The sequence below is a fragment of the Streptomyces sp. NPDC055243 genome, assembly GCF_044544025.1.
GTDB lineage: Bacteria > Actinomycetota > Actinomycetes > Streptomycetales > Streptomycetaceae > Streptomyces.
Genome location: NZ_JBITWR010000025.1, coordinates 1 through 55,340, shown reverse-complemented (window position 1 = coordinate 55,340; position 55,340 = coordinate 1). Strand labels below are relative to the sequence as shown.

Genomic DNA, 55,340 nt, shown 5'->3' with positions numbered 1-55,340 from the left:
GCGCCCCAGGGAGCTGGTCGCCACGACGTTCCCGCAGGCGATCGCCCGCAGGGCGGTGTGATGCGTGGCGGTTAGCTGGTGGTCGGGAGCGTCGTTCGTATTGCCACGGCGGCGCCCGAGTTCGCGGGCGACGGTGTCGGCGCAGCCGATGGCTGCTTCTGGTGCCAGGGCGGTCAGCGTGCGGGCCATCGGGAGCCGATGGTCCGTGGAGGCGCTGCTCAGGAAGGCGATCTGTTGGAGGCGGTCCACGGTGTCCGACAACTCGCGACTTGCGAAGAGCCGTTCGTCGGTGACCGCTTTGATGGCGGCGCGGGTCGCGGAAGCGAGCTGTTTTGCGGAATCGACGTGGGCGTCGGGTGCGGGCGGCGAATCGGCCCGCAGGAGCCGGTCGAGCGTGTCGTTGTGCTGCACATATTGGTCTGCGAGCAGCAGCAGCCGTTCAACTGGCGTCGGCGGGACGGCCACGTCGAACAGCAGGCCATTGTTGGCCGGTGCCGTCATGCGCGGCGCCGGACGGCCGGGGCACGCAGCGGTGCCGCAACGGGCTTACTGGATGCGGCGGGAGGCCGCGGTTCTTCCAGCGCGGTACTGGCCGCCGCCAGGGCTCGGCCGGCGTCGTCGAGGTGGACCCGTAGGCGGCTGTGGTGGTCGAGCGAGTCGAGCTTTTGCTGGAGCGTGTCCTGCGCTGTGGTGGTGAGGGTGAGGAGCGGGGCAAGGGCCTGGGTGTAGTGGGCGATGGCCCGCCCGAGGTGGCCGGCGCTCTGACGGAGATCCTTGGCGGGAGGGAGGTCGGCGATGTTCGGGGTGAGCTGGTACTCGGCGTCGGCGGCCATGCGGGCGGTGAGGTGGCACAGCAGCTCGATGTGCCGCGTGGCGTTGAACAGGCCGGTGCCGTCCACGGTGATGTGATGGTCGCGGATGTCCGCGGTCACGGCGTCTACGGCTTGGCGCGGGGACATGTCGTCGAGGTCGGTGGGTTCGTAGGTGTGCAGGTCGTCTCCAGGCATGTGCTTCAGGGGGCTTGCCACAGGAAGCGGGCGACGTGGTCGTTGCCGTGGCCGGCCCGGGGGCGGGAGGGGGTGTGCCATCCGGCCCGCGGCGGGCGGCTGGCGATCAGGCGCCAGCCCGCGCCGCGCAGGGACGCACCGTTCTCGCCCTCCTGGGTGAAGGTGATCAAGCGCCGGTATCCGAGGGCTTTCGCCGCCCGTCACGACGCCCCGTACAGCAGGGAGTTGGCGTTGCGGGTGCCGTCGCTGGCGGAGCGGGTGACTTCGAGAGTGGCGCCGTCGTCGACGTGACGGGAAACCGGGCGGCCGACGATAGCCACGGCACGCAGCGTGCCGCTCTCGTCGGCGGCGCCGACGGCGAAGATCTGCCCTGCGGGCGGCGGGTGGTGACGATGCCAGGCGCGCACGAAGTCCTTCGCCTCCCGCGAGCGGACCGGCACCAGGTGCAGCCGGGCGTCGCTCACACGGCCTTCCCGAAGTCGGACTGCGTCGGCGCGTGCTTCGCCACGGCGCGGGCGGTGATCGCCTGCGAGGCGCGGGCAGATGCCGCGGACAGCTCCTCCGCCCCGGGCTCCCGGTACCACGGGCGCAGGTCGAGCATGGCGGCGCGCATGCCGGTGGCGAAGCAGAGCGCGGTGCCCTTGGGCAGGGCTCGGATGGCGTCGGCGGGCAGGATCCGCTCCTGCCGCATCGACACCGAGGTCGACTTCCCGGACTCGGAGTGTGAGGTGGAGGTGGTCTCCACATCGTGTTCGCCGATCAGCCGGGACAGCTTGTCGGCGAAGTCCGGGTCGTCGATACCGGCCCCGATGACCTTCACGGTGGAGGCGGACCACATCGCGTCCATGCCAGCGTCCCCCCAGACCTTCTGCCCCTGGCGGTAGGACTGGAGGATCGTGATCGGGATAATTCCGCGGCCGCCGAGATGGGAGTACAGGTCCGGCAAGTCGCTGATCTTGCAGACGTTGGCGGCCTCGTCGAGGATTGCCAGCATCGGCGGGTCAAGCCTGCCGCCTGCGCGCTCAGCCTGGGCGGTGGCGGCCCGCATGACTGTATCGGCGCACGCCGCGATCAGCGCCGAGGCTCCGCCGCCGCCGTCCTTGCTCAGCAAGAACAGGGTGTCGGTGGAGGTGACGAACTGTGCGGGGCGGAACTCGGGGATGTCCTTCTGCGGGGTCACCCAGGCCGCGATCTCGGAGTTGAGCAGGGAGGCGGCGTACTGGCGGGCGGTTTCGTAGATCCCGTCTCTCGTCTCCGGCGGCCCTTCGACGGTTCCCTTGAGCTGGGCGGCGACGGCGGCCAGGTCATGGTCGCGGAGGATGTCGAGCGGGGTGCGGTCGGCAGGGGAGGCGAGCCAGGCCATGATGTCGGTGATCGGCCGATCGTCGAGGGCGGCGGCCAGGAGCAGTTGGCTCAGGATGTTGCTACCGGCCTTGGACCAGAAGTCGCCCTGTGAGCTCGCGTCGACGCTCGCGGCGAGGAAGTGGCCCGCCAACCGACCTGCCCCGTCGAGGGATTTCGCGGTGGCGAGGGGGTTCCACCACATCTCTCGGGCGGCGTGGGCAATCTGTTGCGGATCCATGGTCCACACCGCTCCTGCCTGCGCGCGGGCCTCGTAGGCGGTGGTAAAGGCGTCGCCGGCGGCCTTGTTCGATGTCAGCAGGACCGGGCCGGGCGCGCTGAGCATGGAGGGGATGGCGAGCGAGGTGGTCTTGCCGGAGCGGGGGGCCATGATTGCGACGGCGACGTCCTCGAAGCCCATCCGCACCTCGTGGCGGCTGCCTTGGAGGTTGCCGAGCAGGATGCCGGTGTCCTTCGCGTCGATGCGCTTGGCGTCCTTCAGGCTCGGGCGCAGGGAACGGGCCTTGGTCGTGATCGCCTTGGCCATCAGCGGCTCGATGTCCCGGGCCTTGGCCATGTCGGTGATCTTCTTCTTCCGGCCGCTGCTGCGGTTCTTGTTCCGGGCCCACAGGACGCCGACTGCTGCTCCGAGGGCCAGAAGCAGGAGAACGGGAACGATGCGGGCACCGATGAGCAGGGACGTTTCTCCTGCGTCGGGCCAGACCTGCTCGGGATGGAGCAGGGCGTTGGTCGGCTGGTACGGCGCCCAGCTGGCTCCGGTGAGGTAGGCAGTGATGTTGCCGGAAATCCAGGCCAGGTGGGACAGGGGGACGACGATGGCGAGCGCTCCGAACAGGAGGCGCAGGACGAGGTCGTACCCGTCGGTGGAGCTGTTGGAGGAGGGTGGCAAAGGGCTACGTACTTCCGGGCGAGGGCGGAGAGGTCAGCGGCTGCGGCCGTTCTTGGCCGCTGGATGTCGCAGAGGGCTCGGGCTTACCGGCGGGCTGGCGCGCCGGGCGGCGAGGGAGCGGACACGCTCTTCCAGGGCGGAGGCGACCTGCACGGCGGGCACTTCGCGGCGTGTAACGGTGATGAGCTTGGGGCTGTAGGTCGGGAGGCTGCGCAGAGCGTCGGCGCGCGGCACGGCGGCCGGATCGGCGAGGGCGGTGGTGAACGCGGCGATCAGGTGCGCAGGAGTGTGTGCGCCGAAGCGGGCTTGCCATACCTGCCGGATGTCTTTGATCTCTGTGGTGACAAACCAGGTGCCTGTCTCGCGAGGTCCCGAGCGGTGGACGTACGTGGTGCCGTCAGGGGAAACGAGTGCGCCCTCCCGTCGCGTGTCCAGCCGTTCTGCTGGAGCGGTTCATGGGGGTCGGCGTGTGCTGTCGCCGTAAAGTCTGGGGCGGTGAGGGCGTCGGTGAATGCGGCGATCAGTTCGACGGGGGTGCGGGCGCCGAAGCTCGCGTACCAGGCGGGCCGGTCCGGCTCCGCAGCGTGGTGCAGGGTCCACCATGGTCCGTCGGCGTCGGGCTCCAGGCGCAGGAGGGCCTTCTGGTCGGGGCTGGAGAGCAGGACGCGCGGCATCAGGGGGTCGGTGCCGTGGCTCCAGCCGCAGGCGCGGTGGAGGGGGACGGTGATCCAGGCGGGGTCTCCGCCGCCGGCGAGGTGGCGCGGGGTGATGAAGTCGACCTCGACGGTCTCGGGAGTCGGGGACACAGTCACTTCCGTGCCGCGGTACGGCGGACGGAGGCGAGGGCTGGAATGGGGGCCAGAGGCGAACGAGCTCTGCGAGCAGCGGAGTTGATTTCCTGAAGCGTCGTGCCGTGGGTGGCCCAGTCGTCGAGGTAGCTCCACGATTCGGCGTGATGCTCGGCGAGGGCGTCGTCGAAGTCAGCGGTGCCGGGCTGGGCGGTGGCGGGGAGGGCGTCTCGGGTTCCCAGCCACTGCTCGTGCAGTTCGTCGAGTCGGTCGAGGGCGTCGCGCAGGACGCCCAACTGGTAGACCCAGCGGCTCTGCACCGTGTTTTCCGGTAGCTGGGCCAGCTGTGTCTCGGCCGTGGCCAGCAGGTGACGGGCGCCGTAGCGGAGCGGCTCGAACGCCGTATGGGTGTCGGCGTCGCGCTGGCTCGCGCGCAAGCCGTAGGCGTGGTCGTCGTGGGGCCAGCCGTCGAGGTCGGTGTGCTCGTCGGAGTAGGCGTCCCAGGCGTCGAGGATCTTCTTGCTGTCCCTCACGTAGTGGTCGAGGTGGCGCAGGAAGTCGCGGTGTGCGAGGAGGTCGGTGCAGATGAGGTGGAGTCCTGTCGGTTCAGCGGCGAGCGGCCGACGGCGCGGTTCTGGCGTTCGCCGGGGTCGTCGCGGGTTTCGTCTGCTGTCGGCGGGTGGAGCGTGCTTGCGCGCGGAGGGACTTGAGGCGCGTGGCGTGGGCGTCGACCACCTGCTGTGGGCGCAGCGGGCTGGGCTCCTGCACGGCGCTGTAGTGGCCGGTGCGGTCGTACATGCCGCGCTGGAGCGGGCTGCGGTCGGCCAGCGCGGTGAGGAACGAACTGACCAGGTGGGCGGGGGTGTGCTCGTCGAAGTAGGCGTGCCAGATGCGCGGGCCAGGAAACTCTCCGTGGCCGGGCTCGCGGGTCTCGACGTGCCAGGACGGCTGGTCGCGGAATTCGCTCAGCGGGCGCAGTTCGATGTGACACATGGAATCTGGCGAGCGCGCTGTGCCGTCGGGGGCGCGGTGCCAGCCCGCCGAGGTGACCGGTTGCCACGGGTCCGGTTCCTGTGGCGGCGCGGCGATGAGGGCGTCCGTGAAGCCGGAGAGGACCTCGGCGGGCACGAGTTCGCCGAACTCGGCGTACCAGCCCGGCTCGTTGTCGGTGGGCTCGGCCCGCAGCCGCCACCACGCGGAGGTGGCGGACTGCGGGTCGAACTGGAGCCGGTGGCGGAGATCGGGGCTGCGCAGCACGATCTCGGCACTCAGCGGGTCGGAGATGGCCTTCCATCCGGCGGCGGCCAGGCCGTGGGTGACGTGGCGGGCGTCGCCGCGGCCGGCGAGGTGGCGGGGGCTGGTGTCGAACGGAACTGCCAGGCGTGCTGGTCGGCGAAAGCGGCGAGCTGCCCTTCGCTCACCGGCACCAGCAGCACTCCGGCTCGCTCACGGCGGCGCTGGCGTACAGGTCGCGGAGGCCGTCCAGGACGTAGTGGAGGGTGTGCTGGTCGGCCTGCTCCCACGCGGCCGTGCGCAACTCGGTGATCAGAAGGTCGACCTGTGCGGTGCGCGGTGTGTCGGGGTGGTCCTGCACGGTGCGGGCGAGGGCGCGCAGGGTGTCGGCGATCTGGACGGGCAGGCCCGTGTATTCGTCGAGAAGGGGCTCGACGAGGGCGAGGGCTTCTGCGGGGTCGGGGTTCTCGCGCAGGTAGTCGGTGAGGTCCGACAGTGTTTCGGTCAGGGTGCGGATGGTGTCCGGGGTGAGTGCGGGCATCGGGCTCCTTGGAACGGGGTGGCGGGTCAGCGGCGGGTCCGGGCGCCGCCGGCCGGGGTGTGGGGACGGGCGCTGGTGCGCGGCCGGGTGCTGCGGGCGCTGTTGCGGGCCCAGGTGGCGGCGCGGGCGGCGGCGATCCGGGCCTGCTGCCACGCCCTGAGCTGGGAGGGTTTGACGGAGACCGACCAGGTACGGATCTGGGCGCTGTGCGGAACGCGTCCGCGCGGGCGCATCACGGGATCGGGGCCGGCGAGTTCGGTCGAGAAGGCTTGCACCAGGTGCATCGGCGTGTTCGGCGTGAAGTTGGCCGTCCACCCGTTGCCCTGGGCGTCCTTCGCTCCGGTCCACCACATCGCCGAGCCGTCGGCGCCCCGGCGGTACTGCATCCACGCGGTGCCGTCGGGGCTGGTCGCCGTGTAGTTGTCCCCCTCGACACGCGTGTGCCAGTCCTGCTCCTGCAACGGCGCCCAGACGTTGGGGGCGTGAGCGGAGCGGGGACGGTGGAGGGCGTCGGTCAGACCGGCGACGACCTCCACCGGCGTCTGCCGGCCCAGGTGCGCCGACCACTCGCCGTTCGCACCGTCTGCTTTGCCGCGGATGGTCCACCCTCCGGGCAGGACGTAGGGGTCGTAGGCGACACGGACAGTTCGGTCCGGGCTCTCCATCAACAGGGGGCCACCCGTCTTGGATTTGTCCCGCCATCCCGAGGCGCGCAGGAACTCCGAGACATGCCGGACGTCGCCGCCGCCGGCCAGGGCACGGGGCTCAACGAGGTAGTGCTGCTCGGCCTGTTCGCCTGGCCCCCAGCCCTGCCACTGCTTGCTCTTCACCGGCGCCGCCGGACGACGAGTGGTGCGGGTGCCGGGGGTTTCGATGCGCTGGTGGCGGGCTGGGTGCCGACGCGTTTGAGGGTGTCTTGGTGGTCGTCCAGGTCGAGGGTGATGTCGTGCAGTTCGTTCGAGGCGCGGCCCAGAGCGAGCCACACTTCTGCGGGCAGAGCGCCTCGCTCGGCCTGGTCCTTGGCGAACATGCTGCTGGTGGAGACGAGGTGGGTGACGCCGCCGAGGACTCCGGTGTCCGGGTCGAGAACGCGGGTGATGACCTGCGCGGCCTGGGGAGGTGGAAGCTGAGAGAGGTGGTCGGCGAGCTGGCCGAGCTGGCGGGCGATCTCGTCGGCCAGCCGCACCGGATACGGAGTGGGGTGAGTCATGCTCCTCCAGGTCGGGGCGGTCAGTAGTGGTGGTGATGGCCCATGCGCTGCCTCTCGGCGAGGACGGCCTCGGGGCGGGCGCCGGCCAGCGGGGAGGTGCGGTCGGGGCCGGACGGGATGCAGGCGCGCAGGTAGCGGCGGAACAGGGCGGTCGCGAGTCGGGGTGTGAGCCGGTTGCTGATCGGTGGGGGTGTGCGGGCTGCTACGGGTTTCTCCGGGGATCGGGCGGTGCGGGCGGGTGGCCCCGGCACGGTGCCGGGGCCACCCGGGCGTTTACGGGGTGCGGCGGGCCGGTGTGGGGCGCGAGGAAGAGCTGCCCGGTGCCGGCTGCTGCGCGGCAGGGCGGGCCGCACGGGTGCGGAGTTCGTGCACGGGCTGCCGGTAGGCGGCTTCGTCGAAGACGTCGGGCGTGCAGTTGACCTCGTACCCGGCCAGCAGCAGGGCGGGGATGGCGCGGGTCGCCAGGTGCTTCTGCTCGTCGGCACCGAGGTGTTCGGGCACGGTGTGCCAGATGTAGAGCGGCCCAACCGTGGGGTATTCGTGGCGTTCCAGGCCGAGCTGTTCCAGCAGGTCGTGGAGCTTGGCGGGGGCGCCGGTGGGGGTGTCGGCGTGGATGGTGGTCGTCAGGGCTTTGATGTAGATCTCGACGTCCGTGCCGTACTCGTCGGCCAGGTTGGCCATGTGTTTCTCTCCGGGTTCAACGGCGGCGGGGGGGGGACTGGGCGCGGCCCGGCGCCGGTGCGGCGGCTGGCCGCTGCGCGGGGCGTGCGGCGTGGTTGCGGGCGCGCAGGATGACGCGGGCGGCCTGGCTCAGGGAGCTGGCGGCGTCCCCGAGCCGCGCAATCGGCTCGGGCTCCTCGCCGGGCGCAGCCCCCTGGAGGCCACTGGCGGCAATCCAGGCACCAACGACCACTTCCCTGGTGAGGGGAAGCAGCCCGCGGACAGGGGCAGCGACCTCAGTCAGGACCTTGGCCACCTCACTGCTGGTCTCGGCGGCAGCGACCTGCTCGGCGAGATGGGCGAGGTAGCGCAGGGCCGCGTCACGGTCGCCGTCAGGGGTAGCCAGCGTGTTCAGGTCGGGGTCGAGATGGACGCTGTGACCGGCGGCGAGAAGGGCGTGCGAGGCGGTGGTCGCCTTCAGGCGTTGCTGGTCGACCGGAAGGCCGTGCGGAAGCCGGTGATAGCCCCCGCGAGGTCCGGCAGCGGAGCGGAAACCACCGGCCTGCTGGAGGATGTCCGCCGCTTTCTCGGTGCCGCCGATGGCGACGACCAGGCTGGTGCGCGGGTCCTTGGTGATGGTGACGTACTCCAGCACCCAGAAGACGGGCTCTGTCTGCTTCATCGCCCTCGGGCTGCCGGTGTGCGGGTGCCTGCCGGAATCGGCGGTACGGAAGCTGGGGCGGAGGTGGGCGCGGTGCGGCCTGCCGGGTGCTGCAGGGCGGTGCCGATCCCGAGCGCTTCCAGCTGCGGGCCAATCTCGCGCAGGGCGCGGGCCTGGGCCTGGGTGTCGTCCGCGCCGAGGCAGTAGATCCCGCTCTGCGGGTCCTGCGTGAAGCCGTGGGCCACGAGGACAGCGTCGGCACGGTCGTCGGCGGGGGCGGTGGCGACGCTGCCGTCCGGCTGCCAGGTCAGGACGACCCGGTCGGGCTGGGAGGGCTGGAGACCGTCCAGGGCGTTGTGCCGGACCTGGGCGAGCGCGCTGTCGTAGCGGGCGAGCAGATCGCCGGCGACCTGCTCGGCGCTCAGGAACGGGTCGTCGGCCAGGGCGATGCCGTTGGGCTCGCGGACGCCGCGGTACGCCTCGTCGGGCAGGGCGCGGGGGGCGACGGCGGCGATGAGGAACCCCCCGCGTTCGTCATGCCGGTCCAGAAGGACGGCGAGCTGGGCGCCGTCCGGGCGGCTCAGGACGGCGGCCTGGTGGATCGGGTGCTCGGCGAGGGAGGCGGCGACCAGATCCAGGTCCCAGATGCGGTCGGCGAGTTCGGCGAGTTCGGCGAGTTCGTCCTTGGCGTCGGCCGACAGGTGGGAACTGGTCCAGGTGTCGGGGAGTTCGCCGGCGAGGACGTCGGCATACGAGGCGAGGCGCTCGGAGGATTCGTGGTCGTGCATGGTGTCCTTGGGCGAGGTGGGAGTCAGCGGCGCAGTCCGGCGGCCACCGGAGGCGGCGGGGCCGGGAGCGTGCGTGGCGGGGGCGGGCAGGCGCACACGGCGGAGCGCTCGCGTTCGGCGGCGGGGACCTCCCCGCTGCAGGTGCTGCGGCCGGGGTGCGGGGCGTGCCGGTCAGCGAGCGTGTTGCGGGTGTCGGCGAGGTCGGAGCGGATGACGCCAAGGTGCTCGTCGGCGAGGTAGCGCAACCGCCGTGCGATGTACGGGTCGGCCGCTTGGCCGAGCCCGTCGTGGAAGTCGGCAGTGGCGGTGAGGACTTCGTCCAGCGCGGCGAGGATGCCGTCGTGGGCGGCGGTCAGCTCGATCAGCGCGTCGGCCGCCTCTTCGGTGGTGGTCGCCTCGCGGATGCGCTCGGCGATATGGGCGACAGAGGAGTCCAGCGGCAGGTAACTGACCGGACGGGAGTCGGTGTCGAAGTCCTCGTCGCAGTCGACGTGATACCCGGCGACCCGGAGGCGGGCGACGGCGTCGGTGGCGAGACGGGACTCGTCGTCCCCGGTGAGGCCGGTGGGGGCGCGGTGGTAGGTCTCGTGGACGCGGACGACGGCGATGAAACCCGCGCGCTGCAGGAAGCTGTGCGCCTCAACGCCCCCGCCGCGGGCCAGGAGTTCGTCGGAGTGCGGGTCACGGCGGATGTCCAGGAAACGGTCGGCGAGAGGCAAGAAGACGTTTCTCCTACAGCGATCGGTGGGCGGTGCGCGCGGCTGTAGGTGGTGCGGCGGCGATTCGGGGTCGAGCCATGTGAGCTGCGGTGCTGTCAAGGTCCTGTTGGACGGCGTGGAGGCGGCGGGCGATCAGCTCCAGGCGGTGCGCCGTGTTGGTGCCGGCCGCTCCGGGCTGGCGGTCGACCCGGTACGCGGTGTGCTCGATGAGCCCGCGGACCGCGGCCAGTGGGCCGGCCTGTTCGTCGGCGAGCTGCGTGAGGACGCTCGCGAGCTGGGCTGATGCCGTGGGCGCCGTACGGACGGCGGGTCGCGCTGGGGGCCCGGTGCGTACGCGGAACAGGTGGAGGTCCTGCTCGATGCGGCGCGCCTCGTCGGAGAGGCGCCGCAGGATGTCGGTGGGCGGGGCGTGCCACGCGCCGTCCAGGTGGATCAGGTTGGCGATCAGGTCGAGGCGCTGGGGCTGGGCCTGGATAGCGATCCACCGGCAGCCGTGCTCCTTGCCGGGGATCTCGATACCTGCGGCCCGCGCGAGCCGGTGGGCGGCTTCGGCCCACTCCGGGCCGGTCAGTTGCCGGTCGTCTGGGTGAAGCCGGACATCGAGGTGGAGGATCGCGCGCCGGTCGTCGTCCGGGCTTCGGGCGAACGGGTGCTCCCAGTTTGGGGCTTCGAGGTGCTCAGCCCACCCGGTGGACGTCCAGATCTTCTGCTCGTCGTCCGGAGTGAAGTAGTCCAGGCCCGGCCAATGAGCGACGACCGTGTACTGCGTCAGACCTTCGGCCGGGGAGACCGGCCGCCCCAGTGCCTCTTCAAGCGGCTCGTACGCCTGGTGGATCCGCTCGTGGAGGCGGGGGATCACCGGCCACCCCGGATGTCGGCGATGTGCACGAGCTGGTTGAGGGCGGTGGTGGTGTACCAGCCGCAGTCGATCAGCTCGTCGCGGCCGGCGAACCGCGCAAGGAGGGAGTCCTCCATGGCCCGCAGATAGATCAGGCAGTCCGGGCAGCGGCGCGAGAGGTGCACGAGGTAGCGGGGGTGGGCGGTGACGTAGGACTGGTCGCCGCCGGTCGCGTCACGCAGCCGCCAGCCGTCCTCGTCGGTCGGGGTGTGCCAGGACGGGGCAACGACGCGCATCGCATCTCCCCACAGTTCACCGCCGACCACACCCTTGAGGACGACGACGGTGTCGCCGGCCTGGAAGTGCTGGTGAGTGATGTCCCGGTCCGGGGTGAGCGGGTCGGGTGTCGGTGCGAACGCCGACGTGGGCGGGGGCTGGGGCATGGGTTCCTTCCACGCAATCGGTGGCGGGGTGGGAGGAACAATGGTCCGGAGAAAAGCCGGTTTGGCTAACCGGCGATTCCCGGCTATGTTCCGCCGCGATCAGCGGAAGGGGTTCTCCGTCCCGCGGTCTGCTTCGGTGGCTGCGTCGAGGAGTTCGAGCAGGTCGGTGCCCTCTGCGTCCCTCTGGTCGATCCACCACCCGGCGCGGGTGATGGAGCGGGCCTTCTCCTCCAGCTCCGCCCAGTCCGCCTCGTCCCAGCTCCCCTCTACGACCAATGCGGCGTGCGCGGCTGCCATCAGCTGGTGGCGGGAGCGCTCGCCCCAGTCCAGTGCTTTCTCCGGGCCCTCCAGCTGCGGCATGTCGAACTGCTTCGCCCACGCGGTGGCAGCCTCCTGCTCGGCGGCGCGCTTGGCCGCGAACCACTCCTCTTTGGAGTCGGTGTCGGCGTCGCGCGCCGCCTTCCAGCAGTCGGTGCAGTCCTTAGCCGCGAGCCAGCGGGCGAACCCGGCCCGCTTGTCGGCAGGACGGCCGGACAGATCATGAACCACCTGGTGGGAGCAGCTGTGCTCCACGGACCAGTGCGTGCGAACGGCCATAAATGGATCTCCTCAAAAGGGTTGAAAAGTACGGGAGTTACGCCCTGATCAGGACGTCGTGTGCCAGCCTGGGAGCGGGCGGCGACGTCGGCCGCGCTGCCGCTGTCCGGTGAGGCCGAGACGTCGGCGCGCGGCGAGCAGGACAGTGAGAGCGAAGGCCGCACCGGCGGCGGGAAGTGCCGCACTGGCCAGGGGCTGCTCGGCGAGGCGTCCGGCGAGGGCCGTGCCGGCGGACTGCCCGGCGCCGATCGCGAGGATCAGCCACGCGTACGCCTCGCTGGTGCGGCCCGCAGGCGCGAGGGCGTCGGTGGTGACGTAGGCGCAGGCGACCACGATGGTCAGGAACGCACCGGGCACAGCAACCGCGGCGATGGCCGCATACGGGCCCGGAAGGGCAAGGAGAGGCAGCCACCCGGCCAGGAACGCGCCGGTGGCGATGACCAGCCGCCTGGTGGTGGTGCCCGACCAGGTCCGGCGTCCGTAGATGAGGCCGCCGAGGAAGCTGCCGGTGGAGAACGCGGCGGGGATGATGCCCGAGAGCATGTCCTGTTGGCGGTGCTCGGCCATGGCGATGGACCACACGTTCAGGGATCCGATCGCGAACCCGATGCCGGTCAGGGAGACGAACAGCAGCAACACGGCGGGGGTGGCCAACTGCTGTGTCTGGGCGGCGTCCTGGCTTCCGGGCCGCTCGGGTCGCCAGCGTCGTGACGGCGGCGCGAGGGCGACCGCGGCGGTGCCGGCCAGGCCGAGGGCGGCGGTGACGGCGAGCGCGACGGCGGGGTTGTACGCGGAGGCGAGCGCGGCGACGAGCAGGGGGCCGACGATGTACAGCAGGCCCTGCGTGCCGGTGTCGAGGGCGAGCGCAGCATGCCGCAGTCGGGGGTCGGGCAGCACGCTCGGCCACAGCGCCCGCAGCCCGGCCTCGAGGGGCGGGGTGGTCAGACCGCCGGCGACGACGATGGCCGTGGCGAGGCCGGGTCCGCCGTACGGTCCGGCCAGGGGAAGGGCCACCAGGAGGGCCGAGTTGAGCAGGGCGGCGGGAAGGTGCACCGCGCTCTGGCCGTGGCGGTCCATGAGGCGTCCCTTGACCGGCTGGGCCAGCGCGGAGGACAGCCCGTACAGGGCGCTGAGCAGTCCGCCGAAGGCGATGCTGCTGCCGCTCGCGGTGGCCCACAGGAGGATGGCGACGGGTGCCATGCCGTTGGGGAGTCGGCCGGTGAGGGTGCCGCCGAGGAGGCGGGCGACGTACGGGCTGCCCAGCACCGCGCCGTAGGTGATGCGCGATGCTGGGGCCGGGGGTGTGGTCAGGGACAACGGGTGCTTTCTCGGTGCTTAGCGGTGGCGGGCTGGCGTGCTCGCGCGGGGCGGCGGCGTGGGTGGTGCGGTGTCCACTGCGGGGCGCGGGCGGACGCGCAGCACAGGAGTGCGGTGCGGCGGCAGGACGGCGACGGTCGCACCGAGGTCCTCGGCGGCCTCCTCGACCTCGCGGGTGAGGAACTCGATCTGCCGACCCAACGCTGAGAGACGGGCGGCGATCTGGCGGCCCTGCACGGTCTCCAGCGCGTCGGCGAACTGGCCACTCGTTCCCAAGAGATCCTGGAGACGGACCATCGGCCCTGCGTCGTATCCGCGCTGGGTGGCGCTCAGGAGCGCGTTGGACGCGTCACCGGCATGCTGGGCCTCGGCGACGTCCCGGGCGAGTTCCTGCAGCGAGATCTCGGGGGCAGGCTCGGGCCGGTTGAACTCTGAGGCATCGGCGCGCAGCACACCGGGCGGGACCGGGGCAGGCAATACCTTCCCTGCCTCGTACTCGTGGGCGTAGTGCCCGATCACCTGCCAGCCCGGTGCGTCCGGGTCGCCTCGCAGCGCGATCACCGTCGAGTCGTCGCCTTCGACCAGGTAAGCGAGGGTGATCGGCTGCCCGTCGGCGGCATACCACGACTCGGTCAGCTCCAGCTCGCCTCGCCTCTGCGCAGCCTGAGCTAGCTCGGTCCACATCTGCTGTTCCTCTTCGGCCAGCGGAGCCTTGTGGTGCTGGCCATCGCTCTGGTCGGCGAGGTCGCTGGCGATGAAGCTGTGATCCGCCCAGGCAGCGAGGTGCGGCCACAGGGCCGAGCGCTGCGCGCGATCGGCTGCGGAGCCGGGGGCGGCCGGCCGATCGAGCGCCCGGCGGATCTCGGTGGCGGAGGCAGCCAGGCCGTCCAGCACGGCCCGCCACCCGGCCAGGTGCCGGGCAGGTGGCAGCTCGTCGAGCGCGCGGTGGGCGGCATCGAGCAGAGCGTCGGCGTGCGGGGCGAGGTACATGGTGTACGCCTCCACCGCGGCCTTGTCGCGGTGGGCTCGCGCCGCTGCCGCGGCGCTTGCGTGGACGGTCCGGCCGTAGCGGTCGCGCGTCATGTCGAGCGCGGTTTCGGTCTCGCGGTCGATGACCGCCATCCGCAGCCGGAAGTCGCGGGCGCTGTTGGCGAGTTCGGGTGTCACCGGACGGGGCCCGTCGGGGGCCGAGTTGCTGGCGGGCGTCATCGGGTCCGCCCGCCGCCCGAGGCCGTCAGGTGGACGGTCGGTGCGTAGGTGGGCTTCGGCGGGGTCGGCCGGGCCGAAGGCGGCGACGTGGTAGGCGGCGTACCGCGCTGCGTTGTGCGGCCGGCGGCGGCCTGGGCGAGGCGGCTGCGGCGATCCAGAAGCCCGTTCGGCAGAGCCGGGCGCGGTGGGCCGGGCGAGAGGGCGGGTTCGAGGGCGATGTCGGCGTGCACGGCATATCCCTGGCGGCGCAGGTCAGTTACGGCCTGGCGTGCGCGACGGTGGCCGTCGCGCTCGGGTTCGCTGAGCCGATACAGCCCTGGGTTGGTGGGGACGGGTTCGAACTGCTCGCGGGTCAGGAACCACTTGGCCAGATGAGGGGGCAACTCAGGTGAGGCGGCGGCGACGAAGCCCAGGTCGGGGTGGGTACCGAAGCGGAAATGGTCAGACAGAGGGGAAACCTTATCTCTACGGCATCAGAGGTGTGCGTTCGCCGGCCGGGCAGGGGCGGGCGGGGCCGGGCGGGCGGTGAGCTGCCGCGGACTGGGCGCCGACAGAGCCACGTGGCCGCCGGGGACGGCGGCGCGGGCTTGGCGCTCGAACGTCTCGCCGTCGGCAAGCCATGTCTCGATGGCCGGCAGGACGGCGGCGCCGAGTTCGCTGCGTACCTGGCTCCACTCGCGGGCCGGCAGAGTCGCGGGGATGGAGTACAACTCCGCGCGCAGGTCATGGAACTGGGCCCAGGCGTCCTGACTGCTGGCGAGTGCCTCGCGCAGTCGGGCCAGTGCGGCAGCGTCCTGCGGCCAGGGACTCGCGGTGGGTCGGCACCGGCTGAGCAGGAGCGGTGCGTGCTGGAGGACGTCGCGGAAGGAGAGCCAGGCATGGTCGGCGAACGCACGCTCCATCTCCGGCTGCAGCCGCGAGTTGGTGAGCGGCATGCCGTCGCTGTACCGGCCTGATTCCTTGATCGCCTGGAGTGTTTCGTGCTCCGGGCGGATCCGGTTCAGGGCGGTCATGACGGTGTCGAGCCGCCGATGGTGCAGAGCTCTGCGGTAGTTGGGCAGGAAGGTGTGGGCGACGGCGCGGGCGGCGAGGTCCGGTGCGGCGGGCAGCACGATGCTGCACGGCGCGTTCGGCTCGTCCCAGTTGTCGTCGTACTCCTGGGTGGCGAAGGCGCCCACGAGATAGCCGCTGGCGTGCCCGGGGCGTTCGATCAGCAGCAGCTCGGTGCCGGCGTGGTTGTTCAGCATGACCGCGTACGGGATGCGGTCATGGAGCATGATCTGCAGGAGGTCGCCGCTGTCCCACAGGGAGCCGACGAGGTCCTCCTGCCAGTGCTGGCGGGGGTAGATCTCCAGCTTCGCGCTCCAGGTGCCGGGCAGCCGGGCGGCGATCTCCTGGCCGGTGTCGCCGAGGTAGGGGCGGGGGCTGGTGGTGATGGTCGCGCCGTGGTGGTGGGCGCGGTGCACCAGGGCGCTGGCGGTGTCGCGGGCGGTCTGCGCCTCACTCAGCGGGGCGGCGAAGGCGCCGTCGGGCAGGCGGCTGAATCCCGCTTCCTGCAGGGCGTCACGGGCTTGGAGAAAGTTCTCGCCGGACGCGACGGCGACAAGGCCGTGGGTGCGGCTGGTCGAGAGGATGATTTCCGCGGGGGGCGGGTTGGTCATGTCGGTGGTCCTGAAGGTCAGCGGTGCGCGCGAGCCGACGGGCCTGCGGCAGGCTCCGGCGGTCGGGTGCGGAGAGCGGGCGTCGACTGGTGGCCGCGGAGGGCGGAGCGCAGGCTGCGGCCGTAGTGCCAGGCGTGCTCGCGGGCCGCGGCCTCCAATTGGTCGTATCCGGGCTGGGCGGTGAGCTGGCCCGGGTGCTTCCGGTATCGGTACACCGGGGTGGGCAGCAAGATCCCGGGAGCCAGGCTCGAGATGCCGACGGCCGTGCAGTAATCCTCGCCCTGGACCAGACCGCCCATCGGGGCGGCGCGGACGAGGTCGGTGCGGGCGAGGATCGTGGTCGGCCCGATCGGGATGGTGTCCGCCGGGGACTTCCAGTACGTCCACACGTCACCGGCCTCGTGCCGGCCGGGCGGTGCGGGGCACCGCCACAGCCGAGTGGCCCCGTCTTGGTAGAGGTCCTCGCTCCATCCGGCGCACCATCCCACCCCGGCCGCTTCCAGGGTGGTCAGCCGCACGGACATGGCGTCGTCGGTGAACTCGTCGTCATCGTCAGCCCAGTTGCAGTACGGGGTCCGCACCTGTGCGAGAGCCAGATTCCGGGCGCAGGCGGCACCGACCGGGCGGGGCAGGGCAAGGGTGCGCACGCGGGGGTCCTGCGCGAGCGCAGCGGGCAGCCGGTCGGGCGAGACCCCGTCCAGCGCGATAACAGCCTCCCAGGGCACGGCCTGCCGGGTGAGGCTGGCGTGCATGGCGCTCAGGTATCCGAGCCGGTCCTCGCGCAGGCGGCTGGCGATGACGACGGTGATCAGGGGCGTGGCGTGCGGGGGCAGCGAAGACTCCAGGGAACGAGGGCGGGTGACTAGCGGCGCGTGGCGGGGCGCGGGGTGCCGGCCTTCGCCGGGGCAGCGGCGGGAGCGCTCCGGGGCGGCGTGCCGCGCGAGGCCCGGATGGCTGGAGCCGGGCCGAGGGAGGACCAAGCCGCCGGGTGGTCGTTGAAAGCAGTGCGGGGGTCGGTGGCCCAGTCCACAATCGGGCCGAAATCCTCGTGCAGGAGGCTGATCAACCTCGATGCCCTCCGTGTGCAGGACGTACCCCCACTGCATGTCCAGCGCATCGGCGGTCGCATCGGTGACCGCCATACGCACCGGCGGGGAGCCGTCCGGGGTGACCAGATGATCGAGTCGGCGGCTGGGCCACTGCTCGCCGCCGGTCAGCGCGGCCACGAGCGCGGGCGGGACACCGTCGAGGAAATCGGTGCCCAACTCCTCCCAGCCGAAGGCAACATCGTCAATGAGATGACCGGACATGGCCTCCACGTCGCGACCGAACCGGTGCTGATAGGCGGCCAGCAGGAGAGGCAGATGGTGGCTGGGCACCCCGTCGAGCTGGACGTGAATACCGCTTTACCCCGTGCCGTCAGTGGGGCGGGCGATGAAGAAACGTCATGGACAGGGGCTTCTCCGGATCGGGCAACGGGCTGGGAGCGTTCGGCGGCCAGCAAGGTGGCGCGTAGGACGGGATGCGTCTACACGCGGTCCGACCAGGAGGCGACCGGAGGGCCGGAGGCGTCGGTGCGGGCGCAGGTGTAGCCGATCAGGCGGGACGGCTCGGCCTTCGCGGGGACGGTGGCGGCGTCGTTGCACACGAACGTGTACTTGATGGACGTGCGGGGCACGCCGTGGAGCCAGGCCCGGTCGTCCTTGCCGGGGTTGATCTGCAGACCGGAGTGCGCGACGGCGTCGGTCTGGGTGTGCGTGTGGGAGAAGAGAACCAGGGCGCCACCGTCGGTGGTCTTGAGCGCGTAGGCGTCCTTGTAACGGTTGGCGGCACCGGCGAAGACGGTGGTGCCCTGCTTCCCGTACCGGGTGCCGGTCTTGTCGTGGACCTCGACCTGCTCCTTGCTCGCCTTGGTCGGCTTGAAGACCTTGGTGCCAGTGTTCGTGCCGCCGGTGGCGAAGTTGTCGATCACGCCTGCGCGCAGAAGGTCGGCGCTGGCCGGCATCTGCTTGTTGCCGTTGGCGGCGACGGCCGTCGCGTAGCCGTCCTGGTCGAGGTCGACGTCGGGCATCGTCTTGCCGGCGGTGTCGACGATGGAGACCAGCTCCCAGCGCTTGTGCTGGGGGCGTTCGGCGAACACAGCCAGGCGGGAGGGGGCCTTGCCCTTCTGGCCCGAGAGCGCGGCGGCGAACCAGCGGTCCTGCCCGGCGGCCAGGCGCGGGATGTACAACTTGGCGCTCTTGGTGTCGTAGGACCACGGCTTGTACGGCTTGCGGTCGGCCTTGGGCAAGCCCTCGGTCTCGGTGTAGTCCGAGACGGACATCGCGTACAGCGGCCCGTCCTCGACCGTGTCGAGCAGGTGCCGATTCCGACCGACGTTCGCCTTGTTGTTGATCTTCGAGTACTGGGTGATGACGTCGCGGGCCTGGGGGGCGGTGAGGGCCGGGGCGGGCTTCGGGGCGGTGCTGGCGCTGGGTGTCTGCCGGGCCTGGGCGGGGCCGTCTTCGCCGGCGCAGCCGGTGAGGGCCAGGGTGAGGCAGGCGGCGCCGACGGACAGCGGCAGGGTAGAGCGGGCGATGCGGATGGAGGCTCCAAGGGGCTGTGGGTGGGAGTGGATCAGCGTGTGCGGCTGGTCGTTGGTGTGGCCTTGGGGGGTGTCGGCGGCATGGCGGCGCTGGTGGTGGGGGCCGAGTGGCGAAGGTTCACGCCGATGCCCTTGGCCGTGAGCTGCTGGACCACGCTGTGGACGCGAAGGGCGCGACCGCTCTCCCCGTAGGCGGTGGGCAGGAGGAACGCCGCTTGGTGCGGGTGGTACTGAAAGCCGTGGGCGTACAGCGTCCTGCGGGCATCGACCGGCACGCCCCCGTACGGCGCGCCGAGGGCGCCGTCGCCGTACAGGGGCAGGGTGAGGACCTGGGACACCTGCGGCGGGGCGGGCCGGTGCGGGGGGTCGGGCTGGTCCGCCGCGTTGTCGAGGACCGCTTGCAGGGCCTGTTGGTAGCGGGGCAGCACCCGCCGGGCGATGTGTGCTGCCGCCTGCGCGGGATCCTGGGGAACGGCGATGCCGTTGGGCTCCTCGACCGCGTCGAAGTGGTGGGGCTTGATGTGTGGGCCGTCGGGGGCGAGCGGGGCGACGACGAACTGGTGCGGGTAGCGGGGCCGGTCAGTCACGTACAGCCGTTGGTTGGCCGGCCCGTGGAGCACGGCGTCGTGGGTGAGGACGTACTGGCTGACGATGTAGTCGACGTGGCCGGTGTCCCAGAGCTGCTCGGTGCGGGGGAACTGGTCCGCGTACTGCGCGTGGCGCTGGTACTCGCTGGTCCAGGTGCCGGGCAGACGGGCGGCAAGGCCGGCGGCGAAGGAGGACAGAGCGGTGCAGGGTGAGGCCATGTGTTCCTGGAGAGAGGTGGTGGTCTGGCGTCAGCGTGTGCGCCGCGGCGGTGCCGCCGGGAGGGCTCGCGGGGGAAGGGCCGGTGTGGACGGGAACCGTGGTGCCGGCACGAGCGGGGTCAGTGCCCGCATCCGGTCCTCGGCCACGTGCAGGACCTCTCCGAGGTTGCGGACCTCGGCGGCGGCGTCGGCCAGGTCGTAGGACAGATCGAAGCCGTCGTCCTCCTCGGCTTCCTTGGCCTTCTCGCCGGCCGCTTCGAAGAACTCGCCGAGCTGCGCCAGCAGGCCGTCGCTGGGCTCCAGGATCTGGTGCAGCAGGGCCGCGGCATCTGCGTGCGACTCGGCTCCGTTGAGCCGGTCGGTCAGGGCGCGCATCGCATCGCCGTAGACGGGGGTGCGTTCTGCTGTATCGCAGACGTCAAGCGCCGTGCCCGTTAGGGGCGTTGGCGGAGCCGGGTGCGGGGTTGTAGTGGGCGGGAGGGGATGTGGCAGCAGCCCGAGCTGGGCGAGGCGATGGTCGATCGCCACGATCAGGGGTTGGGCGCTGCCGCCGTGGCGGGCTTCGGGCCGCTGGAGGGCACCGGGGTCGTTGGAGGGAGCTGAGTCGTAAACGATCTCGAACAGGGTCTGGTCGTTGGGGTGTTCACGGGTCGCGATCCAGCCCTCGGGGTCTCCGGTCGCGCGGTCGGAGGAGGACTCCTGCGGCGGGCTGATGATCAGGTGGCTGTGGTCGGGGAGCGACACGCGCACGATGTAGGTGCTGAGGCCGAACTCGACGTCGCACTCCAGCCCGCGCTCGCGCAGCGGTGTGGTGATGTGCGCGTGGCGGCGCCACAGCTCCTGCCACCACGGGGTGTCCACGTTGCGGTGGTCGGGAAGCGGCGCGAGCAAAGCCGCGCGGCGAGCGTCTGGAACGCTCGCTCCGTCAGCGGCCACGGCTCCTCCTGCGGGAGGCCGGTGCGCGGTACGGCGGAAGTGTCCGGCGAGTGGGGCTGGCTTCCAGCTCCGGAACCGGACTGTCATCGAGTTCGTACTCGTCGCAGGTGGCGATCAGGTCGTGTTCCATCTGGGCTTCGCGTTCGGCGACCTGGCCCATGAGGTCGTCATGCTCGGCTTGGCACTGCTGGTACTCGGCCCAGTCGGCGTCGCTGTAATGGGCGGGGCGGTTCAGGAGACTCCTTGGATGTGTAGCGCCGGATTCAACGCTGTGGCGCGGGTTAGCGGTGGCGCGGGCTCGGCCTCGGCGGCGGAGGCGTTGGGGTCTCCCGGAGGGAGAGCGCCGGGAAGAAGCGGTGGAGTTCGAGGTGGGAGTTGAGTTCGTCGACCGCGTCGCCGAGCGACTCCGAGGTGCGCCGCAGATAGGCGCGCGCCGTGGCGTGGTCGATGACCATGCGGTTTCCCAGAAACTGCCGTTCGGGGGACCGGGGCAGGGCCAGAGCTGCTTCCGCAGTGTCGGCGAAGTGTGGGGCTGCGTAGCTCGACATGGTGGCGGCCCTCGCGAGATGGGTGAGGACTCTGCTGCCCGCCTGATTCGTGCTGTGTGCGGTCCGGGCAAAGTCCGCGGTGAGTTGGACGACATCGTGGGCGAGGGTTTGGGCGTCAGCGGCATGCTGGAACAACGCGGCGAACGAGGGCGCAGCCGGTACATGACCGGTGTCGTCCAGGAGCTGCCACTGTCCGGCGGCGTCGAGGAGTTTGGCCTTCACGCTTTCGAGCGCGCCGATAAGGCAGTGGGTGTCGCTGCGAGGTATCAGTTCGCGCTGGGTATCAGGATTCATGAGCCCTTTGCGCTCGTGTGCAATGCCGTGGGTTCGGTTGGGACCGTTCTGGGCTGGCGAACTGCGACTACCGGCAGTTGGGCCCGCTTGCGGAGTGGGAAGTCGTCGTTTCGTCGGGAATCTGGAAGGTGTGGCCATATTCGTGACCAGACCTGTCCACCGGGTCTTCCCGTCGAGAACGCGGGCCGTGCCCGAAGTCAGCGCCCTCGGCCGGAGTTGGGCGAAGCGGATGGCGTCACGGCGTGGGATGGCGTGGTTGCGGTGCGGGCGGAAGGCGGTTGCGAGAGCTGCGTGGCCTTGCCGCGCAGTTGCTGGGCGGCCGTGCGCAGGGCGGTGCCGGTGTAGTCAAGATGCTCTTGGAGGACCAGCCGTACGTCGCCAGGCGCGTTCGGCGTGGCCGTACGCCGAGGGCGCCTCGGATTCGTGGCGGTTGCTGGTGGCCAGCTCTTCGCTGATCTCAGTCAAGACGTAGCCGATGTCGCTGACCATCGTGTGGATAGCCGGGCTGATGTCGTCGCCCCGACGCAGGTCCTCGGCTTGCGGAAGGTCATCGAAGATCCTGTCGAGGCTCCGCGCGAGCTGGAGGAAGTAGTCAGGGCGGGTGATGTCGGGCATAGGGGAACCTTCAGTTTTCGTGAACTCGGCGCTTTTTCAATGCATGCGGGCGTCGGTGTCGAAGAGCGCCAGCTCGTGGCTGTGCAGGAGGTGCTGGACAATGAATGATCTTCCGGCGACCTTCCACAGGCCCCGGCCGCGGTTGAGGTGGGCGATGGCGTCCATCTCGACGGAGGTGAGGCCGAGCAGGGAGGCGGCGGCGTGGAGCTGGTCGGTTTCCTGGCGGTAGATGATGCGGGTGCTGCAGTCGGCGAGGAGGCCCTCGGCCAGGGCGCGTCCTCGTGATCCGGCGTCGCCCGCGGTGAGCAGGTCGCTGAGCCGGTGGATGACCATGAGGTTGGCGATGCCCAGGCCGCGGGAGAGCTTCCACTGGGCCTGCATGCGCTGCAGGAGGCCGGCGTGCCTCATCAGGCGCCATGCCTCGTCGTACACGATCCAGCGCCGCCCGCCGTTCGGGTCGCTGAGGGCGGACTCCATCCAGGCGGAGGCGCAGGTCATCGCAAGGACGAGCGCGGTGTCGTCGCCGGAGCCGCCGAGCCGGGACAGGTCGATGGTCAGCATCGGCGCACTGGGATCGAAGGCCACAGTGGAGGGGGCGTCGAACATGCCGGCCAGGTCACCATGGATCAGCCGGCGCATGGCGTGGGCCAGGTCACGGGCCGCGTCGCCGAGCTGTCCCGACATCATCCCCGCGGCCTCGTCGAGCGCGACCGGGTTGTTGAGGGTGGCGGCGACGTCTCCGAGGAGCGGGGTGCTGCCAGTGTCGGCGGCGCGGGTGACGACGCTGTCGAGGGCGATGTCCAGGGCGGTGTGTTCCATGGGCAGCAGGTCCCGGCCGAGAACGGTCCGGGTGAGGGAGCCCAGCAGGAGCAGGCGCCGCTTGCGGATCTCGCCACCCCAGTCGGACTCGGAGATGCTCTGCGGGCGCGGGGCGGCGTCCAGCGGATTGAGCCTGCCGGGAAGGCCCGGGCCGAGCGCAACGGACGTGCCGCCCAGGGCGTTTGCCACCGCTGTCCACTCGCCCTTGGGGTCGCACGGAACGTAGACGCGGTAGCCGAAGGAGACCGAGCGCAGCGCGAAGCTCTTGGCCAGCGCGCTCTTGCCCTGTCCGATCACCCCGGCGAGCAGGATGTTGGGGTTGGTGAAGCCTTCGATCTTGCCGTACAGGGCGAACGGGTCGAACACGAACGATGCCTCGGCATGGACGTCGCGGCCGATGTAGATGCCTTCGGCGCCGAGGCCGCCTTCGGCGAGGAAGGGGTACGCACCGGCGGCGACGGCCGTCGTCATGCGGTGGGCGGGCAGCTTCAGCCGGTTCTTGCGGGCTGATGCAGGTCCGGGTCGTCCGCTGGGTGGGTAGAGCGCGGCGGGTGTCTCGTGCTCGGCAGGCGCGCTGCCTGCGGGAGGGGTGCTCGCCTCGGCGCGGGCCTTGGCGGTGGCTTCGGCGAGCTGGCGGCGGGCTGCTTTACGGCTGGCCCGGTCGGTTCCCTGCGGAGTGAACAGGGGGGAGGCGGAGGCGCGGCGGGCGCGGCGGGCGGGCCGGTGGCTCATGGGAGGCCCTCGATTCTGCGGATGGTGCTCATCGCACGCAGGCCGTGGTGTGCGCGCGGAGATCGGCGGGGGTGGTCTTGCGCCGGATGACGTGTCCGGCGGCGAGGTGGCGCTGGCAGATGGTCAGCACGGGCGGCCCCTCGGGCAGCCGCTCCGGATGGCACTCGCTCGCCTCGGTGCTTTCCGCCGCTGTGCTGCTGGGCAGCAGGTGGAAGGCCAGGTGAATCTCGGTGGTGGCCTGCCAGAGGCGGGTGTGTGCGGTGGAGAGGTGCTGGCCCGCGGCGGGGTGCGGTGGCCGGGTGATCTCGGCGAGCTGGTTGACGAGCTGGTGCAGGGCGGTGAGGTGGGCGTGGAGCACGTCGAGGTGCGCGCGATCCACCGGAGTGGCGGCATCCGGTCGTGCCAGGGCACGGGTGTGGTGGCGGACTCCGGCGCTCGCAGCCCGGAGGTAGGGATGTGCGTCGTCCGGACGCGTGTGAGAGGTCAAAGGTGGTGTTCCTTCCTGCCGGGAGGCAGGGACTGCGGCGGTTGTTCCGCGCCGCGGTGGGTCGAGGGGCGCGGGTCAGGTCTCTGGTCAGCGGTGGCGTATCGGCGCCTTCGACGGCGGGGCCGGGACTGCGGTCGTGAGCTGCGCGGGGGCACGCTCGGCCAGGAGGGCCTGCTCGTGGCGCAGGTCGATGTACGAGTTGGGGGCGCGGGTTCCCGGGTGGCTCTCCGCGGCCACCAGTTCCCCGTCGCCGGGTGCAGGGCCCGAGGCGAAGGGAGGGGCGATGTCCTGCAACCACCGCTTGTGCGAGGGCATTTGAGTGAGGGTGCGGTGTGCGTCGTCGAGGTCGGTGGCGAGGACGACGAACAGCCATGCTCGTTCACCCTCGTCGTATCCGGGCCCGGCCAGGGCGACGGTGAACGCCCGCCGTGCAGGCCGGGCGGCGAGGAGCCCGAGGCGAGTGATCGTGGTGTCCAGCGTGTCGCTGGCCTCTACGGCGATGTCGCGCAGGACGTCTTCCCACTCGGCGAGCTGCGCTGCGTCCATCACGTCGTCTGCGGGTCGCTGTGCGTCGAGCCGCTCTTGATGCGTGCGTTGCATGGTGTGCAGGCCGTCGAGCAGGGCGCGGATCTCGTCGATCAGGTGAGGTTCGGCTGAAGGCATGAAGCGGCTCACAGGGCGCTACGAGCGAGCGGGAGGGCGCCGAGCGTGAAGGCGTCGGGCTGTTGGAAGTTGAGCCTGCGCAGGTCGACACCCGAGCTGACGGCGTGGGTCTCGATCTGGGCGCAGGCGGCGTCCAGGAGGGCGTCAGTCTCGGCGGTGACGGTGACCAGGCCGGTCAGGGCCACGTCGGCGTGCCCGGCGATCAGCTGGCGTTCGCGGGTTTTGACGTCGGCGTACTCGACTGAGTCTTCTTCGTTGTCGACCTGTCCGCGGCGGGCCCGTTCGTTGGCGTCGGCGATGATCGCCGCCTTCTTCCGCTGCACGTCCCGCAATGCGGACTCGAGCCCCTGCGGCGCGTAGATGAGGGAGAGGCTGCGCCGCACTCCGGCGGTGAACATGATCCCGTGCAGAAATCCGGCTCCCATCTCGATCCTCGGCCAGTTCTCCACCCAGTAGGTGGCGTGCCGTGCGGAGTCGGTGGCGAGGCGGTCGTACTCCTCGAACTGGACGACGGGCCCGGCGGCTGCGGGGCCGGCCTCGGCGCGGCCGGTCTCGGACCACTGCTGCAGTGCGGCAAGCGCCTTGGGGTCGTAGGCGGTGCGGATGACGGCGGCGATCTCCCGCGAGGTCAGCCAGCCGGTGACCTGGAGCCCGGCGTTGCGGGCGGCCTGGGCGATGCTGGACGTGGTCTGCTCCATGACCGTGAATGCCCCGGGCAGCCCGCCGCCGGCCTGCGAGATCAGCCGCTTGGCGGCCTTCAGATCGAGGGAGATGGCGAGGTAGGTCTCGTGCGGGGCGGCGGCCGGGCCTGCGGAGTCGACGAGTTCGGAGTAGATCTGCCCGGCGACGGGTGTCTGGGGCTGCCCGTTCTGAGCCCAGTGGCGGGTGAGGGTGTCACCGCTGTCGGGGACGGTGCGCTCCAGCACCTGCACGGTGGCGATGTGCCCGGTGCGGGCAATGCCGGCCAGCGCGCGTCCCCAGCTGCTGACGTGGTGGTTCTGGGTGGCGGGGTCGAGGAGAACAAAGGCGCGGCTGCTGACGCGGGCGATGGCGGTCAGGGTCTGCTGGTGCGGGTCGTGCACGGCCGCTGCGCCGTTGGCGGAGTCGCCGGGGGTGACGACCTTGAGGGAGGCGGCGGTGCCGGGCAGGTGCAGGACGCCGTCCTGCCGGGGCCGGGTGACGGGCCGGGCGAGCCAGAGGGTCTGCCCGGTACGGCGGCGGTGCGCGTAGTGGGCGACGATCGGCGCCCAGTCGATCAGGGAGCGGCCGTGCCGACGGATCGCGACGAGCGCGCCGGACGCCGCCCACAGCGGGGCCAGGGCGACGACGCCGAGCAGCCCGGTGGAGACCACCGTCATCAGCAGCAGCGCCAGCGTGCAGGAAACCAGGACGAGTTGGGGCAGGGAGAGGCCGAGGAGGATGCCGCGGCGGGACCGGTGGGGGAATTTCACCGTGACCGGGGCGACGGAGAGATCAGTCAAGGGGCGGGTCCTGGAGGCGCGGGTGGACCCCGGGGGCGGGAGGCGGCGTGCACCTCCCGCCCCCGGGAGACGGACAGGGGATCAGAGGCCGGTCGGCGGCGGCGGTGAGGCCGTCCCGCTGGTCGTGTCGCTCTGTGAACCGGAGGACGGGGGTGCACCCTGCGGCGGCGGAGTCGTGGTCGGCGGGCGGGAATTCCATCCGCCGTCCTGGCCGGAGGCGGCGCTCGCGCCGGATCCGCCCGGCCCCTGGCCGCCGCCCACCTGCCCGCTGGTGTCGTCGGAGACGCTGGTCGGCGCGGGCTGGACGGCCTTCTCCAGACCGGACTTGATGGCATCGCCGCCGGGCGGGGTACCTGCTCCGCCGCCCTGCGAGCCTTCCGTGCCTTCTCCGCCTCCGCCGGTCGGGTTGGCGGCGACGTCGCCGGGGAATCCGCTCCCACCGCCGGCGTCGGGGCCTTGCGGGGCGGTGCCTGCTCCGGCGGCAGCACCACCAGTTCCGGCGGTGGCCACAGCCGCGGCGGCCTTGCGGGCGCCCTTCTCGGCATGTTGCTTGGCCATCTGGGCTCCGGAACCGCCGGCACGGTGGATGGACTCGCCGTCGGCGCCTTCAGCCGCCCAGTGCACGAACTTGAACACCGCGTACGGGCACAGCAGCACCAGAACCATGATCACGATGCCGGACATGACGTCGGCGAGGGCGCCGATGCCGTCCTTGGCCTCTGTCTTGCCCATGGCGGCGATACCGAGGACGAAGATCACGGTCATCAGAAGCTTGGAGACCACCAGGGTGGCAGTGGCTTCGATCCAGCCCTTACGCCAGCGGCGTGCGACCTCCCAGCCGCCGCCGGCTCCGGCGAAAATGGCCAAAGTGACCATGACGAGGATGCCGACCTTGCGGACCATCATCACGCACCAGTACAGGAACGCGCCGACTGCGGCGCCGAGACCGGCGAACACCGCGACGAGCCAGCCCAGTCCGGCAAGGCCGGGGATCTGGTTGACCTTGACGATGCGGCGCACCGCGGACTCGATATTCAGGTGCGCGGCTTTGAACAGCCCGTCCGAGAGGGCGTCGACGACTTCGATGGCGACCGTGGTCAGGGAGATGGCGCAGAAGGCGAACAGGACGCCCGACATGGTGCCGGTGACGGCCTGGGTAAGAGCCTGCCCGTCGCGTTTGACGGCGGCCCGGACGAGCTGCGCGCAGAACGTTGCGACCAGGATGACCAGGCCGATCGGCAGCAGCATCTCGTAGTTGTCGACGAACCAGCCGGCCCGCAGATCGACCTTGGTGGTGGCGTTGACGGCCTTGGCCGCCAGGTCGGCCGCGGCGGCGGCGAGTTCGCCGGCGCTCTTGGCCATCCAGTCGCCGATGGCCTTGCCGGGATCGCTCGCGAAGTCGACGGCCTCGCCGACGGCGCAGAGTTTGTCCGCGAGGGGGAAGTCGCAGAAACCCAAGGGAGGGTGGCCTCCTTATCTGTCGGTGTGGTGGGTCACTGCGTGACGCTGGGGGCGATGGCGGCCAGACGGCAGTCGTGGCTGGGCCGGCACTGCACGGCGAGGGTCACGGCGCGCTCTTCGGCTCCGCCGCCGCCCTTCTTCCAGGCGATCTGCTGCCGTCCGTTGACGGTGACGACGTAGATGTATGCCTTGGTGATCGCGGAGGGGTCCTCGGCCAGGGCCTGCTTGAACGCGCCGGGGTAGTGGCCCTCGGTGACGGACGCGGTGGCGTGCTGGTTCTGGTCGGCCATGCGCGACCACAGCAGCGGGTCGGGGACCTGGCCGGAGACGGACGCCCAGTCGGCGTACTTGGTCTCCTTGGTCATCCACGCGCGCATGCCGGTGAGTTGCTGGTCGCGGCTGGTGTCGCGGGTGTCGTAGGACCACAGCATCTGGGCCGCTGCCTTGGTGTAGGCCACCGGCTCGGAGATCTGCGGGGGCTTGGGAACCGATCCAGATCCGGCTGCGGGCTTGGGGGCGGCCTCGGAGGAGGACGGGCTGTCAGCCGGAGCGGGCGTGGAGGTGTGCGGGGCCTGGTGGTTATCCCCGCCGCCGGACAGCCAGGCGACGACGCCGGCGGTGGCCAGCAGGACTGCGACGAGGGAGGCGACGAGCGCGATGCGCCGGGTGGCCGGCCAGTCCGCGCCGTAGGAGGACAACGAGAGGGAGGGGAATCGTTTCGGCATCAGTGGACCTGCGAGCCGAGAGCCGAGAAGAACGCAACGGCGCCGTTGGCGGCGCCGAGGCCGAGGGCGGCGCCGGCGGCGACGGTCGCGCCCTTCTTGCCGTTGGCTTCGGCCTGGTGGCCGCCGGTGTGGTGACCCCAGGCCCAGACGACGAGGCTGACGGCGAGGGCGCCGACGACGGCGACGATCCCGAACAGGTTGATCGAGTTGACGACGTTCTTCAGCACGCTCAGGCCGGGCAGCCCGCCGCCCTTGGGGGAGATGCCTGGGTCGTAGGCGAGCTGGATGAGGCTGTCTGCGAGAGGGACGGACATAGAGGTGGCGGGGCTCCTTGCATGCGCGGGCGCCAGGCGAGGGCCGGCGGGAAAGGGGGAAGCGGAGGGGAGGGGTGCGCTCGGGGCGCGGAAGTGGCCGCGGCGGCGGCTTGCCCGGACCTGCGTCGAGCAGAGGCGGGGAGAGTCCACTCCTCGGGCCGAGGCGCGGCTTCGAAGCCGCCTTTTCGGCTCGGGGCCAGGGAGAGCTGCCGGGGCGTGCTACTTCGGAAGCGGCGGCTTCGGCGCCGGGTTCGACTCGTACGGGTTGGCGCAGTCGTAGATCATGTAGCCGCGGATCTTCTTGCCGTCGGACTTCCGGGTCACCGCGCCGCGGGTGTACCAGGTCTTCTCTGCGCGCTTGTACGCGAACTGGTTATAGGTGACCTTGTCGTGCCGGTAGGCGATGCCCACGACGGCGGACTTCTTCGAGGGATCCTTGTGGACCTTGACCGCCTTGCACGAGATCGTCGTGCGGCTGGTGTCGTACGCCTGGGCTGTGGAGGCGCTGGCTAGGCCGCCGGCTGCAACTACGAGGCTGATCGAGCTGGCCGCGAGGGCACGTCGGACGCGGGAGTGGATTGGCACGTGGATGCTCCGGGGTGTTGGGGGATAGGGAGTGGGCCGTCGGCTCGTCCTGCTGGGCGGTTCGTCGGGCGAAGTAACGGAGAGAGATAGGGAGTTGGCCTTCGAGCCCAGCTAGCGGGCAGACCACCGGCGAGGTCCTGGCGGCGGCTCGCGGGCCTGCGGGCTGACCGGGATCAGATGACGCGGCGGGCGGCGAGGACGGCCCAGTCCTTGAGCGGAGTGATCCGGACCGGTTTGGATGTGCGCGGCGCCTCGATGACCAGTCCCTCACTCATGTACATGCCAACATGTTCGGGGCGGCTCGCGGTGCCGCGGCTGAAGATCAGGTCGCCGGGCTGGAGCTTGTTGCGTGAGACGGCCTTTCCCTCGCTGACCTGGGTGTAGGTGGTGCGGGTGAGGGTGACTCCGGTGTGGGCGTATGCCTGCTGCATCAAGCTGGAGCAGTCGCAGCGGCCCATCGGGTCGGGGCCGTGCGAGTCGGTGCAGCTGCCGCCCCACTGGTACTGGGTGCCGAGCTGGCGCATCGCCCAGTTCAGGGCCTTGCGGGCCTTGGGGGCGGCGTCCTTGGGGATCTTGTATCCCTTCGGGACGCTCCCCTCGGGGATGCGGCCGAAGCCGGAGCCGTCCTTGGCAGGAGCGCAGTCCGGCATGGCGCGCTCGGCTTCCTTGTTCGCGTCCTTGGAGGGGGTGTCCTTGCCGGCGTTGGGGAAGGTGGCGGCGATGGCCTTCTGCAGTGCGGTGGCCAGGTCCTCCCACTGCGCGTATGCGTTGGGATGGCCCGATGCCTGCACGGCCTGGGCGGCTTGGGTGACGGTCATCTGCTGCCAGCCGTTGACCTTCAGCAGCGCCTGGTAGAACTTCTCGCTTGCGTAGACCGGGTCGCGGATCTGCTGCGCGGTTCCCCAGCCCTGGGTGGGGCGTTGCTGGAACAGGCCCAGCGAATCGCGGTCACCGGAGCCGAGGTTGCGCAGCGTTGATTCCTGCATCGCGGTGGCGAGGGCGACGATCTGGCCGCGCTTGGGCACGTCCAGGCCGATGCCCGCGGCGACGATGGTCTGGGCGTTGGGGACCTGCTCGTCGGGCAGGGAGAGACCCTCGACCGTCACGTCCTTGCCGGACGCTCCGTCGAGGATCTTCGTCACCTGTCTGGCGACGTCGGCGGTGTCGACGGCGCACAGGTGCCCGGTGAACGCGCTGGTGGACTGGGAGGCTTCGCTGGAGGACGCCATCATCATGGCCGTTCCCGCGAGCAGCAGGGGGGAAAGGACGACGACGCCGATACCGGCGGCGAGCGCCTTCAACCGGCGCGGACCGCTCGTACGTCAGCGATTTCGGGCAGGGGCGGGTAGTGAGACGTCATGGACGTGTCCTTCGGGGTGCGGTGTCCGGCGTGCCGCGTGCGCGAGGCGTGGTGGAAGGGCGCGGCGGCCGGGGTGGGCGATCGGGACGGGCCGGCGCGGGCGAGTTGCCGCTCGCTCCGCGCGCCGGGCCGTGAGTTAGGTGCGCCGGGGCAAGGAGGGCCTCCGTGAGGTGTGGCGGGGTGTAGCCAGCGGCGGTGTGTGCCGGGCGGTTCAAAAACAGTAGGCGTGGATTGGCGGTTGACCAAAAAGTCGGCGTGGGGTGCCGGAATCCGGCACCCCGGCAGGGAGCTTCTTGGTCGTCGGCACATTCGCCTCTACAGTTTTTGGACTCCCTCTCTCCCTCCCCGGTCTGCGGCCCCGGGCATTTCTATGCCCCCTTTCGGCCCGCGAGGATTCCTGTGCGAGATGGCGAGTTCCCTCCGCGCTTCCACACCCGAACTGGGGTACCTCTTTGCCTTTTTCCCTGCACCAGGGCGACGCTCTCAGTGTTCTCGCCGACCTTCCGGACGGCTGCGTCGACTCCGTCATCACCGATCCGCCGTACAACTCGGGCGGCCGGACTGCGAAGGAGCGCACCACCCGTTCCGCGAAGCAGAAGTACACCTCAGCCGATTCCAAGAGCGAACTCGCTGACTTCACCGGCGAGAACATGGACCAGAGGTCCTACTCGTTCTGGCTGACGCAGGTCATGACCGAAGCCCACCGCCTGACGAAGACCGGCGGCACGGCACTGCTGTTCACCGACTGGCGCCAGCTCCCGACCACGACAGATGCGATCCAGGCGGCCGGATGGCTGTGGCGCGGTGTGCTGGCCTGGCACAAGCCGCAGGCCAGGCCGCAAAAGGGCAGGTTCACCCAGAACTGCGAGTTCATCATCTGGGCGTCCAAGGGGCCGATCGACGGCTCCCGCAACCCGGTTTACCTGCCGGGTATGTACTCGGCGTCGCAGCCCTCGGGGGCAAAGCGCCAGCACATCACGCAGAAGCCGGTCGAGGTGATGCGCGAGCTGGTCAAGATCAGCCCCGAGGGCGGCACGGTGCTCGACTTCTGTGCCGGCTCCGGTTCCACGGGCGTCGCCGCCCTGCTGGAAGGCCGCGACTTCATCGGCGTGGAAAAGACCGAGCATTACGCCTCCGTCGCGGCCGACCGGCTCACCGAGACGATCCGCGAGACCCTCACGCAAGACGACGTGATTCTCACCGTCTGAGCCGCGAGCGCGCCTTTCGTCAAGGCGATAGGCGCCCTCCTCGGCAATCCGATGCAGCGGGCTTGTCACTCGCGGGCCGCTCCGCGTGCCGCCGCTTCTGTCCTTCTCTCATTCCGCGTTTCACAGGAGGCCCAACTTTTCCATGCCCGAATCCATAAAACCCTCTGACGATGGGGAGTTGGGGCCGGTACGCATCCCCGATCCGCAACGGGAGGGGGTGGAGGCCACTGTCCGGCGGCTGATCGACCGGCAGGCGCAGCAGGAGCAGCAGCTCGACCGTCTGGCCTCTGCACCGGACACCGCCAACCCTTCGCCGTTCGCCGCGTTCGGCATGCCGGGACTCGGCGGACCGCCTTCGGCCGCCCCGCCGGAGCCGCGCCCGATCATGGAGCTGGACGGCGAGGAACGTGAGGACGAACTCGACGCCCTGTCCGACTGGATCGATGATTTCCTCTTGCCGGTGTACGGGTCGGAGGTCACTACGGCGGCGCCCTGGTGCCTGCAGTGGCAGGAGCACGACGACGTCGTGGCCTGGCTGCATGCCCTGTGGCTTGCCTACCAGCAGCACAAGGATCCCGAAGCCGGGCTGAGCGGTCTGTTCGTGTGGCACCGGGACTTCCTCACCCACGCCGTCGCGGCGGTCCGTGGGCCGGGGGGTCCGCTGTCGGCCTGCATGACCTCCCCGGAGCGTCCCGCGCACCGGATTCTTCCCGGCCCGCCGCCTTCCGCGCGCTCGGAGAAGGCGACGACAACCGCGGAAGGCCCCGCCGAGCCAGTTGAGCCGGACGAGCCGACGTCATGAACGGCGGGCAGCAGCCGGCCTTCGGCCTGAGCTTCGACCCCCGGGCGCTGACCGACCTGCTCCAGGCACCCGGCGACATCCGCGATCTCACCCTCGCCCACCTGCAGGAAGTGGTGAACGCCGAGCGGTTCGGGCTCCGGCTCACGGGCGACCTGGAGGGATATCGCAAGCTGTTCGTCGACTCCCGGAAGGAATGGCGCCTCGTCTATGGCGTCCGCCAGGCACCCGAGGAGTCCACGCACCGGCGGGAGATCCATGTCGTTGCCGTCCGGCCTCGTGCCAACAACGACGTCTACGACGAGGTCGGGCGCCGGTTGGGGATGTCCCGCCGGCCGCTGAGCGCGCGCACCCACGCGGCGCGCTCTCGCCCTCCGCAGCTGCTGACCCGCGGCCCGGTACCGAGGCCGGGTCCGCCGCCCTCCGGACTGCCGGGCCTTCCCGCCTCGCGCCCAACCCCGCGCACCACCACACTCGCTGACCAAACGGAGCCCCCGTCTATGCCCCCTGACCCCGCGCCGGCAGTCGCCCGGCGCCCGGTGTCCCAGCTCGACCACCGCATCGAAGTCGCTACTGGCCAGGACGTCGACACCCTGTGGACCTACCGCGACCGCGGCATCCTCGACGAACCGCATGCCCACCTCGTCGACCGCCATCGCGAGCTGGCCACGGCCGAGACCGGAGTGCACTTCCACCGCACCCTCCTCCACCGCCTGGCCAGCGGCGAATTCGCCGTCGACGGACCCCTGTTGGAGCGCATCGACCGCACCGTGGACCAGCTGGAAAAGGCCGCCGAGGTACGCGACGGCGCCGCACAGCGGGTGCTTACCGCACTGGAGCCGATCGAGGCCACGGCCCCGCACGCCCCGGAGGGCCACGAGCAGCTGTCCGCCGCCGATCAAGCGGCGCTGCTGTCCATCGCGGGCGGCGCCAAAGTACACGCGCACCTGCTCACCGGGCGGATGTCCGTACCCACCGCCTCCGGCACCAGAGTTGCCTACACCCACCTGCAGCGGCTCGAAGCCGCCGGCCTGGTCTCGCGGGATACCGGCCACTCCGAGATGGCCGGGCAGCCGGTCACCCTGAGCGACGCGGGCCGCACCGCACTGGCCAGCAGCCGCAGGCACCCTCCGGCCGCGGTACTGGCGCCGCCAAGGCCCGGCAGCTGGCCCACTGCCCCTGCGCGCCCTCGCCGCTGAACCCGCCCGCTTCCCCGAGGAGATCTTTGACCACACCCGAACTTGACCTTCGCCTTGACGACTTCGCGGCCGTGGACGATGTGACCGATCAGGCGTTCTGGCACGCGGTCGGGGCCCACGAGGACCAGCTCCTCCCGCTGGCCGAACATCACAGCTCTGCTGGCGCCAACAGCTTCTACGTCTTGCACGACGGGTCAGCCACCTGGGGCTTTCCCGGCATGCCTCAGATCGTCGCGCTCCACCTGCAACGTGACCTGTCGGCCCAGACGTTCAGCTTCGAGCTCAAGCAGTTGCCGCTACCGGCCATGGCGCAGTCCTGGCTCATCCACCGAGGCTGCCCACCCGACGCCATCGACCTCAACCCGGACCTGGGCCCCCCGCCGGCCGATGAGGCCACACGGGCCCTGGAACGACGGCTCATGGGGGACGGAGACCACTACGCGTACGGGCACTCCTATACCAGCGACGACCCGAGCGACTGGGTCACCGTCGTGGCCCTGCGTGCCATGGATGAGCGGGCCCCCTCGCCATTCCGCGTCGTGGTCGAGGAAGTCGACCCCGAGGCATGGACCCACACCCTGCGCGAGGGCGGCTTCGCCACCGTCGAAGAAGCGCTCCAATGGTGCGACGAGCGGATCGCCGGTGCGGCCGGCCCGCTCCCGCCGGTCCGCCCGGCGGCCGTAGCCAGCCGCCCGACGGCCCTGCCGAAGGCTCCTGCTCCACGCCCGCCCGGCCATATCCGCTGAGCCTCAAGGCCGAGGCGAGCGGCGAAACATAGCCGACGATCGCCGGTTAGCCAAACCGGCGATTCTCCGGACTCTTATACAGCCGCCGGGACATTCCCGGGGCGCCATTCCAGGCAATCCCTCTGCCTTCCCGGAGGTTTCTTCCGCATGCGCTCCACCCGAATTGCCATATCCGCGGCGATGCTCGGCGCACTTGCTCTGCCAGTGCTGTCCGCCACCACCGCATCCGCCGCGACCATGCCCGCCGCGGCAACCGCCGCCCCCGCGGCCAGCTGCCACAACCTCCCGCCGCTGCCGTACACGGTGCACGCCAAGGCCGTGACCATCCGGTCCAAGGCCAGCGCGAAGTCCACCGCGGTCGGCGTGCTCTACAAGAGCCACAAGTTCAGCGTGTCCAAGAAGAGCGGCAAGTGGCTCTACATCAAGGACAAGTCGACCGGCGTCAAGGGCTGGGTGTCCGCCACGTACGTCTACCGCGACGTCCGCATGTGCCTGGACTGACAGGAACTCAGCAGCCGCCCCTAAGCAGCTGAGCCGCTGGGCATGGCCCCCAATTCCCCCAGGCATCGACCTTTTCAGAACAGGAGTTTCCTTTTGTCCGACGGCATATCCGATGACGCTGAGGATGTCGTGGGCGTGCTCACCGAACGGATCGGAGCGCGCTTCGCACTGGACATGGGCCAGTTGAAGGCCGCGGTCGCCGCCGCGCCGACCGCGAATCCTGACGCCACCGACGTCGTCAAGTGGCACGGTCTCCTCGTCGAGGCCCAGTCCGTGCTCGACCACGCGGAGGACGACCTGCTCGCCGCGCTGGAAACCCAGCCCAGCGAGGTCGACGACCCGACGATGGGCCTGGCCCACCGCGTGGACGCCGCTGTCACCGCACGCGATGGCCGGGCCATGGTCGTGCGCTGGCTCCTCGACCCCGATGCCCCGGGCAAGACGGGCCTCGCCGCCGAACGCCTTGCGCGCCTTCGCCCCCGAACCGGGCCTGCGGTGCAGACCAGCATGCCCCACCGGCCCGCGGCTACCCCCACGCCGGCGCCGGCGTGGCGGGCAGGAAGGCCCGCCCGATGAGCCGGGGCACGGCCAGCACCATGGACGGCGACCTGCAGAAGGTCTTCGGGAGCCCGGTCCCCGAGCTGTACGAGGCGGTCGCCGGACCCGATGCCTTGCCCGCCCTCGCCCGCGCCCTGGAGCTGCGCTCCTTCCTGGCGCTGACCGAGGAACAGGTCGCCCGCGTCCGCGACCGCGTGCACGCGGACATGGATCCGGACCGCGACATGGGCCAGCTGTCGGCGGCCACGCTCCGCTTCGACGCGCAGTGGCTGGAGGCGGCGCTCGATGCCCGCGACGGCTACCGCGCGGCCCTCGGCGAACTGCTGCGCACCATGCCCCCGCCCGACCAGCGGGCCCGTCCCGTCCGCACGGCACAACTCAGGGCCACCACAACCCTGCCCCCGTCTGCCGCCCTGGCACCCCAGCGTGCCGGGGCGGCCCGGGCCCGCCGACCCTGAAAGCCCCAGCTTGCCCCACCTCACGTCCACCGAGATAGCCGGACGGATCGAGGACCTGTACGGCGCGCCGCTCGACGACCTCGAAGCCCACGCCCAGGACCAGCCGCCCGGCATGCTCTCCGCCCTGCTCGGCATGCACGACGACCTCGCCCTCGCCGAGCGCGGCATCGACGTCCACCGCGAGTACCTCGCCCGGCTCGTCCACCCCGAGCGGCAGATCGGCCGGCACGAGGTCTCCCACCTTCTCGACGGCGCCCGCCGGCTCGCCGAAGCAGTCGCCGTCCGCGACGTCCAGGCCAAGTCGGTCGCCGCCGTTCTGCAGAGCCTGGCCCGCGCCCCGGCCCCAGCGCCGTCCCCGCCGACGTGCTCGCCGCCCGTTCCGGCGCCGCCCCGTGCGGCCCAGAGCGCGACGCACCGCCGCTGACCCGCAGGCGATTTCCCCTACTCACCCAGGAGTTCCTCCCTTGGCCATCACCGCTCTGCCCCCTGACACCGACGGCGACATCGCCCGGGTCACCGAGGCCCTCGCCATGATCACCCCGCGCTGGAACGTGCGGATCCTGCTGGCCCTTTCCGGCCCGCCCGTGCGGTACAGCGAGCTGGCGGACAAGGTGTCCTGGCTGCAGAACGGCCAGCTCCACCCCAAGCTCAAGGCGCTGTGCGACGCCGGCCTGGTCGAGCGCACCGAACACACCGCACGGCATGTGACATACGGCCACACCGAGCGTGGTGTCGCCCTGCTGCCGGTGTTGCCGATGATCGTCACCTGGGCCGAGGCGCATCTGGAGACGGCGGATCGCCCGATGCCCGCGATCGAGCAGATCGAGGACAGCCTCACCCTGCTCACCCGACGCCATGCCGCCGCCATCCTGTGGGTGCTGAAGTCCCGCGAGGAGGTCAGCGGGCGGGCCCTGGCCCGGATCGTGATGCCCAGCAGCGACTGGACCAACGTCTACCCGCCGCTGCGGCAGCTCGTGTCCGACGGTCTGGTCGACAGTGAGGGGAAAGGCCGGCCCTACCGGCTCTCCGCGGCAGGCGACGGCCTGGGGCCCGTTCTAGGTGCCCTGTCCGCGTGGTCCGCTGGGCAGCCCCTCCGCCAGGCGGTCCAACACCCGGTCTGGGGGCATGCGCAGGCGAAGCCCGCGCCGAGGCCGTGGGTCAGCAGCCAGTCGCGGCCGGCCCCTGCGGCGTTCCCGAAGGCCCGGACGGAGCCCTCTCCGGCGTGGCACCACCGCGATCTCTTCTCCCATGCCAGCACCGCCCGCCCGAAGACGGCTGCCCAGGCGGGAGGTCCGCGCCGATGACCACCCTCTTCACCCCTACCGACGTACGCAACGCCATCGAGGTGCTGGCCTCGCGTTCCTTGATCCGCTTGGTCACCGAGATCGACGACAGCGGGGCGATACCTCCGCGACGGCTTGCCGGTACCCTCTCCGACCTCTCCTCGCACCAACTGCGCCGCGCTGTCGAAGCGGCCCGCGACCACGGTCTCGTCCGGACCGAACCCGGCGCCGGACTGAAACTCACTGATTCAGGCGCGGAGTTGGCCGACCTGTACGACGGGGCGGCGCGCTGGGCCCGACGCCACGCCTACCCGGCACCGGTCTGCGAGTTCAGCAGTCGCATCCGACACGTCCTCGACCTCTTGGCCCCCTCGCTTATGACCGAGCGCGCCGACGGCCTCTCGCAGCCGTCCGCCGCGCGCCTGCTCAGCGAACAGGCCCAGGCGGACCTTTCCCGTCCCCGCGCTCTGCTGATCCAGTGGCTGGCCAGTAACCCCGAAGGTTCCCGGGCGCACGAGCCGGCCGCGTGAGCGCAGCGGTCACACCCCGGCACGCACGCAATACCGGCGGGCTGATGCGCAGCATCTACCTGCCGCGCACGGCGGACGCTCTCAGTTTCGCGATGTCCACCTACGGCATCCCGCTGCTGGTCCTGGCCACCACAGGCTCCGCTGCACTGACGGGAGCCGCGTTCGCCCTGGAGTGGATCCCGCGTCTGGCAGCGTTCGGCTGGGCCGGATCGCTCGTCGACCGGCGCGGGGCGGCCGTCGTCTTCCACCTCGCCTCTCTGGGACGCGCGCTGGCCCTCGCCGCCGGCGCGGTCATGCTCCACTTCCACCCGTACGGCACCGCGGCGAGCGTGACCGTGATGGTGCTCGCGGCGACGACCGGCGTGCTCACCGAGTTCAGTTACATCGCGGCCGAGACCGCGGGCGCCGCCGCCGCCGGCCGCCGAGCGGGGGCGCGGGCCCACCGCGTCCAGGCCGTCCTGCTCGGCATCGACCAGACCGCGACCCTGGCCGGCCCGGCGCTCGCCGGGGTACTCCTGCTCGCCGGGCCGCCGCCGATGCTCGCGGTGATCACGGTGCTCTCGCTTCTCGCCGCGCTGCTCGCCCTGCGCACGCCGCCCTCGCCCGTCGCCCTCGCCCGCGCGCCGAAGGGCCAATCCGGCGCCGGACTCCTCACCGGATGGCGCACCATCCGCTCGCTTCCCGCGCTCGGCTGGCTCGTGACCGGGCTGACCCTCTCCAACCTGGCCATCGGACTCCTCCAAGCGGCCGGCCCCGTGATCGTTGTCCAGCACTTCGGGCAGTCCACCACCGCCGTCGGCCTGCTCTGGTCCGCAGCCGCTGGAGCGACGCTCCTCAGCGTTACTCTCTGCCGGTTCGCGATCGACCGCCTGGGCCTGTGGCCGGTCGGTGCCGCCTGCGCAGCCCTCGCCTCGCTCGCCTGTCTCGCCGCCGCCCAGGCTCCCGACTACTGGTCCTACCTGGTCCTGGTCGCGGTCCTCATGGCGGGCGAAGGCGGCATGACGGTCGTCCTGCGCACCCTGCGCTCCCGCCTGATTCCCCCGGAGAAGTTCGGCAGCACCCTGTCGGCGACCATCCTCATCCTCCTGCTGCCCTTCCCCGTCGCCGGCGTGCTCACCGCGTTCACCCCGCCCGACGCCATGGGCCACGTCATCACCGTATGCGCCGTCTTGCAGGCCCTCGGCTTGCTCTGCGCCTTCGCCCGCCTGCGCGCCGATCCCGCCCTGCGCACCTGACCCTGCTGCACCCCCAGCCTGTGGAGAACCTCATGCCCACCGCCGTCCTCGGATCGCACCGCGCGACCGGCCGCACCATCGCCGAACAGTTCCACGTCTTCGACGTCCACAACCCGCACGTCTACCGCGCTCTGGAACGCATGGCCGCCCGCCGACTGGCCTCCGGCGCCACACGGGTCAGCTTGAAGGACCTCTTCGAAGACGTGCGCCGCCAACTCCCGTACGGCGTCGCCGGGCTGAACAACAACTTCACCGCCCTCTACGCCCGCCGCCTCATCGACGACCACCCCCACTGGGCCGGGGCGTTCGAGCTGCGCCGCCGCCGTGCGGCCTGAGACACCCCAGCGCCCTCGTCCTGCCGTCCACCGATACGGAGAACCCTTTCTTGTCCGCTCGTGTTGGCAAGCCCGGCTATTCGAAGTTGCGGAATCACTCCGCATCGTCGGGCCGCGGAGCGGACCAGCACCGATCACCTGCGCGAGAGGTCGGCGGCGTGCTCAGGGCTGAAACCTTGGCGCTCGCGCTGCCACAGGTCGGCCGTGTTCTGGTGGAAGCCCAGCAGCCGGCTGACCACGACAGCGGGCAGCTCGGCCGCAATGTCCATGAGTGCGGTATGCCGCCCGGCGCGCGGCCGAATGCCGATCTGCTTGAGCCTGTGGCTCAGGTGTGCGGAGGACATAGGTCGCCCGGCATAGCCGCCAGGGAACAGCCACGCCAGATTCTCGTCGGGCTCCGTGGCGCTGTGACCGCGGCGGCGCCGTACCAGGCGGCGGATCAGTTCGTCCAAGGGCGGCGGCACCTGTGCGGGGACCTTGCCCAGCCGGATGCTGACGCTGTCCTCGGCGCAGGTGACATGGTCAGTGGTGAGCTGGGTGATCCGGCTGGGCGGCTGCGCGAAGAGCAGGACGAGCAGGCCAGCAACGCGGACCACGTCGTCCAATGTCTCGTCGTGGACCAGGCGACGTACCAGCTGCCAGCGATGGTCTTGGGCGATGACCTCGACGCTGAAGTCCCGAGTTTCGGTGGGGAATTCGAGTGGTGGCGCACTTCCGCGGCGGGCGGCCCAGTTCAGGAAAGAGCGGGCTCGGCTGCGGTTGACGGGGCCATCGGCCATCCATGTGTCGATGTGGTCTTGAGCGCAGGATGTGAGGGTGTGGCCCTGCCGGTCGAGCCACTGCAGCAGTCGTACGACAGTGGCAGCCTCGTGCCGTACACCCTGGGCCTGTCCATGCGTGATTGGCCGACCGGCCTGTCGCAGTCGTCGCAGGTGCTGGCATGTGATGTAACTGCGCAGGGTTTGACGGTCCTCGGCTGCCGGGACGCGCACGTATGCGTCGGCGAGCCAGAGCTCAAGGACGGCGAGGTGCTCGTCGCGTTCGGGCAGCGCGCCTCCGGCCACCAGCACGGCGCGCAGATGTCGGGCGACCTTGACCGGTCGGCAGTCGTCGAGGACCTCGTGGGTGACAGGGCCGCTTCCATGGACGAGGTGGTTGAGAACGTCACGGCTGCCGGGGCTGCGGCGCAGCCACGCGAGCAGCGCGCGCGGGCTGGTGATGCGGAGCAATGCGGAATGGACGTACACCAGTTCCTTACGCATGGCTCCGTCGGGGCCGGTCAGGGCGAGGGTGAGTTGGTGGCGGGCCGCGCAACTGGCGCACATCCCGAAGTGGAACAGCCTCTCGACAGTTCCGCACCCAGAGCACGGCCGTCGGGCGCGCTCGTGCCGCTTCCAGCAGGTCTCGCACAGCGGCTCACCCTGTGCGGTACGTCCGTAGGTCGGGCGGGTCCTTTCGCACTGTGCGCACAGCCCCTTGGGCGCGCGGCACTGTTTACACAGGGGCTCGCCGGATGCCGTGAGGTACTCGACCCAGCGCAGCAAGCCGCACCCGCTGCACTCCTTGGGAGGGTGTGCCTCGATACGGCAAGGCCCGCAGACGGGGGACCCGGTGCGGGAGGAGTGACAGGGCCTCGTGCTGTCGCACACCGAGCAGCGGGCGAACGGCAGCTGGTGACAGCGCCGGCATACCAGTCCGTCGCTGGTTCGTCCGAGGGCCCGCTTCAGCTCGCCGCACTGGACACAGATGCGCTGGTTGAACGGCGCACTTCGATAGCAGTTGCCACAGAGGGCTTTCCCGTCGTGGGTGCGGGTGGCGACCTGCGCGTTCTTCTTACACCGCGAGCAGGTCTGCGGGCGGATCTCCTGCCAGCAGTTGCGACAGCAGCGCAGTCCGTCCCGTTGCATGGTCAGCCCAATGTTGCGCCGGCAGTACGGGCAAGGCGGGTTGACGACGCCCTGCGCGCCGCGGGCGAGCAGTTCGTGGATGAGACGCAGTCCCCGAGGAGGGCCGTGTGTGCCGTCACCGGTGAGCAGCCCGGGGACGTCCTCCAGGGCCCAGAGCAGCCGGAGCTGTCCGTTCTTACTGCGTTCCGTCGAGCGGACAGCTTCGGCGATCGTCTCCTTTGGCAGTGCGATCGGGATCTCTGCGATGAGCTGGACCAGCTCGGCCAGGACGTCACGCCCGTCATGGGGCGGGTGCCTGGTGCAACGGGGCTGCCCATCGCGGTCGCGGCCGGAGTAGTTCCGGCTGCCGCAGATCACGCACGGATTTGCCCTGGCGATGAGCCGGGTCTGGCAGGAGGCGCAGATGCGGGGCTGGCCGGGCTGGCCCTTCAGCTGGCGCTGGGCCCCGCAGCGGGCGCATCGAGGCAGTTGCAGCCGGACGGCGCCATGCTCGCGCAAGCCGTGGATAAGCCGACCGAGCGCCGCAGGTCCTGCTGCCCGTGTGGAGGTGAGAAGTTCGGGATCCGCGTCGAGGGCCTGGGCCAAATCGCGACGATCGGGCCGGCGCTTGACCGTGGTGATCAGCACCCGCTCCACGAGCGTGGCGGCGAGTTGTGGTTCGACAGCCTGCACAGCTTCGACAATGACCTGCTCCGGCTCGCTGGCGAAACGCGGCAGCATCTCCGACATACGCGGCGGCTACTCGGGAACGATGCGGGCCCGCTTGGGACGGAACTCCCCGACGCCAGAGGGACCTTCACCGCGACGGGGACCTTCACCAGTGGCGGCCTTCTTACGTCCGGCCCCGACGGCCGCGACCGGCTCGATGAGGTCGTCCATCGTGCAGCCGAGGATGTCGAGCAGGGCCATGAGCGTCCGCAGACTCAGACGCTCGGGCCGCTCGGTTACCAGGCGATAGGTCTGGCTGGCGGACAATTCGATCCCACGCTCGGCCAGGCGCGGGACGAGGTCGGTCGTCTGGAACAGGCCGCGTGTAGCCATCACCTCCCGCAGGTGCCAGCGGTAGTCCAGTTTCGCCGTCATGCCCACTCCCTACTGTCCGCCCTGAAGGGCCCGGTCCAGCACCTTACGCATCATCGTGTTCATGAAATCGCCGCTCACCCCGGTGTAGAGCGCGGTCGTCGACGCGAAGCGGTGTCCGACCTGGTTCTGTACGAAGGTCGGGTCCGCGCCGTCCTCGATCTGGTGCGTGACGTGGCTGTGTCGCAGGCAGTGCGGCACCAACTCTGCGTCCATGCCCAGGGCGTCACGGTAGGCAGCGAACCGCTCCTCAATCTCCCGCGCCTGCAGGCGCCCGCCGCGCTCGGTCAGCCACAACGCAGACGTACGGGACGCATGCGCATACCGGGGGCGGACGTTGCTCACGTAGTCCTCGACTGCCTCCACCGCCCAAGGCATCACGCTCAGCACCATCCGGCGCCGCGGCGGCGAGCCCCGGGTGCGTTTGCCGTAGCGGACATGGAGCGAGCCGAAGCGTCCCAACTCCGGTGCCTTGGGGTTGCGGTAGAAGTCGGGGACGTCAAGGCGGGAGGTCTCCGTGGCGCGCAAGCCCCATCCATAGATCGTCTTGAAGACGGTGGCGTCCCGGTAGGCCGCGAGTGCGCCCTTGCGGCCAAGCCGGATGGCCCGCTCGACCTGGTTGTCGGCGTAGTCGAAGAATGCCTGGCACTCCTCGCGGGTCATCGGCCGCCGGTCGGGGTCACCCTCGTAGTCGGTGAGGTGGGCGATGGTGTTCCACTCGTGGCAGATCTGCACCGGGTGGGTGCCGAAGCGCAGTTCACACTCGGCAGGCCATTGGTAGTGCGGCGACGTGACGTAGTCGCAGAACAGCCGCAAGGTGCACTGGTAGCTGCGGATGGTCGATTCTGCGCGCTGCAACTCCGCGAGCAGGTGTGTCATCCACTCGTCGCAGTCCGCCGCCGACCACTGCCACGGATAGGCGTTGACGTATGCGCCGAAGCGCCGGACCAGGTTCCGGCGGTCGCGGATGGTCTTCGGCTGAAGCCGACGCCCGCCGCGCTGCTGTCGGCTCCACCCTTCCAACATCGCCTCGAAAACAGCGTCTTCGGGGTGCAGCAGCGAGACGCCGTCGAGCAGCACGAGGCGTGCAGAGCCCTCGCTTAACCCCGTCGTAGACACGCACACTCCCATCTTCTGGGTGCACGAATCTTGCATCAAATGCATGCCTGCCCGCAAAGGGGCAGGTCAACAACTCTCGATTTGATAGGAAGGACGTGGCTCAATGTCACAGGTCCCCAGCTCGCACCCCAACGGATCGTGCATTAAGCGCAATTCCCCGGGGTTTCCCCTCGTGCTCGTCGTTTCTCCCGGCGACGAGACCTATCGCGGCTATTGCCTTGAGCAGGTAGCTGCCGCGTACGACGTCGTCCTGCTCACCAACGCCGAGCCGTCATGGGAGAAGCCGTTCATCGTCGACCACACCGTCGTCGACTTGACCGACCCCGCAGCCTTGCTCGCCGCCGGCCGGGCCCTAGCCGAGCGCCACGACCTCGTCGGAGTGGTCACCTGGGACGAGTGGAACCTCGTCCCCACCGCCCGCCTCGCTCGCGCGCTCGGTCTGTCCTCGACGTCCGTCGAGGTGATGCGGGCCTGCCGCAACAAGTCCGTCGCCCGCACCCTGTTCGCCCGCCATGGGGTGCTGTCAGCCTCCTCGATGGAGGTGCGGACCCCGCTGGAGGCCCGGCTGGCAACGAAGACGCTGGGCTACCCCGCCGTCCTCAAGCCCTCCGCGTTCGCCGGCAGCATCGGCGTGATCCGCGTTGACCGCCCCGAAGAGCTGCCCGCCGCGTTCGCGTTCGCCTCGGCCGGCGCGAGCCGCAGCCGCGAGGACACCGGCGTCCTGGTCGAGGAGTACCTCGACGGGCCGGAGGTCTCGGTCGAGTGCGTCACCCACCACGGCGCGACCACTGCGGTCGCCCTAACCCGCAAGCACCTGGGACCCGAACCGTACTTCGACGAGACCGGCCACACCGTCGATGCCACCGACCCGCTCCTGGCCCAGGTCGCCCCGGCCGCCGCTGCCGCGGTCAAGGCGTTGGGGATCACCGACGGTGTGCAGCACGTCGAGATGCGCCTCGTGGACGGGCGGCCCCGGCTGATCGAGGTCAACGCACGCATCGGCGGCGACATGATCGGCCACCTCGTCCGCCTCGCCACCGGAGTCGACCTGCCACGAGCCGCGGCCGACCTCGCCTGCGGCCGAGCACCGGACCTCACCCCGTCCCGCAGCGGGGCTGCGGGCATCCGCATGCTCTACCCGGACGCCTCCGGCACCCTCACCGCACGGCACATCAACAAGCCGTTCACCGCTCACACTCCGTGGCTGGGGCAGGTGCAGTGGATCCGCGAGATCGGTGACACGCTCCTCCTGCCGCCCGAAGGCGACGTGTTCACTGCCCGGGCCGGGTTCTACATCGTCACCGGCCGCAGTACGGCGGAGGTCACCGAACGGCTCGACATCGCCGCCGACGAGATCACCGTCACGGTAAGGGCGGACCGATGAGCCAACAGTCCGATCCGCTCCGCGACATCGACGGCGACGTCTACGTTTCCCCGCGTCACCTCGCGTCCACCACCGGGATCGGTGACCCCGCTCTCGCCCCGCTGCTCGACCTCGGCTGGGAACTGCAGCACGACGACCTCGGCAACGTGTACGTGAGCGCTCCCGACCGGCGCGTGCGCCTGGGCTACCTGCCCGAGGGGGAGGACGACGGGCTCTGGCGCATCAACGCCTACAAGGACTCGTTCGGCCCGCCGGCGTGGGGTGTGTGTTTCAACGACCGTGTCCCCACCGAGTTCGTCCAGGCGTTCACCACCGTCCTCGCCACGGCGTACGAGCAGGGGCCGGACGCCTACCTGGCCCAGCCGGTCTCCGGGACCGACGAGCAGGACCCCTTTCTCGCCGTCGTCCCGCTCCTGAAACAGGGCTGGGAGATTGACCGTCCGCGCGGGGGCGTCTTCGCGGTCCAGGCCCCGGACGGGCTCGCCGGCATGGAGTTCACTACCGGCGATCTCGATCCGGAAGCCGAGCTGACCACGCGGGACGCGCGTTGGCAGCTGTGGGCAGGCAAGTCCATCGACCGGCCTGCCTGGTACGCCACGGCCAGCACCGAAACCCCCGTCGCCCTGCTCACCGCTGTCACTGACTGCATCGCCGATCCGGCTCCGCTGCCCCGGTGGCGGCAGGAGACCTCCAGCTACATCAAGGGCATGGCCCAGCTCACCCCCATCCTCCCGGCCGAGCCGCCGGCCCCCACGCCGCTCGACGTGCAGCGGGCCGTCGTGTCCCGACGCCCGGCCGTGCTCCCCGCGGCCAGCGTCCCGCGCTGGACTACCACCAGCCGACCTGCGCTGCCCGGCCCTCGTCGCTGACAGCGGCCCAACCCTAGACCGGAGAAGCCTTCTTGTCCCTGCAGGCCCCCGAGTTCTTCGCCGAGCTGTGCCTCCCCTTCCACGCCCACACCGTCGTGGGCAACACCTACTTCGCCGTCCCCGTCCCGGGCGCACCGTTGCGGCTGCGGATCGACTTCAGCCGCACCATCCACGCGGACACCTACGGCGGTCTGCGCGTGGCGGTCGTTCACCCGGACTGCGGCGAAATCGACGCGGTGGCGCTCAGCTTCGTGGACCACGGAACCTTCCACCGCCGCGACGAAGCCACCAACACCCGGCCGAACACCAAGCAGTACGGCACCTTCGACAAATACCACCGTCCTGGACGGCCACCGTGGGACGGGGCCGTCACCACCGGGCTGCGCGACGCCATCGAGCAGTACACCGGCGTCTGGTTCCCCGGCTCCTGGACCGCGTCCGCGCCCGGCCGCACGGCTAGCCGCACCGCGCTCAGTGCGGCCGTCCCGCCGATCACACACAACGGTGCCCGCACCCGCTGAGCCCGCCCACCTCCACCTGTTCCCGCCCGTATCCCTTGGAGAGTCCCTTCTTGCGCATCCGTTCCGCTCGCACCCTTCCGGCCGCTGTCGCCGTCGCTGCTGCGGCGACCGGCAGCCTGTCCTGGGCACCCACCGCATCGGCCCAGAGCACCGAGCCCACACCGTCCTCGTCCTCGACTCCGCGCAAAGCGGCCGAGGCGGAGACCGGTGGCGTTGCCATTTTGAAGAAGGACTCCGGAGGCGACGTGCTCGCCGGCGCGTCCTTCACCCTGTTCGACTCCGCTGGCAAGGAAGCCGCCAACGGCAAGACCGACGCTCAGGGGCAGCTTGCTCTCCAGGACCTCACGCCGGGGGTCTACCGCCTCAAGGAGGTCACCAGCGGCAGCCCTCTGCACGACACGGTCGACGACCAGGACGTGATCGTCACCCCCGGCGTTGACACACCACTCACGATCGTCGACCCGTTCAAGGACGCCTCGGTCCTGCTGAAGGCCAAGGACGACAAGACCAGCAAGCTGCTGCCCGGATCGACGGTCAACATCGGCAGCGGCGACAAGACCATCCTGACGCTGACCACCGGATCCGACGGCACAGCCACCGGCAAGGTGCCCGTCAACTCCCGTACCGGCAGCGGCTTCTGGGTCAAGCAGGTGAAGGCGCCCGAGGGATATGAGATCTACAAGCCCTTGAAGACGTTCAAGGCCAAGCCGGGCGATCCGGTGACGGTGACCACCACCAACGCCAAGACCGCCACGCCTCCACCGCCTACGGAAAAGCCCACCGACAAGCCGAGCGGCCTGCCGACCCCGGACAAGCCCTCCGACCGGCCGACTCCGGACACGCCCGACAAGGATGAGGACGTCTCGGTGCCGTCCGCCTCGGGTGCACCGACCGCCGACGAGACCGCGTCGAGCACCGCGGCGCCCGCCCCCGCGGGCTCGCTCGCGCACACCGGCGCCGACGCCACCCCGTGGCTGATCGGCGTCGCCGGGGTGCTCCTCGCCGCAGGTGCCGGCACCCTTGTCGTAACGCGCCGACGCCGTACGGACCACGCCACCGACGATGGCTCCGCGGAGAACTGACATACGCATGACCCGTCCAGCCCTTGGGATCTCCGATCCCGGGGGCTGGAATCTGTCTGGCGCCCAGGTGCCCATAGCGGGTGCAGAGACTGGCAGTTGGCTTGTCTGCCAGCTCGGCACGTGGCCTGTTCGGCTTCTGCCAGTTGGAGCTGGGCTGGTGCGGCATCACCGGAAGGCGGCTTGGTTCAGCTCGGCGATGATTGCCTTCCTCTTGCCATCGAGGGTTCGGCCCCACTTGGCGTTGGAGTAGTACACCACCCCTCCTGTGGCGGGCATGCGAAAGCTGATGTTGCATCCCACATCTGCATGGAAGTGGTCGCACAGACAGGTGCACACCTTGCGGTCGACTACCCAGCCAAGTCCGGTGGGGCCATCGCCGAGGAGTCGGATGAGATCGGGACAGGGCGGTCCGTCGGTCGTTTCCATCCGAAAGCCCTTGAACGCCCGCCAAGCATCAGTCGCGTTGATCTCTCCGGGGCCAGCCGTTGCGCGGATGCGTCGGAGGAGATCGGAGAAGACCGAAGCTGGCGCGCGAGGAGAGAGGGAAGAAGCGGTTGCCGCGTAGGCCGCCCGCTCGACCGGTGTCCAGTCCGGCTCATTGTGGAGGAGCGTGTCCCCGTACTCGTGGGGGAGGCGGTCGACGATGCGCTTCCACCAGCGGGGATGGAAGCCGGTCAGCCTGATCCTCGCGGGCATTCCGGGCAGGTACAGGCAGACGCCGCCACTCTCGTGACGGAATCGCAGTCCAGCGACGCCTGTGAGCTGGTCCTGCGGATCCGCTGCCTCCTCGTCGGCGAGGCGGGGCAGAAGGAACTCGATCCAGTAGTGGAGGACACATGGCTCGTTGACGAGTCGCAGAGTGAGCAGTTCCTGTTCGGGACGGGCACAGGCGATTCCGAAAGGGTGCTGCGAGAGACCACCGATCTTGCTACAGGCGAGGAAGAGTTCGGCTTCCAAGTGCGCCTGTTCACGGTGGCGAGCTGACGGGATAGCGAGTGCCTGGCCGTCGCCCGTGAGGAGGGAGTGCAGGGCCTGGTGGGATTCTCCGGTGCTGCGACGTCGGTCTGTGGTGAGACCCAGAGCGGACGGTCGGGGCATGGTCGTTTTTCCGCGCGAGACCGGCCCCCGGCGGCGAGCGCTTTGTGCAGGGTACTGATGTGCTGGGACGGTTGGTGACACTTCTGGCCGTTCTCGGCGAAGGAGCTGCGGGGGCTCTGCCAACGCGCGGCCGGGCGTTCACTGGCCCGCAACGATGAAAGCCAGATCACGTCGCCCGGTCAAGGAAGCACGCCGGGGAGCCCTCGTCGTGAACGCACAGCGTCCCCAAGCGTCTGCGTTCGTGTCGCTTCGAAGTGGGCCATCGCCACCCGGTTCGAAGGTGACCGGAGGTTAGGCGGCCACTGTCAGTGGTACGGAGCCGCCGACGGTGTTCCCCGTAACCATGGCGCGCAGAAGGTAGGACGGATCGTCGGCCGCCATGCCTTGTAGATTCCTTCCCACTACGACGATCAATGACCCCTGGGCTGCGCTCCGGTACCAGCTGGGGTAGAAATTCAGCGGCATGCGACAGAGAAGCTGGCCGTCTGGGCTGCTGATTGAGAGATTCGTATCCTGGAGGTGAGCCCGGACGCTGCCGCTAGTGACTCCTGGGATGTCGCGCAGATCCACGCGTTCATGATTCTCGGTCTGGAGCATCATCTGCAGATCGGTGAACCCTGCCTTGCGGTACGTCGTGAGGACGAGGTCTTCGACCCGCGCGTCTTCATGAATGCCCCACCCCCCCAAACAGTCGACGATGATCCCGGCGCGATCTCCGCCGAACAGAATGCACTCCACTTCGAGGACGACCTCGGGTTCCGTTGGCGCCCAGCCCTCCAGCTGGACCACCTGGGAGACCATGCAGTGAGGATGAGACAGTCGCAGCATGAGGCGGTCCATGGCTTGGTGCTTCATGAGGAGAAGTTCGGCCTTCCCTGCCTCGTCGATCAAGAGCTGGCACACCTCGCATGTCCGGCGGGCGCTCCCGAGGTATCTGAGAAGCGGATCAATGCCGATTCCGGTTAGTGCTCGCCGGACGGAATCCGAGATGTTGATCTTCCTGCCGGCAGAGGCGACGGTAAGGGGGTAGCTGACCTTGGTACCAGCTTCCTTGACGGATCGGTTCCTGGTGGGGCGGGAACGGGCGATGGCCTCCAGGGCGCGTTCGTCGACTTGTTGCTCGGACCCAACTAGATCTTCGAGCGCGGGCTCGAAGGAGTTGCCCGACCCCACGTCTACGTACAGACCTCCGAGCAGCACCAGCGCCTCGCCGGCCAGTGGCCAATCACCGAGTTCGTGGTGTACAGCGAAGGCTTCCAGCGCGTGTGTGCGAGACCGCTCGATGTCACCGAGTGCCCGGTAGGAGCGAGCCATGTTGAGAAAGCAGGGGGCGCGCAGGGTGTCGTCAGCGAGCTGTTCGATGACGGTCCGAGCTTTGCGGAATTCAGTCAGCGCCTTCTCGTGATCACCGAAGCGTGCGTGGTGCGATCCTAGGTTGAGACGCAGAGCAGCCTTAACCGAGTGCATCCCAAACTGTTCAATGAGGGGAATGAGGTTGACGATCTCGTCGCCAGCCCGGTCTCGCTCCTCACCTCGCAACCGGCACACCGCAGCCATGGCACGGGCGACGAGGAGCGCATGAAGGGCTTTCTGTTCCACGGCAAGCTTGGTGGCTTTGCTGTACTGATCGAGTGCCTTGCTCCATTCCTGGTCGCGGGCGTACACGTTGGCCAGAGTCAGCCTGCACTGCATGATCCCCGACTCGTGGGCGGACCGCTCGCACTGGTCAAGTGCCAGGATGATGGTCGACTCTGCCTCTCTGTGGAGACCCCTGCGCGAGTGGCTGATAGCAAGCGCGCGCGTCGCCTGAGCTCTGAGCGCAGGGGATGAATGGTCCGTCTCGGCGAGAACCGACTGCAGGATCTGAAGGCCATATCTCCATCGTCCTGCGACCACAAGTGCTTCCCCCAGCGCGACCCGGGTCCGCGCCAAGTCGCGTCCTTCCCCGGTGTCTTCCAGTAAGCGCACCGCGTCCGTCAGGTGGGTAATGGCTTCACCGATCCGGCCCTGGGTCCACAGAAAGTCGGCATTTCTCTGCAGGGTCTGCGCGGCGACGATGGGGTTCTTGAGATGGTTGGCCATGTCTCGCGCATCGGCGAAGTACATATGCGCCTCATCAAGTTGCCCTATACCTCCATGGCAGGATGCCAGATGAGCCAGTGCCCGAGCCCCGCGTTCGTAGTCGCCGAGTTGGGCGGCGAGACGGGCGCATGTACCGAAGTGGTCAATAGCCCGCTTGGTATCTGCTTGCTTTGCAGCCTGAGTGCCGAGTCGAAAGAGAGTCCGGACTTGTCCCTGGGTATCACCGATTTCCCGATAGATAGCCAGTGCGGCCCGGAGCCCCGTTCCCCCTTCGATGCAGTGCGACTGGTCAGCCGACGACGGCAACCCGCTCTCTACGGCCTGCCAGGCTCGTCGCTCCAGCTTGCCCACGGCTCGCACTAACTCAGGCACCGAGGAGCCGTGGTCCGCAAGCTCCACCAGTCTCGTCATGAGCGAGTGCACCTCGTCGGCCTCGCGCTCGTCCGCATATAGCCCCTGGACAGTTTCGAGCCGGGTCTCCAACCGGTGGCACCGGTCCTCGGCAGCGATCAGCTCGGTGCGGGTTAGGCTCAGGGCCTCCTGCAGGTAGGCCACTTGATCTTGCAGGTCACTACATTCCTCCTGCAACCGCTGGTACTCGCTGCGCTGGAACTGGACTTCGGCCCGGTGAGCGAGCCGCTGTTCCTCAAACTGCGTCTCAAGGCTCCGGCATCGACTTCGGAGGCTCGTCAGGCGGCCTTCCCGATCCCGCAGGGCCTTACGAAGAGCCTGCTGCTGCGATGCGATGCGCAGGGTGTTCTCGTCGGCTTCCACGACTCTGGCCTGCAGCCTCTGTACATCACTGTGTCTGTTGGCCTCGATGGCTTCTCGGTGCAGTTCCCGTAGCGTGTCCTCTGCGCCAGCTGTGAGGGGCGCACGGTACTCCTGCGCCTCCGTGATGACGCCCGCGACGAAGTTCCACGGTGGGATCCGCTCACCATTGAGGTAGCGCGTCACGGTACTTGGACTGAGGTACTGCCTCTCGGCGTAGCGTCGCACGCTGATCTTCAGCGCGAGAAAGATGCGACGCAGGTCCTCAGCCAGAGCCCGCTTCTCCGGAGCTAACCCGTCCTTCAGTGGCTCCAGGCGTGCTTTTGGCCGGACCGGGCTGATTGCGCCTGCTTCCTTGGGGGCGGGCACCTGTCCGTTATGCATTGAGTCAGTATTGCGGCATACCAACTCGTCCACACGCAAGATGAGTTGCTACCTCAGCTGGCAACACCGGATGGCGCTGCCACTGTGAGTGGCAACGCTCCCATGAGCCTTCGGTGCTCTCTGGTCGGCCATCATCAGTGGCTGGGGCACAGTCCCCAGTCCTGATGAGGAGGAAGCGCCATGGCTATGTCCGACGAGAGCAAGCGACTGCGTTCCGCCAGGGCGGGGTTCTGGCGCAGGCTCGCCCAACAGGCGGCACTCAGCGCCGCCGGTGCCGCTGGCTCGGGAATGGTTGGCCTTCTGATCTTCTGGCTGCGTTCCCGCTAGGCAGCGTCTTCAAATGTTCTTGAGTGGTGGATCATGGGTGGGTGATGCGTCGCCATGAACTATCCGACGCCGAGTGGGAGTTCCTCCGACCGTTACTGCCCGTGTAGTTGCCGGGCGCAAGCGGCTGGATGACCGCAGGGTCCTCAACGGGATCGTGTGGAAGTTCCGTACCGGGACGGCCTGGCGGAACGTGCCAGAGCGGTACGGGCCGTGGGCCACGCTGGAAACCCGTTTTCGCCGGTGGACGGCGGACGGCACGTTCGAGCGGATGCTCCGCGCCGCCCAGGCGGACGCCGCCGGCGACGTCGGCTGGCTGGTGGTCTGACCAGCAGATCCACCTGGCCTGCGACGGCCGGGGCCATCCGTTCGCCTCCGTCGTGACGGGCGGCAACACCAACGACTGCACCCAGTTCACCGCCGTGATGGAATCGATCCGGGTGCCCCGGATTGGACCGGGACGGCCCCGAGCCCGGCCCGATCGCGTCCTGGGGGACAAAGGCTACAGCTCAAGAGGGGTCCGCATCTGGCCGAGTAGCCCGTCCTCGACCGACGCCCCTCACCACAGAGCGGGTTGCAGGCCCGCGATCCGTCCCAGGTGGGGCTGGGATGCGGGTCGGCCGCCGACCCGCAGCAGCGGCAGGCTGGCGCTCGCTGATCAGATGCTGGGCCAGCGCAGCTCCCAGACGGCGCCCGCCCCTGAGGTAGGCGCGCGCACGCTGACGGGTACCGTCGGGCCACGACACCATCGGCATCAATTGCTCGAGAACGATGCTGGCGGCCGTGAACGGGTCCGCCAGATACGGCACGACCACATCGCGATGTCGGGTCGGCCGCAGCGGTTCCTCACGTACCCGCACCACCATCCAGTCGGGCCGGTGGCGTTCTACGGCTTCCGCCTTGAGCCGGTCGCCTTCCTCAGAGTCACGGTGCCAGTACGAGCCGTCGAACTCCACAACCAGCGCCTGGCCGTGGTCTGCTGGGAAGAGCATGTCGAGCCGGTAGCGACCGTTCGGCGTCTGCAGCGGGTACTGCTGCTCCCCGCCGGTGAGGACGAGCTGGAGTTCGGCGAACAGTTCCATCTCCTGCCGGGAGACGTTTGTCCGCTTCCGGCAGCGCGGGCAGCCCTGCCTGCCCATGAACACGTGCGCCACTTGCGCGGACCAAGGTTCATGCCCGGCTGGGCACAGCCACCAGACTGGCACGTTGGCCCCGGCCGTAACCCCGGCCGGGGTGAGGTCCTCGTTTAGAGACGGGTGCCACAGCGCCGCGATCTCAGGACCCTCGATCGACAGCGCCTGGTAGCGCACCCGGCCAGAACAGGAGGGGCACGCTGCCACGCCGCGGACGCGATGAAACACCTTGGCCCGGAACTCGCCGGCGCACACGCCACACCTCCACCAGACCAGGCGGTGTGAACCGGCGGTAACAGCATCAGCGGTCAGTCCGTTGTTGCGCGCGGGGTACCACTGCGCCGCCAGATCAGGTCGCGCCTCGGGGAGCGCGGGAGCACGCTTCCTCCGGGCACAGGCCGGGCAGCCCGAACCGGCGACGGTTCGGTGGCTCACCTTCGCCTCCCAGCGGTGGCCCCGGGAACACCGCCATCCCAGCCTTACGCGGGAGTTGACCAGCAGTTCTGCCACATCGGCCGGTGCGGCGTCGGGGTCCACCTCCGCGAACAGCTCAGGCATGTCGACCAAGCGCCCGGCCGGGGCGACGCGGCCGGCTCTCGCGCAGACCGGGCAGCCGGTCCCGCGGGTGCGGTTGGATATTCGCGCCTGGTACTCGTGCCCGATCGGACAGCGCCACCAGACCTGGCGCTGCGAGCCAGGCCCAAACTGGTCCGGCGAGGCGTCGTTGCGTGGGTGCCACTGGGCCAACAGGTCAGGCGAGTGCTCGCTGAGGGTGGACCGGCCACGGGGCACGTACCCCGCGCACCATGGGCAGCCAGTTCCGGCGACCCGGGAATGGACTTGGGCCTGCCAGACGTGTCCGGCATCGCACTGCCAAAACACCGCCTTGTGGGAGCCGGGACCGATTTGCTCCAGGTCCAGGCGGGTGTTCAGGTCCGGATGCCACTGGGCAGCGATGGCCGGGTGCTCCGTGACCAAGAAGCGGGTGCGACGTGTCATGGCCACGCACGGTAGGTCGCGCCACTGACATGCCCCTGCGAGATCACCGGGTTGGAGCCCCGCTGTTGTCAGTGGGTGAGCGGAGAATCGCTGGATGGCCTATGAACTGACGGAGGCTGGTGAGTCCGCGAACCTCGCCGTCTCCTTACGCGCGTACCTGTCCAGGACCGGTTTCTCCTTCACCGGTGTGACCGGCAAGGAGGCGACCCAGTCCATTACCCAGGCTGTGGTGCACTGGGTGGGAGCGTCGGGGTGGAGGTGCAGAACAGAGGCGCAGATGCGCTACATCGATCCGCCTCGATTGCTGGATGGGGGCTGCTTTTCCTACTGGTCGCCGTCCTGGTCTGCCTACCTTGACCTCCGCGTGATTCGCAAAGACGGCCCGCCGGTCGCCCTGGAGATCGACCGTGCGGACGAGAGCACCGCCGTGGATAAGCTCCGGGACGAAGCACTCCGCGGGCGCCCGGCTCTGTGGATCCGCTGGCACGGAGCGCTGCGTGCCGAACTCCCGGCCGGTGTGGCCCGGCTGCACCTACCCACGCGGTCCAGTAAATCGCCACTCCGGTACTCGCTGGCCACGGTGACCGGCACCGAGGCGATCACCACCGGCCGCGCCGTCAGCCCCGAGGCCCGAGTGGACGCTCAGCGGCGGGACCAGCAGCGGATCGCGGACGAGCAACGGGCTGCTGCCCGCCCCCAGGAACCCGGCTCTACCCGCTGCTTCTGGTGATCAGTACGCTGTTTTGGCGGGAGCCACTGGTCCATGCGGTGTCGGGTCGGCAGTGGATGCGCGGCGGTACCTGCTGTCCCAGGGCGTCGATCGAGGTCCTTGATGCATCGTGCAGGACCTGAACGTCTAGGTTTGCCGGGTGAGCAAGCGGCCCCAGCTACCAGGCGATCCCTCCGACCTGTACCTGCGTATCTCCTTCGACGATCCCCTGTGGGACACCCCGCAGGCTGACACGCTGGAGCGATGGAGTGTGGGTGTCCTCCACCGTCGGCGTGTGCACGACGGAGGCCAGGGACCAGCGGCCACGAGTAGCTGCGGCACGGCGGATTGCCCCTCGTGCACGGTCGAGGAGGCCGCCGTGGGGTCGATGACGTTCTACCGGGTGCACCTCGATGGTGCCCGGAATGCGTACTGGGCCATGGAGGAGGAGTCAGAGGAGCTGCACGAGACCGCTCAGGTCCTCCTCGATCCCGAGACGGGCTCCTTCACCGACGAAGTCAGCGAACGACTGGAGTACATCGGCTCAGCGCTGCTCGTCATGGATCGAGTGACGCTGGATCCCCCATGGCGCAGGACACTAGTAGTACTTCGTTAGGTTCTTGTTCTGGTTCTGCTGGTCTTGAGGGGGCGGCCGCAGGTGGTGCAGGTGCGGGTCCAGCACCTCAGCATGTC

General features: G+C 69.9%; 61 protein-coding genes and 5 pseudogenes (1 of these 66 running past the window's edge). 21 read left to right on the top strand and 45 right to left on the bottom strand.

What is annotated here, in order from left to right; genetic code table 11:
• The 39 genes and pseudogenes from ACIGXX_RS41490 to ACIGXX_RS41300 all read right to left on the bottom strand — a co-directional run.
• A protein-coding gene (locus ACIGXX_RS41490) for a hypothetical protein (RefSeq protein WP_399983992.1) crosses the window boundary here: on the bottom strand, positions 1-501 show its 5' portion. 258 nt of this gene lie to the left of the window's left edge; 501 of the gene's 759 nt are visible here — the first part of the coding sequence; it begins with the start codon at positions 499-501; its stop codon lies off the left edge, out of view.
• Positions 498-1,007 (bottom strand): hypothetical protein, encoded by a 510-nt coding sequence (locus ACIGXX_RS41485; protein ID WP_399983989.1) that lies wholly within the window; start codon positions 1,005-1,007, stop codon positions 498-500. Before ACIGXX_RS41485 ends, ACIGXX_RS41490 begins: the two co-directional genes overlap by 4 nt.
• A gap of 5 nt (positions 1,008-1,012) precedes the next feature.
• Positions 1,013-1,447: pseudogene (locus ACIGXX_RS41480) on the bottom strand (XF1762 family protein).
• A gap of 20 nt (positions 1,448-1,467) precedes the next feature.
• Positions 1,468-3,258, bottom strand: coding sequence for a type IV secretory system conjugative DNA transfer family protein (locus ACIGXX_RS41475; protein ID WP_399983986.1), 1,791 nt, complete (start codon positions 3,256-3,258; stop codon positions 1,468-1,470).
• A 33-nt stretch (positions 3,259-3,291) separates the two neighbouring features.
• Positions 3,292-3,693: a DUF317 domain-containing protein gene (locus ACIGXX_RS41470; RefSeq protein WP_399984147.1), complete on the bottom strand. Its 402-nt coding sequence runs from the start codon at positions 3,691-3,693 to the stop codon at positions 3,292-3,294.
• Positions 3,694-3,803: 110 nt separating this feature from the next.
• Positions 3,804-3,932, bottom strand: a pseudogene (locus ACIGXX_RS41465) (DUF317 domain-containing protein); the annotation flags it as partial.
• A 134-nt stretch (positions 3,933-4,066) separates the two neighbouring features.
• A complete protein-coding gene (locus ACIGXX_RS41460; protein ID WP_399983983.1) occupies positions 4,067-4,579 on the bottom strand; it encodes a hypothetical protein in 513 nt (170 codons plus the stop codon).
• A gap of 73 nt (positions 4,580-4,652) precedes the next feature.
• Positions 4,653-5,473, bottom strand: a pseudogene (locus ACIGXX_RS41455) (DUF317 domain-containing protein).
• Positions 5,464-5,820 (bottom strand): hypothetical protein, encoded by a 357-nt coding sequence (locus ACIGXX_RS41450; protein WP_399983980.1) that lies wholly within the window; start codon positions 5,818-5,820, stop codon positions 5,464-5,466. The pseudogene ACIGXX_RS41455 and the gene ACIGXX_RS41450 overlap by 10 nt, the downstream one beginning before the upstream one ends.
• Before the next feature lie 26 nt (positions 5,821-5,846).
• On the bottom strand, positions 5,847-6,650 hold the full coding sequence (locus tag ACIGXX_RS41445) for a DUF317 domain-containing protein (RefSeq protein ID WP_399983977.1): 804 nt from the start codon (positions 6,648-6,650) through the stop codon (positions 5,847-5,849).
• The gene (locus ACIGXX_RS41440) at positions 6,647-7,030 is read right to left on the bottom strand and encodes a hypothetical protein (protein WP_399983974.1); all 384 of its coding nucleotides are present in this window, start codon (positions 7,028-7,030) and stop codon (positions 6,647-6,649) included. The genes ACIGXX_RS41445 and ACIGXX_RS41440 overlap by 4 nt, the downstream gene beginning before the upstream one ends.
• Positions 7,031-7,050: 20 nt before the next feature.
• Positions 7,051-7,281: a hypothetical protein gene (locus ACIGXX_RS41435; RefSeq protein WP_399983970.1), complete on the bottom strand. Its 231-nt coding sequence runs from the start codon at positions 7,279-7,281 to the stop codon at positions 7,051-7,053.
• A 22-nt stretch (positions 7,282-7,303) separates the two neighbouring features.
• Complete coding sequence (locus tag ACIGXX_RS41430) at positions 7,304-7,711, bottom strand: hypothetical protein (RefSeq protein ID WP_399983968.1); 408 nt, start codon at positions 7,709-7,711, stop codon at positions 7,304-7,306.
• Between the two features lie 16 nt (positions 7,712-7,727).
• Positions 7,728-8,372: a hypothetical protein gene (locus ACIGXX_RS41425; protein WP_399983965.1), complete on the bottom strand. Its 645-nt coding sequence runs from the start codon at positions 8,370-8,372 to the stop codon at positions 7,728-7,730.
• Positions 8,369-9,139, bottom strand: coding sequence for a hypothetical protein (locus tag ACIGXX_RS41420; RefSeq protein ID WP_399983962.1), 771 nt, complete (start codon positions 9,137-9,139; stop codon positions 8,369-8,371). The genes ACIGXX_RS41425 and ACIGXX_RS41420 overlap by 4 nt, the downstream gene beginning before the upstream one ends.
• 23 nt (positions 9,140-9,162) lie before the next feature.
• Entirely contained in the window at positions 9,163-9,858 is a 696-nt protein-coding gene (locus ACIGXX_RS41415) for a hypothetical protein (protein WP_399983959.1), read from the bottom strand.
• 13 nt (positions 9,859-9,871) lie between these two features.
• The gene (locus ACIGXX_RS41410; RefSeq protein WP_399983956.1) at positions 9,872-10,717 is read right to left on the bottom strand and encodes a relaxase/mobilization nuclease; all 846 of its coding nucleotides are present in this window, start codon (positions 10,715-10,717) and stop codon (positions 9,872-9,874) included.
• On the bottom strand, positions 10,714-11,139 hold the full coding sequence (locus tag ACIGXX_RS41405) for a hypothetical protein (protein WP_399983953.1): 426 nt from the start codon (positions 11,137-11,139) through the stop codon (positions 10,714-10,716). The genes ACIGXX_RS41410 and ACIGXX_RS41405 overlap by 4 nt, the downstream gene beginning before the upstream one ends.
• A 99-nt stretch (positions 11,140-11,238) precedes the next feature.
• Positions 11,239-11,736 (bottom strand): hypothetical protein, encoded by a 498-nt coding sequence (locus ACIGXX_RS41400; RefSeq protein ID WP_399983950.1) that lies wholly within the window; start codon positions 11,734-11,736, stop codon positions 11,239-11,241.
• Between the two features lie 48 nt (positions 11,737-11,784).
• Complete coding sequence (locus tag ACIGXX_RS41395; protein ID WP_399983948.1) at positions 11,785-13,053, bottom strand: MFS transporter; 1,269 nt, start codon at positions 13,051-13,053, stop codon at positions 11,785-11,787.
• Positions 13,054-13,071: 18 nt separating this feature from the next.
• On the bottom strand, positions 13,072-14,262 hold the full coding sequence (locus ACIGXX_RS41390; protein WP_399983945.1) for a hypothetical protein: 1,191 nt from the start codon (positions 14,260-14,262) through the stop codon (positions 13,072-13,074).
• Entirely contained in the window at positions 14,259-14,711 is a 453-nt protein-coding gene (locus ACIGXX_RS41385; protein ID WP_399984144.1) for a hypothetical protein, read from the bottom strand. The genes ACIGXX_RS41390 and ACIGXX_RS41385 overlap by 4 nt, the downstream gene beginning before the upstream one ends.
• A gap of 24 nt (positions 14,712-14,735) precedes the next feature.
• A complete protein-coding gene (locus ACIGXX_RS41380; protein ID WP_399983942.1) occupies positions 14,736-15,923 on the bottom strand; it encodes a hypothetical protein in 1,188 nt (395 codons plus the stop codon).
• A 17-nt stretch (positions 15,924-15,940) separates the two neighbouring features.
• Positions 15,941-16,735, bottom strand: a complete 795-nt coding sequence (locus tag ACIGXX_RS41375) for a glycosyltransferase family 2 protein (RefSeq protein WP_399984141.1) — start codon at positions 16,733-16,735, stop codon at positions 15,941-15,943.
• Between the two features lie 50 nt (positions 16,736-16,785).
• Positions 16,786-17,302: pseudogene (locus tag ACIGXX_RS41370) on the bottom strand (hypothetical protein).
• A gap of 149 nt (positions 17,303-17,451) precedes the next feature.
• On the bottom strand, positions 17,452-18,246 hold the full coding sequence (locus ACIGXX_RS41365) for a hypothetical protein (RefSeq protein ID WP_399983939.1): 795 nt from the start codon (positions 18,244-18,246) through the stop codon (positions 17,452-17,454).
• A gap of 293 nt (positions 18,247-18,539) precedes the next feature.
• Positions 18,540-19,313, bottom strand: coding sequence for a hypothetical protein (locus ACIGXX_RS41360; protein ID WP_399983936.1), 774 nt, complete (start codon positions 19,311-19,313; stop codon positions 18,540-18,542).
• Positions 19,314-19,343: 30 nt separating this feature from the next.
• Positions 19,344-20,249, bottom strand: coding sequence for a hypothetical protein (locus ACIGXX_RS41355; protein ID WP_399983933.1), 906 nt, complete (start codon positions 20,247-20,249; stop codon positions 19,344-19,346).
• Positions 20,250-20,530: 281 nt separating this feature from the next.
• Positions 20,531-21,091 carry a hypothetical protein gene (locus ACIGXX_RS41350; RefSeq protein ID WP_399983930.1) on the bottom strand — a complete coding sequence of 187 codons (561 nt, stop codon included), beginning with the start codon at positions 21,089-21,091 and terminating at the stop codon, positions 20,531-20,533.
• A 345-nt stretch (positions 21,092-21,436) separates the two neighbouring features.
• On the bottom strand, positions 21,437-21,706 hold the full coding sequence (locus tag ACIGXX_RS41345; RefSeq protein ID WP_399983927.1) for a hypothetical protein: 270 nt from the start codon (positions 21,704-21,706) through the stop codon (positions 21,437-21,439).
• Between the two features lie 36 nt (positions 21,707-21,742).
• Positions 21,743-23,257 carry a VirB4 family type IV secretion system protein gene (locus ACIGXX_RS41340; RefSeq protein ID WP_399983924.1) on the bottom strand — a complete coding sequence of 505 codons (1,515 nt, stop codon included), beginning with the start codon at positions 23,255-23,257 and terminating at the stop codon, positions 21,743-21,745.
• A 28-nt stretch (positions 23,258-23,285) separates the two neighbouring features.
• Positions 23,286-23,744 carry a DUF6238 family protein gene (locus ACIGXX_RS41335; protein ID WP_399983921.1) on the bottom strand — a complete coding sequence of 153 codons (459 nt, stop codon included), beginning with the start codon at positions 23,742-23,744 and terminating at the stop codon, positions 23,286-23,288.
• Positions 23,745-23,831: 87 nt separating this feature from the next.
• A complete protein-coding gene (locus ACIGXX_RS41330) occupies positions 23,832-24,407 on the bottom strand; it encodes a hypothetical protein (RefSeq protein WP_399983918.1) in 576 nt (191 codons plus the stop codon).
• 8 nt (positions 24,408-24,415) lie between these two features.
• Positions 24,416-25,888, bottom strand: a complete 1,473-nt coding sequence (locus ACIGXX_RS41325; protein ID WP_399983915.1) for an SCO6880 family protein — start codon at positions 25,886-25,888, stop codon at positions 24,416-24,418.
• Positions 25,889-25,969: 81 nt separating this feature from the next.
• On the bottom strand, positions 25,970-27,346 hold the full coding sequence (locus ACIGXX_RS41320) for an ATP-binding protein (RefSeq protein WP_399983912.1): 1,377 nt from the start codon (positions 27,344-27,346) through the stop codon (positions 25,970-25,972).
• A gap of 35 nt (positions 27,347-27,381) precedes the next feature.
• Complete coding sequence (locus ACIGXX_RS41315) at positions 27,382-28,074, bottom strand: hypothetical protein (RefSeq protein WP_399983909.1); 693 nt, start codon at positions 28,072-28,074, stop codon at positions 27,382-27,384.
• Positions 28,074-28,388 carry a DUF6112 family protein gene (locus ACIGXX_RS41310; RefSeq protein WP_399983906.1) on the bottom strand — a complete coding sequence of 105 codons (315 nt, stop codon included), beginning with the start codon at positions 28,386-28,388 and terminating at the stop codon, positions 28,074-28,076. Before ACIGXX_RS41310 ends, ACIGXX_RS41315 begins: the two co-directional genes overlap by 1 nt.
• 219 nt (positions 28,389-28,607) lie before the next feature.
• A complete protein-coding gene (locus tag ACIGXX_RS41305) occupies positions 28,608-28,973 on the bottom strand; it encodes a hypothetical protein (protein WP_399983903.1) in 366 nt (121 codons plus the stop codon).
• Positions 28,974-29,146: 173 nt separating this feature from the next.
• A complete protein-coding gene (locus ACIGXX_RS41300; RefSeq protein ID WP_399983900.1) occupies positions 29,147-30,274 on the bottom strand; it encodes a C40 family peptidase in 1,128 nt (375 codons plus the stop codon).
• Between the two features lie 511 nt (positions 30,275-30,785).
• On the opposite strand from ACIGXX_RS41300, the gene ACIGXX_RS41295 reads away from it, so the two are divergent.
• The 12 genes from ACIGXX_RS41295 (at position 30,786) to ACIGXX_RS41240 (ending at position 39,185) form a co-directional block, all read left to right on the top strand.
• Positions 30,786-31,541, top strand: a complete 756-nt coding sequence (locus tag ACIGXX_RS41295) for a DNA-methyltransferase (protein WP_399983897.1) — start codon at positions 30,786-30,788, stop codon at positions 31,539-31,541.
• A 241-nt stretch (positions 31,542-31,782) separates the two neighbouring features.
• Positions 31,783-32,343, top strand: coding sequence for a DUF4913 domain-containing protein (locus ACIGXX_RS41290; RefSeq protein WP_399984138.1), 561 nt, complete (start codon positions 31,783-31,785; stop codon positions 32,341-32,343).
• Positions 32,340-33,539, top strand: coding sequence for a hypothetical protein (locus ACIGXX_RS41285; RefSeq protein ID WP_399983894.1), 1,200 nt, complete (start codon positions 32,340-32,342; stop codon positions 33,537-33,539). The genes ACIGXX_RS41290 and ACIGXX_RS41285 overlap by 4 nt, the downstream gene beginning before the upstream one ends.
• Positions 33,540-33,565: 26 nt before the next feature.
• Positions 33,566-34,285, top strand: a complete 720-nt coding sequence (locus ACIGXX_RS41280) for a hypothetical protein (protein ID WP_399983891.1) — start codon at positions 33,566-33,568, stop codon at positions 34,283-34,285.
• 147 nt (positions 34,286-34,432) lie between these two features.
• Entirely contained in the window at positions 34,433-34,786 is a 354-nt protein-coding gene (locus ACIGXX_RS41275; protein ID WP_399983888.1) for an SH3 domain-containing protein, read from the top strand.
• A 93-nt stretch (positions 34,787-34,879) separates the two neighbouring features.
• Positions 34,880-35,362: a hypothetical protein gene (locus ACIGXX_RS41270; RefSeq protein ID WP_399983885.1), complete on the top strand. Its 483-nt coding sequence runs from the start codon at positions 34,880-34,882 to the stop codon at positions 35,360-35,362.
• Positions 35,359-35,802: a hypothetical protein gene (locus ACIGXX_RS41265; protein WP_399983882.1), complete on the top strand. Its 444-nt coding sequence runs from the start codon at positions 35,359-35,361 to the stop codon at positions 35,800-35,802. The genes ACIGXX_RS41270 and ACIGXX_RS41265 overlap by 4 nt, the downstream gene beginning before the upstream one ends.
• Positions 35,803-35,812: 10 nt before the next feature.
• The gene (locus ACIGXX_RS41260; RefSeq protein ID WP_399983879.1) at positions 35,813-36,226 is read left to right on the top strand and encodes a hypothetical protein; all 414 of its coding nucleotides are present in this window, start codon (positions 35,813-35,815) and stop codon (positions 36,224-36,226) included.
• Between the two features lie 40 nt (positions 36,227-36,266).
• A complete protein-coding gene (locus tag ACIGXX_RS41255; protein WP_399983876.1) occupies positions 36,267-37,106 on the top strand; it encodes a winged helix-turn-helix transcriptional regulator in 840 nt (279 codons plus the stop codon).
• The gene (locus tag ACIGXX_RS41250; protein WP_399983873.1) at positions 37,103-37,615 is read left to right on the top strand and encodes a regulator; all 513 of its coding nucleotides are present in this window, start codon (positions 37,103-37,105) and stop codon (positions 37,613-37,615) included. Before ACIGXX_RS41255 ends, ACIGXX_RS41250 begins: the two co-directional genes overlap by 4 nt.
• Positions 37,612-38,850: an MFS transporter gene (locus ACIGXX_RS41245; RefSeq protein WP_399983870.1), complete on the top strand. Its 1,239-nt coding sequence runs from the start codon at positions 37,612-37,614 to the stop codon at positions 38,848-38,850. Before ACIGXX_RS41250 ends, ACIGXX_RS41245 begins: the two co-directional genes overlap by 4 nt.
• A gap of 32 nt (positions 38,851-38,882) precedes the next feature.
• Positions 38,883-39,185 (top strand): hypothetical protein, encoded by a 303-nt coding sequence (locus ACIGXX_RS41240; RefSeq protein WP_399983867.1) that lies wholly within the window; start codon positions 38,883-38,885, stop codon positions 39,183-39,185.
• 134 nt (positions 39,186-39,319) lie between these two features.
• Here ACIGXX_RS41240 and ACIGXX_RS41235 read toward each other — a convergent pair whose 3' ends face one another.
• Genes ACIGXX_RS41235 through ACIGXX_RS41225 form a run of 3 tightly spaced genes read right to left on the bottom strand, consistent with a single transcriptional unit; the run spans position 39,320 to position 43,303 of the window.
• Entirely contained in the window at positions 39,320-41,821 is a 2,502-nt protein-coding gene (locus ACIGXX_RS41235) for a hypothetical protein (RefSeq protein WP_399983865.1), read from the bottom strand.
• Between the two features lie 9 nt (positions 41,822-41,830).
• Positions 41,831-42,175, bottom strand: a complete 345-nt coding sequence (locus tag ACIGXX_RS41230) for a helix-turn-helix domain-containing protein (protein ID WP_399983861.1) — start codon at positions 42,173-42,175, stop codon at positions 41,831-41,833.
• Positions 42,176-42,184: 9 nt separating this feature from the next.
• Entirely contained in the window at positions 42,185-43,303 is a 1,119-nt protein-coding gene (locus ACIGXX_RS41225; protein WP_399984135.1) for a tyrosine-type recombinase/integrase, read from the bottom strand.
• Between the two features lie 160 nt (positions 43,304-43,463).
• Between ACIGXX_RS41225 and ACIGXX_RS41220 the strand changes: the two genes are divergently transcribed.
• From ACIGXX_RS41220 to ACIGXX_RS41205, 4 genes are read left to right on the top strand one after another with little or no spacing between them, the layout of a single operon-like run.
• Positions 43,464-44,675, top strand: coding sequence for an acetyl-CoA carboxylase biotin carboxylase subunit family protein (locus ACIGXX_RS41220; protein WP_399983858.1), 1,212 nt, complete (start codon positions 43,464-43,466; stop codon positions 44,673-44,675).
• Entirely contained in the window at positions 44,672-45,544 is an 873-nt protein-coding gene (locus ACIGXX_RS41215) for a DUF317 domain-containing protein (protein ID WP_399983855.1), read from the top strand. The genes ACIGXX_RS41220 and ACIGXX_RS41215 overlap by 4 nt, the downstream gene beginning before the upstream one ends.
• Positions 45,545-45,576: 32 nt before the next feature.
• Positions 45,577-46,065 carry a hypothetical protein gene (locus ACIGXX_RS41210; RefSeq protein ID WP_399983852.1) on the top strand — a complete coding sequence of 163 codons (489 nt, stop codon included), beginning with the start codon at positions 45,577-45,579 and terminating at the stop codon, positions 46,063-46,065.
• A 50-nt stretch (positions 46,066-46,115) separates the two neighbouring features.
• Positions 46,116-47,147: a SpaA isopeptide-forming pilin-related protein gene (locus tag ACIGXX_RS41205; RefSeq protein ID WP_399983849.1), complete on the top strand. Its 1,032-nt coding sequence runs from the start codon at positions 46,116-46,118 to the stop codon at positions 47,145-47,147.
• A gap of 165 nt (positions 47,148-47,312) precedes the next feature.
• Here ACIGXX_RS41205 and ACIGXX_RS41200 read toward each other — a convergent pair whose 3' ends face one another.
• Together ACIGXX_RS41200 and ACIGXX_RS41195 are read right to left on the bottom strand one after the other, a co-directional pair.
• Entirely contained in the window at positions 47,313-48,104 is a 792-nt protein-coding gene (locus ACIGXX_RS41200) for a hypothetical protein (RefSeq protein WP_399983846.1), read from the bottom strand.
• Positions 48,105-48,536: 432 nt separating this feature from the next.
• Entirely contained in the window at positions 48,537-51,482 is a 2,946-nt protein-coding gene (locus ACIGXX_RS41195) for a tetratricopeptide repeat protein (RefSeq protein ID WP_399983843.1), read from the bottom strand.
• Positions 51,483-51,662: 180 nt separating this feature from the next.
• Between ACIGXX_RS41195 and ACIGXX_RS41190 the strand changes: the two genes are divergently transcribed.
• The 3 genes and pseudogenes from ACIGXX_RS41190 to ACIGXX_RS41180 form a co-directional block, all read left to right on the top strand.
• Positions 51,663-51,809: a hypothetical protein gene (locus tag ACIGXX_RS41190; RefSeq protein ID WP_399983840.1), complete on the top strand. Its 147-nt coding sequence runs from the start codon at positions 51,663-51,665 to the stop codon at positions 51,807-51,809.
• Positions 51,810-51,882: 73 nt separating this feature from the next.
• On the top strand, positions 51,883-52,134 hold the full coding sequence (locus ACIGXX_RS41185; RefSeq protein ID WP_399983837.1) for a transposase: 252 nt from the start codon (positions 51,883-51,885) through the stop codon (positions 52,132-52,134).
• A 7-nt stretch (positions 52,135-52,141) separates the two neighbouring features.
• Positions 52,142-52,276: pseudogene (locus ACIGXX_RS41180) on the top strand (transposase); the annotation flags it as partial.
• Between the two features lie 39 nt (positions 52,277-52,315).
• Here ACIGXX_RS41180 and ACIGXX_RS41175 read toward each other — a convergent pair.
• A complete protein-coding gene (locus ACIGXX_RS41175; protein WP_399983835.1) occupies positions 52,316-53,938 on the bottom strand; it encodes a zinc-ribbon domain-containing protein in 1,623 nt (540 codons plus the stop codon).
• Between the two features lie 94 nt (positions 53,939-54,032).
• Here ACIGXX_RS41175 and ACIGXX_RS41170 point away from each other — a divergent pair, with 94 nt between their 5' ends.
• Both ACIGXX_RS41170 and ACIGXX_RS41165 read left to right on the top strand, forming a co-directional pair.
• Positions 54,033-54,668 carry a hypothetical protein gene (locus ACIGXX_RS41170; protein WP_399983832.1) on the top strand — a complete coding sequence of 212 codons (636 nt, stop codon included), beginning with the start codon at positions 54,033-54,035 and terminating at the stop codon, positions 54,666-54,668.
• Positions 54,669-54,807: 139 nt separating this feature from the next.
• Positions 54,808-55,263: a hypothetical protein gene (locus ACIGXX_RS41165; protein ID WP_399983829.1), complete on the top strand. Its 456-nt coding sequence runs from the start codon at positions 54,808-54,810 to the stop codon at positions 55,261-55,263.
• The last annotated feature ends 77 nt before the right edge of the window (positions 55,264-55,340 follow it).

Coding starts and splice junctions, on each gene's coding strand:
- ACIGXX_RS41485 (WP_399983989.1), bottom strand. CDS start 1,007: ATGCCTGGAGACGACCTGCACACCTACGAACCCACCGACCTCGACGAC.
- ACIGXX_RS41450 (WP_399983980.1), bottom strand. CDS start 5,820: ATGCCCGCACTCACCCCGGACACCATCCGCACCCTGACCGAAACACTG.
- ACIGXX_RS41440 (WP_399983974.1), bottom strand. CDS start 7,030: ATGACTCACCCCACTCCGTATCCGGTGCGGCTGGCCGACGAGATCGCC.
- ACIGXX_RS41430 (WP_399983968.1), bottom strand. CDS start 7,711: ATGGCCAACCTGGCCGACGAGTACGGCACGGACGTCGAGATCTACATC.
- ACIGXX_RS41425 (WP_399983965.1), bottom strand. CDS start 8,372: ATGAAGCAGACAGAGCCCGTCTTCTGGGTGCTGGAGTACGTCACCATC.
- ACIGXX_RS41420 (WP_399983962.1), bottom strand. CDS start 9,139: ATGCACGACCACGAATCCTCCGAGCGCCTCGCCTCGTATGCCGACGTC.
- ACIGXX_RS41405 (WP_399983953.1), bottom strand. CDS start 11,139: ATGCCCCAGCCCCCGCCCACGTCGGCGTTCGCACCGACACCCGACCCG.
- ACIGXX_RS41400 (WP_399983950.1), bottom strand. CDS start 11,736: ATGGCCGTTCGCACGCACTGGTCCGTGGAGCACAGCTGCTCCCACCAG.
- ACIGXX_RS41390 (WP_399983945.1), bottom strand. CDS start 14,262: ATGACGCCCGCCAGCAACTCGGCCCCCGACGGGCCCCGTCCGGTGACA.
- ACIGXX_RS41380 (WP_399983942.1), bottom strand. CDS start 15,923: ATGACCAACCCGCCCCCCGCGGAAATCATCCTCTCGACCAGCCGCACC.
- ACIGXX_RS41365 (WP_399983939.1), bottom strand. CDS start 18,246: ATGTCCGTCTCGGACTACACCGAGACCGAGGGCTTGCCCAAGGCCGAC.
- ACIGXX_RS41360 (WP_399983936.1), bottom strand. CDS start 19,313: ATGGCCTCACCCTGCACCGCTCTGTCCTCCTTCGCCGCCGGCCTTGCC.
- ACIGXX_RS41350 (WP_399983930.1), bottom strand. CDS start 21,091: ATGAATCCTGATACCCAGCGCGAACTGATACCTCGCAGCGACACCCAC.
- ACIGXX_RS41345 (WP_399983927.1), bottom strand. CDS start 21,706: ATGCCCGACATCACCCGCCCTGACTACTTCCTCCAGCTCGCGCGGAGC.
- ACIGXX_RS41340 (WP_399983924.1), bottom strand. CDS start 23,257: ATGAGCCACCGGCCCGCCCGCCGCGCCCGCCGCGCCTCCGCCTCCCCC.
- ACIGXX_RS41330 (WP_399983918.1), bottom strand. CDS start 24,407: ATGCCTTCAGCCGAACCTCACCTGATCGACGAGATCCGCGCCCTGCTC.
- ACIGXX_RS41315 (WP_399983909.1), bottom strand. CDS start 28,074: ATGCCGAAACGATTCCCCTCCCTCTCGTTGTCCTCCTACGGCGCGGAC.
- ACIGXX_RS41310 (WP_399983906.1), bottom strand. CDS start 28,388: ATGTCCGTCCCTCTCGCAGACAGCCTCATCCAGCTCGCCTACGACCCA.
- ACIGXX_RS41285 (WP_399983894.1), top strand. CDS start 32,340: ATGAACGGCGGGCAGCAGCCGGCCTTCGGCCTGAGCTTCGACCCCCGG.
- ACIGXX_RS41275 (WP_399983888.1), top strand. CDS start 34,433: ATGCGCTCCACCCGAATTGCCATATCCGCGGCGATGCTCGGCGCACTT.
- ACIGXX_RS41265 (WP_399983882.1), top strand. CDS start 35,359: ATGAGCCGGGGCACGGCCAGCACCATGGACGGCGACCTGCAGAAGGTC.
- ACIGXX_RS41250 (WP_399983873.1), top strand. CDS start 37,103: ATGACCACCCTCTTCACCCCTACCGACGTACGCAACGCCATCGAGGTG.
- ACIGXX_RS41240 (WP_399983867.1), top strand. CDS start 38,883: ATGCCCACCGCCGTCCTCGGATCGCACCGCGCGACCGGCCGCACCATC.
- ACIGXX_RS41235 (WP_399983865.1), bottom strand. CDS start 41,821: ATGTCGGAGATGCTGCCGCGTTTCGCCAGCGAGCCGGAGCAGGTCATT.
- ACIGXX_RS41230 (WP_399983861.1), bottom strand. CDS start 42,175: ATGACGGCGAAACTGGACTACCGCTGGCACCTGCGGGAGGTGATGGCT.
- ACIGXX_RS41225 (WP_399984135.1), bottom strand. CDS start 43,303: ATGGGAGTGTGCGTGTCTACGACGGGGTTAAGCGAGGGCTCTGCACGC.
- ACIGXX_RS41215 (WP_399983855.1), top strand. CDS start 44,672: ATGAGCCAACAGTCCGATCCGCTCCGCGACATCGACGGCGACGTCTAC.
- ACIGXX_RS41195 (WP_399983843.1), bottom strand. CDS start 51,482: ATGCATAACGGACAGGTGCCCGCCCCCAAGGAAGCAGGCGCAATCAGC.
- ACIGXX_RS41190 (WP_399983840.1), top strand. CDS start 51,663: ATGGCTATGTCCGACGAGAGCAAGCGACTGCGTTCCGCCAGGGCGGGG.
- ACIGXX_RS41175 (WP_399983835.1), bottom strand. CDS start 53,938: ATGACACGTCGCACCCGCTTCTTGGTCACGGAGCACCCGGCCATCGCT.
- ACIGXX_RS41170 (WP_399983832.1), top strand. CDS start 54,033: ATGGCCTATGAACTGACGGAGGCTGGTGAGTCCGCGAACCTCGCCGTC.